The organism is Kitasatospora sp. NPDC056446 (assembly GCF_042796115.1).
Classification (GTDB): domain Bacteria; phylum Actinomycetota; class Actinomycetes; order Streptomycetales; family Streptomycetaceae; genus Kitasatospora.
Genome location: NZ_JBHTRF010000022.1, coordinates 1 through 54,854, shown reverse-complemented (window position 1 = coordinate 54,854; position 54,854 = coordinate 1). Strand labels below are relative to the sequence as shown.

Annotated in this window: 52 protein-coding genes; 17 read left to right on the top strand and 35 right to left on the bottom strand. The window is 73.9% G+C overall.

Annotated features, from left to right (window positions below; translation table 11 throughout):
* Window positions 1-457 precede the first annotated feature (457 nt).
* Window positions 458-1,318, bottom strand: a complete 861-nt coding sequence (locus ACFQ6N_RS16325; RefSeq protein WP_380649649.1) for an EI24 domain-containing protein — start codon at window positions 1,316-1,318, stop codon at window positions 458-460.
* Window positions 1,319-1,504: 186 nt separating this feature from the next.
* Here ACFQ6N_RS16325 and ACFQ6N_RS16320 point away from each other — a divergent pair, with 186 nt between their 5' ends.
* Window positions 1,505-2,293 (top strand): serine protease, encoded by a 789-nt coding sequence (locus ACFQ6N_RS16320; protein ID WP_380649647.1) that lies wholly within the window; start codon window positions 1,505-1,507, stop codon window positions 2,291-2,293.
* Window positions 2,294-2,392: 99 nt separating this feature from the next.
* Here the strand turns inward: ACFQ6N_RS16320 and ACFQ6N_RS16315 are convergent, their stop codons facing one another.
* The 3 genes from ACFQ6N_RS16315 to ACFQ6N_RS16305 all read right to left on the bottom strand — a co-directional run bounded on the left by ACFQ6N_RS16315 (window position 2,393) and on the right by ACFQ6N_RS16305 (window position 5,768).
* Window positions 2,393-3,574 (bottom strand): helix-turn-helix domain-containing protein, encoded by a 1,182-nt coding sequence (locus ACFQ6N_RS16315; protein ID WP_380649646.1) that lies wholly within the window; start codon window positions 3,572-3,574, stop codon window positions 2,393-2,395.
* Window positions 3,575-3,836: 262 nt separating this feature from the next.
* Window positions 3,837-5,273 (bottom strand): amino acid permease, encoded by a 1,437-nt coding sequence (locus tag ACFQ6N_RS16310; RefSeq protein ID WP_380649645.1) that lies wholly within the window; start codon window positions 5,271-5,273, stop codon window positions 3,837-3,839.
* A gap of 258 nt (window positions 5,274-5,531) precedes the next feature.
* Entirely contained in the window at window positions 5,532-5,768 is a 237-nt protein-coding gene (locus ACFQ6N_RS16305; RefSeq protein WP_380649644.1) for a hypothetical protein, read from the bottom strand.
* Window positions 5,769-5,944: 176 nt separating this feature from the next.
* Between ACFQ6N_RS16305 and ACFQ6N_RS16300 the strand changes: the two genes are divergently transcribed.
* Together ACFQ6N_RS16300 and ACFQ6N_RS16295 are read left to right on the top strand one after the other, a co-directional pair.
* Window positions 5,945-6,925, top strand: coding sequence for a Ku protein (locus ACFQ6N_RS16300; RefSeq protein ID WP_380649643.1), 981 nt, complete (start codon window positions 5,945-5,947; stop codon window positions 6,923-6,925).
* Window positions 6,926-6,972: 47 nt separating this feature from the next.
* Entirely contained in the window at window positions 6,973-7,266 is a 294-nt protein-coding gene (locus ACFQ6N_RS16295) for a hypothetical protein (protein WP_380649642.1), read from the top strand.
* 63 nt (window positions 7,267-7,329) lie between these two features.
* Here the strand turns inward: ACFQ6N_RS16295 and ACFQ6N_RS16290 are convergent, their stop codons facing one another.
* Both ACFQ6N_RS16290 and ACFQ6N_RS16285 read right to left on the bottom strand, forming a co-directional pair.
* On the bottom strand, window positions 7,330-8,718 hold the full coding sequence (locus ACFQ6N_RS16290) for an NADP-dependent succinic semialdehyde dehydrogenase (protein WP_380649641.1): 1,389 nt from the start codon (window positions 8,716-8,718) through the stop codon (window positions 7,330-7,332).
* A 220-nt stretch (window positions 8,719-8,938) separates the two neighbouring features.
* Window positions 8,939-9,220, bottom strand: coding sequence for a DUF6158 family protein (locus ACFQ6N_RS16285; protein WP_380649639.1), 282 nt, complete (start codon window positions 9,218-9,220; stop codon window positions 8,939-8,941).
* Between the two features lie 207 nt (window positions 9,221-9,427).
* Between ACFQ6N_RS16285 and ACFQ6N_RS16280 the strand changes: the two genes are divergently transcribed.
* On the top strand, window positions 9,428-10,411 hold the full coding sequence (locus tag ACFQ6N_RS16280) for an adenosine deaminase (protein WP_380649637.1): 984 nt from the start codon (window positions 9,428-9,430) through the stop codon (window positions 10,409-10,411).
* Window positions 10,412-10,460: 49 nt separating this feature from the next.
* Here ACFQ6N_RS16280 and ACFQ6N_RS16275 read toward each other — a convergent pair whose 3' ends face one another.
* The 5 genes from ACFQ6N_RS16275 to ACFQ6N_RS16255 all read right to left on the bottom strand — a co-directional run bounded on the left by ACFQ6N_RS16275 (window position 10,461) and on the right by ACFQ6N_RS16255 (window position 13,888).
* A complete protein-coding gene (locus tag ACFQ6N_RS16275; RefSeq protein WP_380649636.1) occupies window positions 10,461-11,045 on the bottom strand; it encodes a dihydrofolate reductase family protein in 585 nt (194 codons plus the stop codon).
* 69 nt (window positions 11,046-11,114) lie between these two features.
* The gene (locus tag ACFQ6N_RS16270; protein WP_380649635.1) at window positions 11,115-11,753 is read right to left on the bottom strand and encodes a vitamin K epoxide reductase family protein; all 639 of its coding nucleotides are present in this window, start codon (window positions 11,751-11,753) and stop codon (window positions 11,115-11,117) included.
* The gene (locus ACFQ6N_RS16265; RefSeq protein WP_380649634.1) at window positions 11,750-12,544 is read right to left on the bottom strand and encodes a DsbA family protein; all 795 of its coding nucleotides are present in this window, start codon (window positions 12,542-12,544) and stop codon (window positions 11,750-11,752) included. Before ACFQ6N_RS16265 ends, ACFQ6N_RS16270 begins: the two co-directional genes overlap by 4 nt.
* 124 nt (window positions 12,545-12,668) lie before the next feature.
* On the bottom strand, window positions 12,669-13,328 hold the full coding sequence (locus tag ACFQ6N_RS16260) for a hypothetical protein (RefSeq protein ID WP_380649633.1): 660 nt from the start codon (window positions 13,326-13,328) through the stop codon (window positions 12,669-12,671).
* A 98-nt stretch (window positions 13,329-13,426) separates the two neighbouring features.
* Complete coding sequence (locus ACFQ6N_RS16255; protein ID WP_380649632.1) at window positions 13,427-13,888, bottom strand: SRPBCC family protein; 462 nt, start codon at window positions 13,886-13,888, stop codon at window positions 13,427-13,429.
* A 109-nt stretch (window positions 13,889-13,997) separates the two neighbouring features.
* Between ACFQ6N_RS16255 and ACFQ6N_RS16250 the strand changes: the two genes are divergently transcribed.
* Window positions 13,998-14,879 (top strand): Fpg/Nei family DNA glycosylase, encoded by an 882-nt coding sequence (locus ACFQ6N_RS16250; RefSeq protein ID WP_380649630.1) that lies wholly within the window; start codon window positions 13,998-14,000, stop codon window positions 14,877-14,879.
* 82 nt (window positions 14,880-14,961) lie between these two features.
* Here the strand turns inward: ACFQ6N_RS16250 and ACFQ6N_RS16245 are convergent, their stop codons facing one another.
* Both ACFQ6N_RS16245 and ACFQ6N_RS16240 read right to left on the bottom strand, forming a co-directional pair.
* Window positions 14,962-15,822 carry an SAM-dependent methyltransferase gene (locus tag ACFQ6N_RS16245; RefSeq protein ID WP_380649629.1) on the bottom strand — a complete coding sequence of 287 codons (861 nt, stop codon included), beginning with the start codon at window positions 15,820-15,822 and terminating at the stop codon, window positions 14,962-14,964.
* Window positions 15,823-16,144: 322 nt separating this feature from the next.
* A complete protein-coding gene (locus ACFQ6N_RS16240) occupies window positions 16,145-16,450 on the bottom strand; it encodes a hypothetical protein (protein ID WP_380649628.1) in 306 nt (101 codons plus the stop codon).
* On the opposite strand from ACFQ6N_RS16240, the gene ACFQ6N_RS16235 reads away from it, so the two are divergent.
* From ACFQ6N_RS16235 to ACFQ6N_RS16220, 4 genes are all read left to right on the top strand, one after another.
* Complete coding sequence (locus ACFQ6N_RS16235; protein WP_380649627.1) at window positions 16,425-17,051, top strand: polysaccharide deacetylase family protein; 627 nt, start codon at window positions 16,425-16,427, stop codon at window positions 17,049-17,051. The two genes, ACFQ6N_RS16240 and ACFQ6N_RS16235, sit on opposite strands and share 26 nt — an antisense overlap.
* A gap of 171 nt (window positions 17,052-17,222) precedes the next feature.
* The gene (locus ACFQ6N_RS16230) at window positions 17,223-17,555 is read left to right on the top strand and encodes a hypothetical protein (protein WP_380649625.1); all 333 of its coding nucleotides are present in this window, start codon (window positions 17,223-17,225) and stop codon (window positions 17,553-17,555) included.
* A gap of 149 nt (window positions 17,556-17,704) precedes the next feature.
* A complete protein-coding gene (locus tag ACFQ6N_RS16225) occupies window positions 17,705-18,577 on the top strand; it encodes a sulfurtransferase (RefSeq protein WP_380649623.1) in 873 nt (290 codons plus the stop codon).
* 186 nt (window positions 18,578-18,763) lie between these two features.
* Window positions 18,764-20,290, top strand: a complete 1,527-nt coding sequence (locus ACFQ6N_RS16220) for a M1 family metallopeptidase (protein WP_380649622.1) — start codon at window positions 18,764-18,766, stop codon at window positions 20,288-20,290.
* Between the two features lie 163 nt (window positions 20,291-20,453).
* On the opposite strand, the gene ACFQ6N_RS16215 is transcribed toward ACFQ6N_RS16220, so the two are convergent.
* The 3 genes from ACFQ6N_RS16215 to ACFQ6N_RS16205 form a co-directional block, all read right to left on the bottom strand.
* The gene (locus ACFQ6N_RS16215; RefSeq protein WP_380649620.1) at window positions 20,454-21,263 is read right to left on the bottom strand and encodes an aminoglycoside N(3)-acetyltransferase; all 810 of its coding nucleotides are present in this window, start codon (window positions 21,261-21,263) and stop codon (window positions 20,454-20,456) included.
* Between the two features lie 119 nt (window positions 21,264-21,382).
* On the bottom strand, window positions 21,383-22,471 hold the full coding sequence (locus ACFQ6N_RS16210; protein ID WP_380649619.1) for an alkene reductase: 1,089 nt from the start codon (window positions 22,469-22,471) through the stop codon (window positions 21,383-21,385).
* A 109-nt stretch (window positions 22,472-22,580) separates the two neighbouring features.
* Entirely contained in the window at window positions 22,581-23,954 is a 1,374-nt protein-coding gene (locus tag ACFQ6N_RS16205; protein WP_380649618.1) for a condensation domain-containing protein, read from the bottom strand.
* A 225-nt stretch (window positions 23,955-24,179) separates the two neighbouring features.
* On the opposite strand from ACFQ6N_RS16205, the gene ACFQ6N_RS16200 reads away from it, so the two are divergent.
* A complete protein-coding gene (locus tag ACFQ6N_RS16200) occupies window positions 24,180-25,574 on the top strand; it encodes an MFS transporter (RefSeq protein WP_380649617.1) in 1,395 nt (464 codons plus the stop codon).
* 21 nt (window positions 25,575-25,595) lie between these two features.
* Here ACFQ6N_RS16200 and ACFQ6N_RS16195 read toward each other — a convergent pair whose 3' ends face one another.
* Together ACFQ6N_RS16195 and ACFQ6N_RS16190 are read right to left on the bottom strand one after the other, a co-directional pair.
* The gene (locus ACFQ6N_RS16195; protein ID WP_380649616.1) at window positions 25,596-27,725 is read right to left on the bottom strand and encodes a BTAD domain-containing putative transcriptional regulator; all 2,130 of its coding nucleotides are present in this window, start codon (window positions 27,723-27,725) and stop codon (window positions 25,596-25,598) included.
* A gap of 289 nt (window positions 27,726-28,014) precedes the next feature.
* A complete protein-coding gene (locus ACFQ6N_RS16190; protein WP_380649615.1) occupies window positions 28,015-29,220 on the bottom strand; it encodes a hypothetical protein in 1,206 nt (401 codons plus the stop codon).
* Between the two features lie 251 nt (window positions 29,221-29,471).
* Between ACFQ6N_RS16190 and ACFQ6N_RS16185 the strand changes: the two genes are divergently transcribed.
* Entirely contained in the window at window positions 29,472-29,861 is a 390-nt protein-coding gene (locus ACFQ6N_RS16185; protein WP_380649614.1) for a hypothetical protein, read from the top strand.
* A 45-nt stretch (window positions 29,862-29,906) separates the two neighbouring features.
* Here ACFQ6N_RS16185 and ACFQ6N_RS16180 read toward each other — a convergent pair whose 3' ends face one another.
* Window positions 29,907-30,719 carry a class I SAM-dependent methyltransferase gene (locus ACFQ6N_RS16180; RefSeq protein WP_380649613.1) on the bottom strand — a complete coding sequence of 271 codons (813 nt, stop codon included), beginning with the start codon at window positions 30,717-30,719 and terminating at the stop codon, window positions 29,907-29,909.
* Between the two features lie 336 nt (window positions 30,720-31,055).
* On the opposite strand from ACFQ6N_RS16180, the gene ACFQ6N_RS16175 reads away from it, so the two are divergent.
* Window positions 31,056-31,514 (top strand): DinB family protein, encoded by a 459-nt coding sequence (locus ACFQ6N_RS16175; RefSeq protein ID WP_380649717.1) that lies wholly within the window; start codon window positions 31,056-31,058, stop codon window positions 31,512-31,514.
* Between the two features lie 33 nt (window positions 31,515-31,547).
* Here the strand turns inward: ACFQ6N_RS16175 and ACFQ6N_RS16170 are convergent, their stop codons facing one another.
* Window positions 31,548-32,036 (bottom strand): hypothetical protein, encoded by a 489-nt coding sequence (locus ACFQ6N_RS16170; protein WP_380649612.1) that lies wholly within the window; start codon window positions 32,034-32,036, stop codon window positions 31,548-31,550.
* Between the two features lie 244 nt (window positions 32,037-32,280).
* On the bottom strand, window positions 32,281-33,861 hold the full coding sequence (locus ACFQ6N_RS16165) for a CehA/McbA family metallohydrolase (protein WP_380649611.1): 1,581 nt from the start codon (window positions 33,859-33,861) through the stop codon (window positions 32,281-32,283).
* A 238-nt stretch (window positions 33,862-34,099) separates the two neighbouring features.
* Between ACFQ6N_RS16165 and ACFQ6N_RS16160 the strand changes: the two genes are divergently transcribed.
* Window positions 34,100-35,083 carry a polysaccharide deacetylase family protein gene (locus ACFQ6N_RS16160; RefSeq protein ID WP_380649610.1) on the top strand — a complete coding sequence of 328 codons (984 nt, stop codon included), beginning with the start codon at window positions 34,100-34,102 and terminating at the stop codon, window positions 35,081-35,083.
* Window positions 35,084-35,113: 30 nt separating this feature from the next.
* On the opposite strand, the gene ACFQ6N_RS16155 is transcribed toward ACFQ6N_RS16160, so the two are convergent.
* The 10 genes from ACFQ6N_RS16155 to ACFQ6N_RS16110 all read right to left on the bottom strand — a co-directional run bounded on the left by ACFQ6N_RS16155 (window position 35,114) and on the right by ACFQ6N_RS16110 (window position 47,123).
* Window positions 35,114-35,497, bottom strand: coding sequence for a barstar family protein (locus ACFQ6N_RS16155; RefSeq protein ID WP_380649609.1), 384 nt, complete (start codon window positions 35,495-35,497; stop codon window positions 35,114-35,116).
* A gap of 67 nt (window positions 35,498-35,564) precedes the next feature.
* On the bottom strand, window positions 35,565-36,218 hold the full coding sequence (locus ACFQ6N_RS16150; RefSeq protein WP_380649608.1) for a 4'-phosphopantetheinyl transferase: 654 nt from the start codon (window positions 36,216-36,218) through the stop codon (window positions 35,565-35,567).
* A 135-nt stretch (window positions 36,219-36,353) separates the two neighbouring features.
* Window positions 36,354-38,756 (bottom strand): arylsulfatase, encoded by a 2,403-nt coding sequence (locus ACFQ6N_RS16145; RefSeq protein WP_380649607.1) that lies wholly within the window; start codon window positions 38,754-38,756, stop codon window positions 36,354-36,356.
* Entirely contained in the window at window positions 38,753-40,534 is a 1,782-nt protein-coding gene (locus tag ACFQ6N_RS16140; RefSeq protein ID WP_380649606.1) for a dipeptide ABC transporter ATP-binding protein, read from the bottom strand. Before ACFQ6N_RS16140 ends, ACFQ6N_RS16145 begins: the two co-directional genes overlap by 4 nt.
* Complete coding sequence (locus tag ACFQ6N_RS16135) at window positions 40,531-41,379, bottom strand: ABC transporter permease (protein WP_380649605.1); 849 nt, start codon at window positions 41,377-41,379, stop codon at window positions 40,531-40,533. Before ACFQ6N_RS16135 ends, ACFQ6N_RS16140 begins: the two co-directional genes overlap by 4 nt.
* Before the next feature lie 4 nt (window positions 41,380-41,383).
* The gene (locus tag ACFQ6N_RS16130) at window positions 41,384-42,328 is read right to left on the bottom strand and encodes an ABC transporter permease (RefSeq protein WP_380649604.1); all 945 of its coding nucleotides are present in this window, start codon (window positions 42,326-42,328) and stop codon (window positions 41,384-41,386) included.
* Between the two features lie 24 nt (window positions 42,329-42,352).
* Window positions 42,353-43,951: an ABC transporter substrate-binding protein gene (locus ACFQ6N_RS16125; protein WP_380649603.1), complete on the bottom strand. Its 1,599-nt coding sequence runs from the start codon at window positions 43,949-43,951 to the stop codon at window positions 42,353-42,355.
* A 23-nt stretch (window positions 43,952-43,974) separates the two neighbouring features.
* Entirely contained in the window at window positions 43,975-45,264 is a 1,290-nt protein-coding gene (locus tag ACFQ6N_RS16120; RefSeq protein WP_380649602.1) for an ROK family protein, read from the bottom strand.
* Window positions 45,265-45,323: 59 nt separating this feature from the next.
* A complete protein-coding gene (locus ACFQ6N_RS16115; RefSeq protein ID WP_380649601.1) occupies window positions 45,324-46,313 on the bottom strand; it encodes a TauD/TfdA dioxygenase family protein in 990 nt (329 codons plus the stop codon).
* Between the two features lie 615 nt (window positions 46,314-46,928).
* Window positions 46,929-47,123: a hypothetical protein gene (locus tag ACFQ6N_RS16110; protein WP_380649599.1), complete on the bottom strand. Its 195-nt coding sequence runs from the start codon at window positions 47,121-47,123 to the stop codon at window positions 46,929-46,931.
* 278 nt (window positions 47,124-47,401) lie between these two features.
* On the opposite strand from ACFQ6N_RS16110, the gene ACFQ6N_RS16105 reads away from it, so the two are divergent.
* Window positions 47,402-47,887 (top strand): cysteine/serine endopeptidase inhibitor, encoded by a 486-nt coding sequence (locus ACFQ6N_RS16105; RefSeq protein WP_380649598.1) that lies wholly within the window; start codon window positions 47,402-47,404, stop codon window positions 47,885-47,887.
* Window positions 47,888-48,096: 209 nt separating this feature from the next.
* Here the strand turns inward: ACFQ6N_RS16105 and ACFQ6N_RS16100 are convergent, their stop codons facing one another.
* Genes ACFQ6N_RS16100 through ACFQ6N_RS16090 form a run of 3 tightly spaced genes read right to left on the bottom strand, consistent with a single transcriptional unit; the run spans window position 48,097 to window position 50,254 of the window.
* The gene (locus ACFQ6N_RS16100; RefSeq protein ID WP_380649597.1) at window positions 48,097-48,453 is read right to left on the bottom strand and encodes a hypothetical protein; all 357 of its coding nucleotides are present in this window, start codon (window positions 48,451-48,453) and stop codon (window positions 48,097-48,099) included.
* Window positions 48,454-48,476: 23 nt separating this feature from the next.
* Entirely contained in the window at window positions 48,477-48,998 is a 522-nt protein-coding gene (locus ACFQ6N_RS16095) for an NUDIX domain-containing protein (RefSeq protein WP_380649596.1), read from the bottom strand.
* Window positions 48,995-50,254 (bottom strand): helix-turn-helix domain-containing protein, encoded by a 1,260-nt coding sequence (locus tag ACFQ6N_RS16090; protein WP_380649594.1) that lies wholly within the window; start codon window positions 50,252-50,254, stop codon window positions 48,995-48,997. Before ACFQ6N_RS16090 ends, ACFQ6N_RS16095 begins: the two co-directional genes overlap by 4 nt.
* A 463-nt stretch (window positions 50,255-50,717) precedes the next feature.
* On the opposite strand from ACFQ6N_RS16090, the gene ACFQ6N_RS16085 reads away from it, so the two are divergent.
* The 3 genes from ACFQ6N_RS16085 (at window position 50,718) to ACFQ6N_RS16075 (ending at window position 53,845) form a co-directional block, all read left to right on the top strand.
* Window positions 50,718-51,215 (top strand): flavoprotein, encoded by a 498-nt coding sequence (locus ACFQ6N_RS16085; protein WP_380649593.1) that lies wholly within the window; start codon window positions 50,718-50,720, stop codon window positions 51,213-51,215.
* Between the two features lie 138 nt (window positions 51,216-51,353).
* A complete protein-coding gene (locus ACFQ6N_RS16080; protein ID WP_380649592.1) occupies window positions 51,354-52,745 on the top strand; it encodes an NAD(P)/FAD-dependent oxidoreductase in 1,392 nt (463 codons plus the stop codon).
* A gap of 137 nt (window positions 52,746-52,882) precedes the next feature.
* A complete protein-coding gene (locus ACFQ6N_RS16075) occupies window positions 52,883-53,845 on the top strand; it encodes a DUF6528 family protein (RefSeq protein ID WP_380649716.1) in 963 nt (320 codons plus the stop codon).
* A gap of 99 nt (window positions 53,846-53,944) precedes the next feature.
* Here ACFQ6N_RS16075 and ACFQ6N_RS16070 read toward each other — a convergent pair whose 3' ends face one another.
* Complete coding sequence (locus tag ACFQ6N_RS16070) at window positions 53,945-54,682, bottom strand: RICIN domain-containing protein (protein WP_380649591.1); 738 nt, start codon at window positions 54,680-54,682, stop codon at window positions 53,945-53,947.
* Window positions 54,683-54,854 lie beyond the last annotated feature (172 nt).

Genomic DNA, 54,854 nt, shown 5'->3' with positions numbered 1-54,854 from the left:
GGGCCCGCGCGGCCGTCGGGGACGGCCGTGGCGCCCCGGCGCTGACGGCGGGGGCGGCGGGCTGCACGGCGGACCTGGTCGGCCGTGCTGGGCGACGGGCCATTCTTGGCAGGGTGCGCGACGGGTGGCAAAGGCAATCGCTACTACGGTCAGTAGTGGCAACGCGGTGGCCGCGACGGGCCCCGGTCGCGGATTTGACAGGAAGTGTCCGAATTGCACACCCGGGGGCCGTGAGCCGGTGCCGCGGACGGAACGGAAGGGCGACAGGCGTGGTGGCCTGGGTTCTTCAGGCGGGACGTGCGCGCCCGGCGCCCGGACGGCCCACGGTCGCGGCCGCCGGGCGGACACCGTGCGGCGACCGTCCACTAGCGGGGGTCGTAGATGCCGAACGCCCTGTGGGCGGCCTCACACCCGCGTCGGCGCGGGATCGGCGCAGCGTGACCGGGTGGTCACGGATTCAGGGGGCCGGGTGCGGGGCCCCGGGCGCGGGCCGCGCGGTCGCGGCGGCGGACGGCTCCTGGGCGGCGTCCCGCTCGGTGTTCCCCTCGGCACCCCCCTCGGCGCCGTCCTCGTCGTCCGGCCCGGTCGGGACGAGGTCGCGGGCCAGCAGGGTGGCCCCGGCGACGGCCCCCGGCATGGCGGGCACCGTCACCAGTGGCACCAGGAAGGCCAGCACCAGCGGCGTGCCGAAGCCCAGGGCCAGCCCGAGGCGTGCCCGCAGCAGCCGGATCCGCTCGGGCTGCGGCACCCCGCGCCGCTGGAGGGCGACGGCCGTCAGCTCGACGGTCAGGAAGAAGCCGGAGACCAGGAAGCCGAGGGCCGGGACGACCGTCTGCCCGACCACCGGGATGAACCCGCAGACGAACAGGACCGCGCCGAACGCGGCCACCCGCAGCAGTACGGCCGCGCTGTCACGCGCGGCGACCAGCAGTTCGCGCCAGAGCGGGGTGTCCGGCGGGGTGGGCGCGCCGCCCTCGGTCTCGTCGACCTCGGCGCAGAGCGCCTCGTAGAAGGGCTGCCCGACCAGCAGCGTGACGGCGGTGAAGGTGAGCAGGGAGAGCAGGAGGCCGCCGCCGAAGAGGACCGCCGCGAGCGCGTCGCGCAGCAGGGTCCGCCAGGGTGAGGCCCAGTGGTCGGCGAAGGGGGTGGCCCACCCGGCGAGGTCCCCGGAGCGGGCGGCGAGGAAGGCGAGCGCGACGCCGTAGCCGACCAGGGAGACCAGGGCGGGCAGCATTCCGAAACCCCACCAGCGGCCGTGCCGGCCGACCCAGCGCTGGCCGTCGATCAGGTACTTCATCCCCGCCACAAGATCCCGCATGGGCGATCACCCTATAGGGCCCGCCGTGGGTCCCCGTGCGGCGTCCGTACGGCCTCGGCGGGGCCGCCGTACCCGGAACCCGCATTGTCGTGTTCCTGCCAGTACGATCCGGCAAGGCCGGGCCCCTCCTGTCGCGCCGCCCGCCGGGGCACTCTCGGTCTTCCCCCACCTGCAAGGAGGAACCTGATGAAGCGTCAACTCGGCAGGCTCGTCAGCCTACTGGCCGCAGTGGTGCTCGGCGCCGGCGTGCTCGCACTGCCCGCCGCCGCCGGGCCCGCACCCTCGCCGACCGTGGTCGGCGGCACGCGGGCGGCGCAGGGCGAGTTCCCGTTCGTGGTGCGGCTCTCGATGGGCTGCGGCGGCGCGCTCTACACCCCGCAGATCGTGCTCACCGCCGCCCACTGCGTCGACGGCACCGGTGCCGACAGCAGCATCACCGCGACCCTCGGCGCGGCCGACCTGCGCAGCGGCAGCGCGATCAAGGTCGGCTCCTCGTACGTCTACCAGTCGCCCGCCTTCACCGGCGCCGAGAACGGCGACGACTGGGCGCTGATCAAGCTGGCCTCGCCGGTGAACAGCAGCCTGGTCAGCACCCTGCCGATCGCCACCTCCACCGCTTACGACAACGGCACCTTCACCATCATGGGCTGGGGCGCCGCGAGTGAGGGCGGCGCCCAGCAGCGGTACCTGCTCAAGGCCACCGTGCCGTTCGTCGACGACGCCACCTGCGCCGGCGCCTACCCGGGCCTGAACACCGCGGGCTCGCTCTGCGCCGGCTACGTCGACCGGGGCGGCGTCGACACCTGCCAGGGCGACTCCGGCGGGCCGATGGTCCGCCGGGACACGGCCGGCCGCTGGGTCCAGGTCGGCATCGTCAGCTGGGGCAACGGCTGCGCCCGCCCCGGGTACCCGGGCGTCTACACCCAGGTGAGCACCTACGCGGCCGACATCGCGGCGGCGGCGGCCGGGCTCTGATCCGGTCACGAGGGGCCGGCCACCGCACCCCCAGGCGGTGGGCGGCCCCCTCGCCGTGCCCGGACGCTCGGCCGCGCGGCGACTTCCGTGCCCGGAGGCTCAGCCGCGCAGCCACTCGCGGGCGCGGTGCTGCTCCCGGGCGATGCGGCCGGTGGCGCCCGGGGGCAGGCGGGCGAGCAGGGTGGTGGCGGCGTCGCGCCGCCCGGCGCGGGCCTGGGCGCCGGCGAGGCGGGCGGTGACCAGGGCGTGGTCGCGTGGGTGGGCCGCCGGGTCGAGGAGTGCCAGAGCGGCCTCCAGGCGGGCCGCCGCGATGCGGGCGTGGGCGGCGCGGCCGGTGTGGACCGAGAGGTCCCGATGGCAGGTGCCGTGCGCGACGGCCAGGACCAGGTCGGCGCGGGCCGACCAGGGGGTGGGCTCGCCGGAGCGCAGTGCGGCCGTGGTCAGCCGCCGGGCGTCCGCGAGTGCCTGGCGCACCTGCGGTGCCTCGCCGAGGAGCGCGTGGGCGTGCGCCTTGGCGACGGCGGCCCAGGCCCGGGGTTCCGGCAGGGGAGGGGCGGCGGCGCGGGCGGCCTCGGCCAGGGCGAGCGCGTTGGCCGGGTCGCCGCTCCACCAGTGCAGGGTGCTCTGCCGGGCGAGCAGTGTGGCGGTGGTGGCCCGGTCGCCGGTCGCGCGGGCCCATTCCAGGCCGGTGGTGTACCAGTCGAGCGCGCGGGCGCAGCGGTCGCCCTCGAAGTGGGCCCAGCCGGCGAGTTCGGCGTACTGGGCGGCGAGCGAGCGGATGGCGGCCAGGCTCTCGCGGGGGGCGGTGTGCTGCCAGCCGGCCAGGGTGCGGGCGTGGTGTTCCAGGACGGCGGCCAGTTCCTCGCCGCCGATCCGTCCGCCGGCGGTGCGGTAGCCGGCGAGCAGGTGGGCGAGCACCTCGACGGTGACCGGGTCCGGCGGGGCGGTGGCGCCGGTGAGCGGCGGCCGGGCGGTGCCGGCGAGTTCGCCGAGGCGTTCGCGCTCCTGTCGGACGGCCGGCCACAGTCCGGCCAACTCGCCACCGGCGAGCAGGAGTTCATCGGCCCGGACGGGAAGCCCGGGCGGCGGCCAGCGGCGGGCGTTCTCCACCCGGCTGATCAGTGAGTTGTGGTAGCCGAGCAGGCGGCCGAACTCGGTCTGGCTGAGGCCGCGGGCCTCGCGCCAGTGGCGCAGCCGGCGCCCGAACCGCAGGCGCGCGGACTCGGGTTCCGCGCGTGGTCGGGGCGACGGGGGCGACATGGGGGCGGGCAGGGACGGCACGGGGTCTCCCGGGGAGGGTGGGGGGACGCTCGTGGGGGAGCGCCATGCCCAGGTATCCCCCTTGACGTGCCTTGGTCAAACTGTGGTGCGCCGGGGCTGCGCCGATGCCGGCCCGGCGCGGCACCGGACAACGGCCCCGGGAGGCGGCCCCGGCGGTCGACTCGGGGAAGCGGCACCGGTAGTCGACTCCGGGAAACGGCACCGGGCCCGGAGGCCTCCGAAGAGGCTTCCGGGCCCGGCGTTCCCGCGCGGTGCGGACGGGTCAGGACCCCGCCGCCACCGCCGCCCGTCGCCGTCGGCCCACCACGGCCGAGGCCGCCAGCACGATCGCCGCGGCGACCAGCGACAGGTACATCTGCTTGCGCCCGTCGGCGTCGGTGAACATGTAGACCATCACGAACCCGATCATGCCCATCGCGGTCCAGGTCAGGTACGGGTACAGCCACATCCGGACGGTCAGCCGCTCGGGCATCTCCCGCTCGATGATCTTGCGCATCCGCAGCTGGGTGGCACAGATCACCAGCCAGACGAAGAGCGCGACCGCACCGGAGGAGTTGAGGAGGAAGGCGAACACCGTGTCCGGCGAGGTGTAGTTGAAGAAGACGGCGACGAAGCCGAAGACCACCGAGGAGAGGATGGCCACCCGCGGCACGCCGCGCGCGGTCACCTTCGCGAAGGCCTTCGGGGCGTCACCGCGCTGGCCGAGCGAGAAGGCCATCCGGGAGGCCGTGTACATCCCGGAGTTGAGGCAGGAGAGCACTGCCGTCAGCACGATCACGTCCATCACCTGGCCGGCGCCGGGAATGCCGATGTGGTCCAGCACCGCCACGTACGGGCTGGCCTTGACCGCGGCCGAGTCCCAGGGCAGCAGGGTGACCACGAGCAGGATCGAGCCCAGGTAGAAGATCCCGATGCGCCAGATCACGCTGTTGGTGGCCTTGGTCACGGCCTTCTGCGGGTCCTCCGACTCGCCGGCGGCCAGGGTGACGATCTCGCTGCCCATGAAGGCGAAGACCACGGTCAGCATGCCGGTGAACACCGCGCCCACCCCGTGCGGCAGGAAGCCGCCGTGGCCGGTCAGGTTGCCGGCGCCGACCGCGTGGGTGCCGGGCAGCAGGCCGAAGGCGGCGAGGATGCCGATCACCAGGAAGGCGGCGATCGCGACGACCTTGATCCCGGCGAACCAGAACTCGAACTCGCCGTAGGAGGCCACCGAGAACAGGTTGGTGGCGGTCAGCACCGCCATCACGATCAGCGCCCAGCCCCACTGCGGCACGCCGGGCACCCACTGGTTGAGGATCTTCGCGCCGGCCGTCGCCTCGACCGCGAGCACCACGACCCAGAAGAACCAGTACAGCCAGCCGATGGAGAACCCGGCCCAGCGGCCCAGCGCGCGGTCCGCGTACGCCGAGAAGGAGCCGCTCTGCGGGTCGGCCGCGGCCATCTCGCCGAGCATCCGCATCACCAGCACGACCAGCGCGCCGGCCAGGGCGTAGGAGAGCAGGATGCCGGGGCCGGTGGACGCGATGCCCGCGCCGGAGCCGACGAACAGGCCGGCGCCGATCACGCCGCCGATGGCGATCATCGACAGGTGGCGGTTCTTGAGCCCGGCCTTCAGGTGGCCGTCGCCGTGCCCGGGGGGTCCGGCCTGGTGGGGAGCCCGGTCGGCGGTCGTCGGCTCGGTGGTGTTCGCACTCATCTGAGGGTGCCCTGTGCCTTTCCAGCGCGGCGACCCTCGGCTCGTCGCCACAGGGTGGGGGGACAGACCCGCGCATTGCGGTGCAACCTAACTTCTACGCCCGAGTATCGGAACAAGGCTTTGATAACTGTTCGCTTACCGGACATAAAAGACCAGGTCAGCGCGGGTGAACCGGTGTCATGGAAAGCTCAGATCTGACGCATCGTCAGGCTTTGCGAGGCCTGCCCGGGGCCTGTCCGGGGTCGGCCCGGGGCCGGTTCAGGGCCGGACCGCGCGCAGTCGGAGCACCACGATCTCCGGCGGGCGCCCGGGCGGACGGCCCGCGAGCCGGCCGGAGAGGCGGGCGGCCAGGATCCGCGGGATGTCGCTCTCCTGCGAGTACCCGGGCACCACCGTGACCTCGTCCCGGCGCACCTCCCCGAGCGCGGTGTAGGTCACCCGGTACGTCGTGCGGTCCGGTGGCGGAGCGTGCCCGGCCCGGTGCGTCGCGGTCATCCGCATCGACCTCCTCGGCCCATTGTGGGCGCGGTGTGGCCGATCGGAGCAAATCCGGGCAGAGTGGGATTCTCGGGGCATCCCCCGGAAGGCCCTCCCCGGAGCGGTCCTCCCCGGAGCACTCCCCGAGCGTCCTCGGTGCCGGCCGGTTCCCGGCGCCGGTCAGGAGCGACCCCATGCAGACCACCTGGAAGGGGACGATCAGCTTCGGGCTGGTCAGCATCCCCGTCCACCTGTACTCCGCGACCCAGGAGCACGACGTCCCGCTGCACCAGGTGCACGCCAAGGACGGCGGCCGGGTGCGGATGAAGCGGTACTGCGAGCAGGAGGAGAAGGAAGTCCCGTACGCGGAGATCGCCAAGGGCTACGAGTCCCCCGACGGGCGGACCGTCACGCTCAGCGACGAGGACCTCGCGGACCTGCCGCTGCCCAGCAAGAAGATCATCGACGTACTGGCCTTCGTCGACGAGCGCGAGATCGACCCGCTGATGTTCTCCAAGGCCTACTACGTGGGCGTCGCCGACAAGGCCGCCGCCAAGCCGTACGCGCTCCTGCGCGACGCGCTCACCGAGTCCGGGCAGATCGCGGTCACCAAGATCGCGCTGCGCACCCGGGAGTCCCCGGCGGTGCTGCGGGTGCACGACAACACGCTGGTGCTCCAGACCTGCATCTGGCCCGACGAGGTCCGCCCGGCGGCCGGGATCGCACCCGAGGAGGAGGTCACCGTCCGGCCGCAGGAGCTGAAGATGGCGCGGTCGCTGATGGACACCCTCTCCGAGGACTTCGACCTGTCCCAGCTGCACGACGACTACCAGCAGGCCCTCCAGCAGGTGATCACCGCCCGGCTCGAAGGCGTCGAGATCCCGCACGAGGAGGAGTCCGGCGAGGCCCCGGACAACGTGATCGACCTGATGGAGGCGCTGCGCAGCAGCCTCAAGCAGGCCAAGGGCGGGCGGAGGCCGCCCGCCGGGTCCGACCCGGGTACGGAGCCGGAGCCGGCACCGGAGGAGAAGCCCGCCGCGCGCCGACGCGCGCCCGCGAAGAAGAGCACCGGGACCGCCGTGAAGACGTCCGCCGCGAAGACGTCCGCCGTGAAGACGTCTGCGGCGAAGAAGACCACCGGCCGGAAGCCCACGGCCCCGCGCAAGGCCTCCTGACCTCCGGGCCAGGTCGACCCTCCCGTCCAGCATTGGAGGCGGTCCCGATGGACCTGCTGACCTACAAGGAACTCGACGCCGAACTCGACGCCGGGCCCGAAGCGCAGAAGAACCGAGGCTTCGGGCACCGCGCGTGGCACTGGCTGCTCACCCTCAGCCCCACTGTGGTGACGTTCATGATCGCGCTCTCGGTCGGCCTCGGCATGGTCGCCGCCCAGGTGAGCCTGCTGCCGATGCTGGTGCTGATGGCGATCTTCTGGGGCCTGACGGTCATCGCCATGGGCGGTGTGCTCGCCCGCTGGATGACGCCCGGCCGGGGCAGGCACCGGATGGCGGCCTGACCCGACGCGGCCGACCCGGCCGGGCCGATCTGACCCGGCCGCCCCGGCGGGACCCGGGAGCGCTCAGCCGATCCACACCGTGGTGACGTTGCAGAACTCCCGGATCCCGTGCCCGGACAGCTCCCGGCCGAAGCCGGAGCGCTTGACGCCGCCGAACGGCAGCGCCGGGTGGGAGGCGGTCATCCCGTTGAAGAACACCCCGCCGGCCTGGATGTCGCGGACGAAGCGCTGCTGCTCGGCCTCGTCCGTGGTCCAGACGTTGGCGCTCAGGCCGAACGGGGTGTCGTTGGCGACGGCGACCGCCTCGTCCAGGTCGGCCACCCGGTAGACGGTGGCGACCGGGCCGAAGGTCTCCTCCTGGTGGATCCGCATCGCCGGGGTGATGCCGGTCAGCACCGTCGGCTCGTAGAACCAGCCGGTGTCCCAGCCCTCCGGGCGCCCGCCGCCGCACTCCACCCGGGCGCCGTGCGTCCGGGCGTCCTCGACCAGTTCCTCCAGGTCGTCCCGGCCCTGCCGGCTGGCCAGCGGGCCGACGTCGGTGGCCTCGTCCATCGGGTCGCCGACCCGCAGCGCGCGCATCGCCTCGGTGAAGCCGGCGGTGAAGCGCTCGTAGACGTCGGTGTGCACGATGAAGCGCTTGGCGGCGATGCAGGACTGACCGTTGTTCTGCACCCGGGCCCGGACGGCGGTGCCGACCGCGGCGTCCACGTCGGCGCTCGGCAGCACCACGTACGGGTCGCTGCCGCCCAGTTCCAGCACGGCCTTCTTGACCTCGTCGGCCGCGGCGGACGCCACCGCCCGTCCGGCCGGCTCGCTGCCGGTCAGGGTGACGGCGGCGACCCGGGGGTCCCGGACGACGGCCTCGACCGCGCCCGAGCCGATCAGCAGGGTCTGGAAGCAGCCCTCCGGGAACCCGGCCCGCTCGAACAGCCGCTCCAGCGCCACCGCCGTGCGCGGCACGTTGGACGCGTGCTTCAGCAGGCCGACGTTGCCCGCCATCAGGGCCGGCGCCGCGAACCGGATCACCTGCCAGAAGGGGAAGTTCCACGGCATCACCGCCAGCACCGGACCGATCGGGCGGTAGCGGACGTAGGCCCGGGAGGCGCCCGAGTCGGCGACGTCGGCCGGGGCCGGGTGCTCGTCGGCGAGGAGTTCCTCCGCGTGGTCGGCGTACCAGCGCATCGCCTTGGCGCACTTGGCGGCCTCGGCCCGGGCGGCGGCGAGCGGCTTGCCCATCTCCTCGGTCATGGTCCGGGCGACCGTCTCCCGGTCCTGGTCCAGCAGGTCGGCCGCCCGGCGCATCAGCTCGGCGCGGGCCGCGAACGGGCTGGTGCGGTAGCCGTGGAACGCGGCCTCGGCCCGGGCCAGCCGCCGCTCGATGCCGGCCGCGTCGAGCGGTTCGAAGGTCTCCAGGGTCTCGCCGGTCGCGGGGTTGACGCTGGCGATGGGCATGCGGGGCTCCCGAGGGGGTCTGGGTCCGGTGCGTCTGCCCTCACACCCTCCCCGACGGCCCGGCCCCGGGCACGCCACCGCGCGCCCGGCGTGTCCCGCCCGGGCGCTCCCTGGCGCCCGTCCCGTCGGGTACGCCCCCGGGCGCGCCGTCGGGTGCCCCGTCAGGTGTCCGGACGGGGTGCGTGACGGGATGCGCGGCCGGGTGCGCGGCCGGGCCGGGTCACTCCGGCAGCGACTCCACCCGGGCCGCCGCCTCCCGGGCCCGGGCGCCCGCCCTGGTCCGTCCGGCGGTCACCTGCCGGAGCGGGAAGCGGTGCAGGTACTCGGCCTCCAGCTGCCCGGTGCGCAGGGAGTGCCGCTTCAGCGCCTCCTCCGAGCCGTACAGGAAGGTCTCGTGGCGCGTCCGGTGCAGCTGTTCCAGCTCGTGCAGGAGCGTGTCGTTGCCCAGAGCGTGCGGGGAGACGCCCTCGGGCCGGATGTGCGTGGCGTCGGCGTGCCGCATCTCGGTACCTCCTCGGCGGAAGCCCCCTCCTACGGGGTGCCCGGCCCGCCGCGCCCGTACACCCGAGGATCCGGACACCCGTGCGGCACCCCTGCGGGTACCCGGCCCTGCCGTCGGAGCGGCGCGACCCGGCGGTGATCCCCCGGATCGTAGGATGAATCCTTCCGTACCTTCGGGTTCCCCCGCTACCGCTCGGACAGATCGCTGATGCCCCTTCCCAAGGCCGAACTCCACCTGCACATCGAAGGCACCCTGGAGCCCGAACTCGCCTTCGAGCTCGCCGCCCGCAACGGCGTCCGGCTGCCGTACGCCGACACCGGGGAACTGCGCACCGCGTACTCCTTCAGCGACCTCCAGTCCTTCCTGGACCTGTACTACGCGCTGATGGCCGTGCTGCGCACCGAGGACGACTTCGCGGACCTCGCCGACGCCTACCTGGCCCGGGCCGCGGAGCAGGGCGTGCGGCACGCGGAGATCTTCTTCGACCCGCAGGCGCACACCGCGCGCGGGGTGCCGCTGGACGTGGTGGTGGAGGGGCTGACCCGGGCGCTGTCGCGCAGCGAGGAGCGGTACGGCATCAGCACCCGGCTGATCATGTGCTTCCTGCGGGACGAGTCCGCCGAGTCCGCGCTGGAGACCTTCGAGGCCGCCCGCCCGTACTTCGACCGGATCGCGGGCATCGGCCTGGACTCGGCCGAGGTCGGCAACCCGCCGGCGAAGTTCCGCGAGGTGTACCGCCGGGCCGCCGAGGCCGGGCTGCGGCGCGTCGCCCACGCCGGGGAGGAGGGCCCGCCCTCGTACATCACCGAGGCGCTGGACGTCCTCGGCGTCGAGCGGATCGACCACGGGCTGCGCTGCCTGGAGGACGGCGAACTGGTGGCCCGGCTGGTCCGCGAGCAGATCCCGCTGACCCTGTGCCCGCTCTCCAACGTCCGGCTGCGCTGCATCGACACGATCGCCGACCACCCGCTGAGCGAGATGCTGGAGGCCGGTCTGCTGGTCACCGTCAACTCCGACGACCCGGCGTACTTCGGCGGCTACGTCGAGGACAACTTCCGGGCCGTCGGCGAGGCCCTCGGCCTCGACCAGGAGATCCTGCGGCGGCTGGCGGCCAACTCGTTCCGCGCCTCGTTCATCGACGAGCGGCGGCGGGCCGAACTCCTGGCGGAGGTCGAGGCGTTCACCTTCTGAGTGGACCGGACCGCCCGCGCCCGACCGGTACGGCTTCCGTCGCGGCCCGTCACCCGTCCAGGGGTGACGGGCCGTTGCGGGTGTAGTGCAGCAGGGTCACGCCGTTGGTGAAGCGGTGGCTGTCGACCAGGGTGAGCGGGGTGGAGTGCTCGGTGGGGCTGAAGAAGAGCGTGCCGCGGCCGAGGACGACGGGGTGGACGTAGATCCGGAACTCGTCGATCAGGTCCTGGGCGAGGAAGGACTCGGCCAGGTTGGCGCCGCTCAGGCAGAGGTCGCCGCCGGGGCCGGCGGCCAGCGCGGCGATCGACTCGGGGGTGACCTCGCGGACGACCGTGGTGTTCCAGTCGGCGCGGTCGAGCGTCCGGGAGAAGACGACCTTCGGCATCGCGCGCCAGATGCCCGCGAACTCGATCATCGGGCCGTCGGCGTCCGGGTCCTGGTCGGCGGTCGGCCAGACGGAGGCCATCAGCTCGTGCGTCACCCGGCCGGAAAGGAAACCACCCATTCGGGCGAGTTCCCGGTTGAAGTGGGTGTGCACCTCGTCGTCGACCAGGTTCCAGCTGAGGTCGTGGTCCGGGCCCTCGAAGTAGCCGTCGACCGAGACGGACACGGAGAGGATGATCCTGCGTCGCATGGCGCCCCACCAGGAGGGATGGTCCGCCGCCCTGCCCGCGAGGGGTACGGGAGGACGGCGGACGGGGGATCAGAGCAGAGTGCTCCAGTAGTACCAGAACCGGTCGAGGACCAGCAGCGCGATCACCGCGTACCAGAGGGCCGGTACGACCCAGTGGTAGCGGACCGCCTCCCGGACGGCCACCCGGAGCCGCGGGCCCACCGGGATCACGCCCGAGCGCAGGTTGTGCAGCGTGGTGTACCAGAACAGCGGGATCATCGCGGCCCACACCACCATGCAGTACGGGCAGAGCGCGCCGATCCGGTAGAGCGCCTGGTACATCAGCCAGGTCACGAAGCCGACCCCGAAGACCGTCCCGGCCTGGAGGCCGAGCCAGAACCAGCGCCGGTACGCCGCCCCCGCGAGCAGCCCGGCGCCGACCGCGATGACGACCCCGAAGGCCACCAGCCCGATCAGCGAGTTGGGGAAGCCGAAGGCCTCGGCCTGGTCGCTGCGCATGATCGAGCCGCAGCTGATGATCGGATTGATGTTGCAGCTGGGGACGTACGACGGGTCCTTCAGCAGCCGGATCTTGTCCAGCGTGAGGACCGCCGAGGCGAACAGGCCGACCGCGCCGCCGATCAGCAGCAGCCAGGCGAACGGGCGGCTCGCGCCGACGGTCCGCGTGGTGGTGGTGGCGGCGGGGGCCGCGGGGGCGGCGGGGGTCACCCGGTCACCTGCTTGACCATCGCGGTGAACTGCTCGGGGGAGACGGCCTTGCCGTTGGTGAGGACGTCCAGCTTCTTGCCGTCCAGCTTGACGGTCGGGGTGCCGGTGACGTCGCTCTTGTCGAACTCCGCGTTCACCTTGGCCGCCCACGGCGCGTAGGTGCCGTCCTGGACGGCCTTGACGAAGCCGTCGGTCTTCAGCCCGGGCACCTGGCCGGCCAGGTCCAGGACGTGGTTGACGTCGCCGAAGGCGTCGCTGCGCTCGTCCGGCTGGTTGGCGTACAGCACGTCGTGGAACTGCTTGAACTTGTCCACGCCCTCGTTCAGGGCGGCGCCGGCGGCGGCCAGCGCGGTGCGCGAGCCCTTGCCGCCGAGGTTCTTGTCCAGGAACGTCGCCAGGTGGTACTCGACCTTGTACGTCCCGGCGTCGGCGAGCTGCTGGATGGTCTTCCCGGTGGTGGTCTCCAGCTGCTCGCAGAACGGGCAGCGGAAGTCCTCGTAGACCTCCAGGGTGTGCGGGGCGTCCGCCTTGCCGTAGGTGATCACCGTGCCGCCGTCGCCGGTCGCGTTGGCGGGGACGACCAGCGGGCCGTTCGCGGCGGTGTCCGAGCCGGAGCCCGAGGAGCCGCCCACGGCGAAGGCCACGCCCGCCGCGAGGGCGAGCACGGCGGCGGAGGCGGCGCCGACCACCACCCGGCGGCGGATCCGGTCGGAACGCTCGGCCTGGGCCCGGGCGGCGCGCATGCGGTCGGTGGCGGAGGCCCTGTTGTCGGTCTTGCGGGTGTTGCTCATGGGGTGTCGTCCTGTGCTCTCGGGCGTACGGGTACGGGCGCGGCCGGTCGGGCGCGCGGGGGAGAGGCAGCCGGATGGGCGGGGGCGCCGCGGCGGAGCGGGGGCTCGGGCCGGGCGGCCGGGCTCAGACGGCCGGGGCGAACACCGGCGGACCGCGCCGGACGGCCGGACGGACGACGACGTCCTCGGCGGGGACCAGCACGCGGCTGGCCCGGGGGAACGGCACCCGCGCCACCGGGCGGGCCGGGACGGGCGCGGCGCGCAGCAGCAGCCAGCGGGCGGCGGCCGGGAGGTGCCGGTGCAGGAACTCGCCCAGCATCCGGACGGCACCGGCGAGGCCGGCCAGCGCGGCGTCCGCGCGGCGCAGCCAGTACGCGCCCGCCAGGGCGATCACCGTGTGCAGCAGCAGGAGCAGCAGTACGCCGACCTGCTGGGAGACGCCGTGGCCGAGCAGGAAGCCGCCGAGCGAGCCGCCGCCGCACAGCAGCGGCTGGAGGCCGTGCCCGGCGCCGGGCGGAAGCGAGGGGCAACTGGTCTGGGCGAGGTCGAACAGCGCGCTGACGCCCAGCTCCAACGGCAGGAACACCGCGGCGACCGCCGGGAAGCCGCGCTCACGACCGGCCGCGGCGAGGGCCACCGCGAACACGGCGACCGAGGCCAGGACCATCGGGCCGACCGGCAGCGCCCGGCCGGTGACCAGCACCTGGCCGAGCCCGGCGAGCAGCACGACCAGCGCGGCGAAGACCGCCGCGCGGAGCGTCCTGGTGACCGGGCCGATGTCCATGGGGTTCGAGTCTGCCACAGGTTGAAACTGGAACGGTCTGCTCGGCGGCACCCTGTGAAGAGCCTCACCACTCGCGCTGAGCTGGGCTTATGCGCTGCTTACGGGTGCCGCGGCCGGTCGTCGGCGGCGCTCACCCGCGCCTCGACCAGCTCCCGGAAGTGCCGCAGGTCCGCCCGGACCGTGCGCTCGATCGCCCCCGCCTGGGCGAAGCCGCGCGGCCCGCCGAACTCCCGGTGCACCGCGTCCGGGTCGTACTCCACCCGGATCTGCAAACGGGTGTGCCGGGCGTCAAGCGGCAGCAGGGCGACGGCGCCGCGCAGCCGGAGCGAGTCCAGCGTCCGCCAGGCCATCACCCGGCCCCGGCCCCGGTCGGTGATCTCGGTGTCCACCGAGCGCTCGCCGCCGCCGACCGCCACCCCGAGGTGCGCGAGGTTGCGCCCGTGCGGGTGGGCGCTGCGGACGCCGTCGACGAACCGCGGGTACTCGTGCACCCGGTGCAGCTGCTCCCAGGCCGCGAGGACCGGGACGGAGATGTCGATCTGTTCCTCAAGGGTGCTCATGGTGGCGGGGTACCTCCCTCGGTTCCCAGCCTGCGCTCCGTGGTGGGGAACGGCCAAAGGGGGGCCGGTGGAGCGTGCGGGGCCGACGGGACCGGGGGAGACTGGGCGCATGCCGGAGCTGCCCGAGGTCGAGGCGCTGAGCGCCTTCCTGTCCGAGCGGCTGACCGGGCGCGTGATCGCCCGGGTGCAGCCGGTGGCGATCAGTGCGCTGAAGACCTACGACCCGCCGGTGACGGCGCTGGAGGGGCGCACGGTCGGCCCGGTGACCCGGCGCGGCAAGTTCCTGGACATCGAGGCCGGCGGACTGCACCTGGTGGTCCACCTGGCCCGGGCCGGCTGGCTGCGCTGGAAGGACAGCCTGCCCGACGAGCCGCCGCATCCGAGCCCGCGGAACCCGCTGGCGCTGCGGCTGCGCCTGGCCGACGAGTCGGGCGAGCCGGCCGGGGACGGGTTCGACCTCACCGAGGCCGGGACGAAGAAGGGGCTCGCGGCCTACGTGGTCCGGGATCCGGCCGAGGTGCCGGGCGTGGCCAGGCTCGGCCCCGACCCGCTGGACCCGGCCCTCACCCCGGAGGCCTTCGCCGCCCTGCTGCGGGACGACCGGCGCCGGATCAAGGGCGTGCTGCGGGACCAGACGGTGCTGGCCGGCGTGGGCAACGCCTACTCGGACGAGGTGCTGCACGCGGCCCGGATGTCGCCGTACAAGCTCGCCTCGGCGCTGACCGGGGAGGAGACGGCGCGGCTGTACGAGGCGCTCGGCAGCACGCTGCGCGACGCGGTGGAGCGCTCGCGGGGGCTGGCGGCGGGGGAGCTGAAGGCGGAGAAGAAGCTCGGGCTGCGGGTGCACGGCCGGACCGGGCTGCCGTGCCCGGTCTGCGGGGACACCGTGCGGGAGGTGTCCTTCGCGGACTCCTCCCTGCAGTACTGCCCGACCTGCCAGACCGGGGGCAAGCCGCTGGCGGACCGGCGGATGTCGCGACTGCTGAAGTAGCGGACCGCTGGTGGGCCCGCAACAGGCGGTCCTGCGGCCGGGCGGGACGGTACGGGCCCGTCCCGTCCCGCCCGGCGCCGGATCAGCGCTTGACGGCCACGCCGCCCCAGTAGTACGCGGCCTTCGGGTCGGCCGGCGGCTCGCCGTCCGGGCGCCAGGCCAGGACCGGGGCGACGCCCGGCTCGACCAGGTCCCAGCCGTCGAAGAAGCGGACCACGTCGTCGTAGGAGCGCGGCACCAGGGTCATCCCGCCGGCCCGGGCGGCCTCGGCGACCTTGCCGACGGCCTCCGGGTCGAAGTCCGGGGTGGGGGTGGTGAGGGCGATGCAGCTGCCGGCGGGCAGGGCGTCGCGCAGGGCGGCGACCCGGCCCCACGGGTCGTCCTCGTCGGCGATCAGCATCAGCACGGCGATCATCAGCAGGCCGACCGGCTGGGTGAGGTCGAGGGTGGAGGTGAGCGCCGGGTCGGCGAACAGTTCCTCGGGCTTGCGCAGGTCGGCGTGGATGTAGGTGGTGCGGCTGGCCGGGCTGGAGACCATCAGCGCACGGGCGTGGGCGAGCACGATCGGGTCGTTGTCCACGTAGACCACCCGGGTCCCGGGGCTGACGGCCTCGGCGATCTCGTGGGTGTTGGGCGAGGTGGGGATGCCGGTGCCGAGGTCCAGGAACTGGCGGATGCCGTGCTCCCGGGCCAGGTGGCGGACGGCCCGGCCCTGGAAGGCGCGGTTGGCCTTGGCCATCTCCTTGACGCTCGGGACGGCCTGTTCGATGGCCTGCCCCATGGCGCGGTCCGGCGGGAAGTTGGTCTTGCCGCCCAGCCAGTAGTCGTAGACCCGTGCGGAGTGCGGAGTGGTGGTGTCGACGCCGAAACGTTCCCACTGGCTCGGCTCGGAGGTGTCGTCGTCCTGCTGGCCCTGCTGGGGGAAGTCCTGACTTGTCGTCATGGCCACGTCCTCTGATGGCAGATCATCACACTGGGGAAGGCACAGCGTAGCGGTCCGGACGGGGGGCCGAACGGCGGGTCGGCGAAGATCGTCGGAAGAACCCGGGAAGCGGGGGTGGCGCGGGTGGTTCCGGGCCGCCCCGGGGCCGTTTCCGGGCCGCTTCCGGGCCCTCCGGGGCCGCCTGCGGGGCTGTCGCCGGGGCCGCGTCCGGGCCGGCCTCGGGCCGCCCTTGGGCCGTCGGAGTGGTGATCGGGTCCGTAGGGGTCGTCCCCGGGGAGCACCGGTGACGGCCGGGGGAAGCATCCAGCATGCTGTCAGATCGTCAGATTACTTCGCGAAGATTGCTGCTGGTCGCGGCCGGGATGTCCCTGCTGGGGGCGGCCGCCGGTTGCCGGAGTCCCTGGAGCGGCGGGGAGGCGAGCGCCGAGGCGGGGATCGCCGAGAGCGCCCTCCCGGTGGCGCCGGCCGGGGCGGCGGGGGAACCGGGCGCCGCCCCGACCGCGCCTCCGGTGCCGTCGCCGACGGCCCCGTCCGGGCCGCCCTCGCCGGTGCCGCCGACCGGTTCCCCCGCCGCCGCGGCCTCCGGTGCCGTGCCGAGCGCGGTGCCCGTCAACAAGAAGGTGCTCACCGCGGCGGAGAGCAAGCCGGTGTACGAACTGGACGCGGCCCGGCGGGTGGTGGCGCTCACCATCGACGACGGTCCCGACCCCCGGTACACCCCCACCGTGCTGGCGCTGCTCCAGCAGTACGGGATCCGGGCGACCTTCTTCCTGATCGGGGAGAACGCGGTCGAGCACCCGGCGCTGGTGCGGGAGATCGCCGACCGCGGCCACCACATCGCCAACCACACCTGGACCCACCCGGACCTTCGGCACCTGTCCGAGGCCAAGGTCCGGGACGAGCTGGAGCGCACCTCCGACCTGCTGCACAAGACCACCGGCCGGCTGCCCGACTGGTTCCGCGCGCCGGGCGGCGACTGGTCCCCGGTGTCGCTCAAGGTGGCCGCCGACCTCGGGATGCGGAACATGGGCTGGTCGGTGGACCCGAGGGACTGGGCCCGGCCGGGGACCTCGGCGATCACCGAGCGGATCCTCAAGGACGTCCGGCCCGGCTCGATCGTGCTCAACCACGACGGCGGCGGGGACCGCTCGCAGACGGTGGCGGCGCTGAAGGCGTACCTGCCGGTGCTGGTCGACTCCGGGTACTTCTTCTCGGCTCCGCCGAACTGAACGGCTGCGCGGCCGTGCGGATGTGTGAGCGGCGGCGAGGTCATGGCTTTTCGGTCGAAACCACTCGAATGGGTGGATTGGAAGAACCGTTTCTGCGGTTTTTGGGCCTCTAGGGTGATATCGCACCAATGAACCAGGTACCGCCGGGTACCACCTGAAAGGCTCTCACCCATGCGTATCCGCAGCACCGTTGTCGCCATTGCCAGTGCCGTCGCCCTCGTCCTCGCCGTGCCGATGTCGGCCAACGCCGCCGTCGGCGACTTCCTCTACAAGGTCGGCCGTCCTCCCGGGATCCCGGCGGGGATCGCCGACCCGGAGAGCGGGCAGTGCATCAACCTGTTCGGAGCGACCGAGGGCGATCCGGCCTTCGCGCCGGAGAACTTCACCAGGTCGACGGCCACGGTCTTCCTCGACTCCGACTGCGAGGGCGACGTCTTCTACACGATGAACCCCGGCAAGAAGCTCGGCGACCGGCTGAAGCTGCGCTCCGTGGTCTTCTCCTGAGCGGCGCGCCCCGCGGGGTGGCCCGGGCCGGACGGTCGGCGTAGCGTCGAACTGTCCGGCCCGGTCGCCGGTGCCTCGTCGTGCCCCTGTGGTCTGCCTGTGCCCGTGGTCGGGCATCGCGCCCTGGGCAGAGGCAAGGAGGGCCTGGGATGACCGGCAACGGCTACGCGCACCCCGAGGCGTTGGTCCGCACCGAGTGGCTGGCCGGCCACCTGGACGACGGCACGATCCGGGTCGTCGAGGTGGACGAGGACAGCACCGCCTACGACCGGGACCACATCCCCGGCGCGGTGGGCTGGAACTGGACCACCGACCTGCACAGCCGGGTCGGCCGCGACTACGCCGACCGCGACGGCGTCCGGAACCTGCTGCGGGCGGCCGGGGTCGAGGACGACACCACCGTGGTGCTGTACGGCGGCAACAACAACTGGTTCGCCGCCTACGCCTACTGGCTGCTGCGACTGCGCGGCTACGGGCCGGTGCGGCTGCTGGACGGCGGGCGCAAGAAGTGGGAGCTGGAGGGGCGTGAGCTCACCCACGAGGTGATGGACTACCAGCACACCGACTACCGGCTCAGCGGCCCCGAGCGGCCCGAGCTGCGGGCCCTGCGGGACGAGGTGCTGGCCAAGGCCGAGGTGTTCGCCAAGCCCGGCGCGGACGCGGTGCTGGTGGACGTCCGCTCGCCGGCCGAGTTCCGGGGCGAGCTGATCGCGCCGCCGCACCTGCCGCAGGAGCAGGCACAGGTGCCCGGGCACATCCCGGGCGCGGTCAACATCCCCTGGTCCCGGACGGCCAACGACGACGGGTCGTTCCGGTCGGCGGAGGAGCTGCGGGCGCTGTACGCGGGCCGGGGGGTGGAGGCGGAGCGCGAGGTGATCGCCTACTGCCGGATCGGCGAGCGGTCCGCGCACACCTGGTTCGCGCTCACCGAACTGCTCGGGTACCCGCACGTGAAGAACTACGACGGCTCGTGGACGGAGTACGGCTCGCTGGTGCGGGCGCCGGTCGTGCTCGGGGCCTGAGGTGCGTTCGGGGCCCGGGATGCGGGTGTGCCCGGTGGGGTGATGTCACGGCGTCGCGGCCTTGCTGCGACGGAGCCATTTCGGCGCGTTTCTTTTCATGAACATCTCACAATTGGGGAGTGGACCGGGGATCACCGGGACAAGGATCGATCCAACCCATCGTTCCGGTGATCCCTGGAGGACCACGTGCGCAAGAGGCTGATCGTCTCTGCTGCCAGTGCCCTGAGCCTGTTCCTGGCCGTTCCCGCGTCGGCATCCGACTTCCAACCCGGCGCAGCCGGGATCGGCGACTCCTACTACCCGACCTACGGCAACGGCGGATACCGAGTCTCGCACTACGACATCCGGCTGAAGTACCAGCCCGCCACCGACGAGCTGGAGGGCACCACCACCATTCTGGCCACCGCGACCCAGGACCTGTCGCGGTTCAACCTCGACTTCGCGCTGAACGTCTCCGAGGTCCGGGTCAACGGACGGCCGGCGGCCTTCACCACCAGTGGTGAGCAGGAGCTGGAGGTCACCCCGGCCCGGCCGCTCGCCAAGGGCAGCCAGGCCACCGTGGTGGTGCGCTACAAGGGCGTGCCGTCCACCGTGAAGAAGTACGGCTTCACCGCCTGGCTGCGCACACCGGACGGAGCGGTGGCGGCGGGCGAGCCCGAGTCGGCGTGGTGGTGGTTCCCGAGCAACGACCACCCGAGCGACAAGGCCACCTTCGACGTCTCGGTGCTGGTGCCGGACGGCAACCAGGTGATCAGCAACGGCATCCTGGCCGGCACCTCCTCCCAGGCCGGCTGGACCCGCTACAGCTGGCGCGAGACCAAGCCCCAGGCGACGTACCTGGCCACGCTGGCCGTCGGCAAGTTCGACGTCACCACGGACACCACGGCGAGCGGGCTGCCGGTCTACAACGCCTACAGCAAGGACCTCGGCGACAACGCGGACGCGGCCAAGGCGAGCGTGGAGCGCACCGGCGAGCTGGTCGACTGGCTGAGCGGCTACTTCGGCGACTACCCGTTCAGCTCCGTCGGCGGCTACGTCCCCAACGTGCCGACCGGGTTCGCGCTGGAGACCCAGACCCGGGTCTTCTACAGCCCCCGGCAGTTCGCCAAGGGCTCCAACACCTCGGTGGTCGTGCACGAGCTGGCCCACCAGTGGTACGGCGACAGCGTCTCGCTCTCCCGGTGGAGCGACATCTGGCTGAACGAGGGCTTCGCCCGGTACTCGCAGTTCCTCTGGTCCGAGCACGAGAACGAGGGCACCGCGCAGGAACTGGCGGACTACGTCTACGCCTCGCACCCGGCCGACGACGCGTTCTGGAGCGTCAAGCCGGGCGACCCGGGCCCCGACAACCAGTTCTCCAACGCCGTCTACGACCGGGGCGCGGTGGCCATCCAGGCGCTGCGCAACACCGTCGGGGACGATGCGTTCTTCCGGATCCTGAAGGGCTGGCCCACCGAGCGCCGCTACGGCAACGCCACCATCCCGGAGTTCCAGGCGTACGCGGAGAAGGTCTCCGGCAAGAAGCTCGGCGACCTGTTCCAGACCTGGCTCTTCACCGCCGCCAAGCCGGCCGTCGGACCGGTGGTGGCGGGCGCCCCGGCCGTCGCCTCGCTGGCGCCGGGCGCGGGCCAGGCCGACGGGCAGCTGCCGGCCGAGCCCAAGTCCTGGAAGAAGATCCAGGAGACCAACTCGCTGCACGACGCGGAGCACTGACGCCGGTACGTGCCGCCTCGCCGCATGACGTGACATGGCGCGACGTGACATGACGTGCCGTGTGTCGATGCGGTGTGCGGTGGTGTGACACGAGTCGATGTGGCGTGGTGCCACGTGACGGGTGTGGCCCGGTCGGCCGCTCGCGCGGGAGCGCGCGGCCGGGCTACGCCGCTCCGGAGCCGTCCGCCGCCAGCAGCTCGGTGAGCCGGCGGACGGCGAAGGGTATGAGGTCCCGGACCGGGACCAGCCGGCAGTCGGCGGTGCCGACCCGCACCGGGCGGATGCCCGCCTGCTCCTCGAACTCCCGACCCACCACCGGGAAGTGGGTGTCGTTGTCGTTGCCCACGTCCGGTGCCTCGATCCAGACCCGCTCGCCCTGGATCGCCATCGGGAAGCGGCGCAGCTTGAGCCGACGGTTGGGCGCGAAGGTCTCGGCGTAGTGCAGGAAGGTGTTGCGGTTGTGCCCGACGCCGACCAGCAGCACGTACCCGCCGAGGTCGTGCAGCGCGCCGAACGGCGACTCCCGGCCGACGGCGAAGCCGAGCGAACGGCGGGCGGTGACCTCCCGGGCGTGCGCCCCCACGGCGGCGACCGAGGCCTGCGGGTGGCTGCTGCGCAGGCTCTCCGGCAGGCCGCGCAGGGCCTCCGCCACCGCGCCCATCCGGGACGGCAGATCGGACCGGAACAGCGGGACGGCGGAGCGGAGTTCGGCGACCTCGGGGGTGGGCACGCCGGAGTGCCCGGGTGCCGGGTCGCAGACCGTGTCGGTGGTGAAGGCGGGCACCGCGACCGTGCCGGTCGGCCCGACCGCCTCGCGCAGACTGGCCACGACGGCCGCCGCGCCGCCCTCGACCCGGCCGAGGCTGGAGAGCGAGGAGTGCACGATCAGCGCCATGCCCTCGCGGACGCCCGCCCGGTGCCAGCCCTCCACGAGGTCGGCGGTGGTGAGCGGGGTGGTGCCCGGTGCGGTCATGGTGCCCCCTGGTGGTGCGGGTGTCGGCGCGGTGTGGTGGTGCGGTGTGGTGGTGCGGTCGTTCGGGGCCGACCATATCGGGTGCCACTGACAGTCGATCAGGACGGGGGTGGCCTGCGTCAGTCGGAGAGCCTCGGGTAGTCGGTGAGGCCGACCGCCGTCCGGCCGTACAGGTGGGTCGGGTCGACGGGGGCGAGCGGGGCGTCGGCGGCGAACCGCTCCGGCAGGTCCGGATTGGCGATGAAGGCGCGGCCGTAGGAGACCAGGTCGGCCAGCCCGGCGGCCAGCACCGCCTCGCCGCGCCCGCGGTCGGTGGCGGCGCGGTTCTCGCCGACGTTGGCGATCAGCGGGCCGGACCAGCGGGGGCGCAGGTCGGCCAGGGCCGGGTAGTCGTCGTTGTCGGTGAGGTGGAGGTAGGCCAGGCCGGCGCCGTCCAGCTCGGCCAGCAGCGCCCGGTAGACCGGCGCCGGGTCGGCCTCCGCCATGCCGAACTGCGGGTTGCCGGGGGACAGCCGCAGGCCGAGGCGGTCCGGGCCGATGGCGTCGGCGACGGCGGTGACCAGCTCGACCGGGAACCGCAGCCGGCCGGCGAGGGTGCGCGGTCCGTACTCGTCGGTGCGCAGGTTGGTGTTGTCGGCCAGGAACTGGTGGATCAGGTAGGAGTTGGCGCCGTGCAGCTCGACGGCGTCGAACCCGGCCGCGAGCGCGTTGCGGGCGGCCTCGACGTGGTCGGCGACGGCCTGGCGGATCTCGGCGCGGGTCAGCTCGCGCGGGGTGACGGCCTCGGCCTTGCCGCCGTCCCGGACGTGCACCGGGCCCGGCGCGGGGACGGCGGAGGGCCCGGCCGGCACGTCGCCGAGCAGCCGGTTGAGCGGGTGGCCCTGGCGGCCGCCGTGCATCAGCTGGGCGACGATCCGCCCGCCGGCCGCGTGCACGGCCCGGGTGACCGCGCTCCAGCCGGCCACGTGCGCGGGCGTCTCCAGGCCGGGCAGGTGCCAGCCGGACTGGCCCCGGCTGCTGGGCCAGATGCCCTCGGTGACGATCAGGCCGGCGCTCGCGCGCTGGGCGTAGTACTCGGCGACGACGGGCAGCGGCGTACCGTCCTCGGCGGCCCGGTAGCGCGTCATCGGGGCCATCACGACGCGGTTCGGGAGGTCGAGCGAGCCGAGGCGGTACGGGCTGAGCAGCGATTCCGTGGTGGTGGTCATGCCGGTACCGTAGAACCTGACATCAATGTCAGGTTCAAGTTCCGGCGGGCCCCGCCCGAGGCTCCCGCCGGCCCTGTTCCGCGGCGCCGGCAGGCCCGGGCTCCGGGTGTCAGCGGGCTCCGACGGCCTCCGCCTCGGTGCGGATCAACTCTTCCATGCCGTAGAGGAACCGCTCCATCGCGGGGCGCGGGAGTACGGCGGGGTCGGCCGTCATGGCCAGGCTCAGGGCCTCGGGGGACTGGAGGGCGTCCAGGGCGTAGGTCAGGCCGGGGCGCGGCTCGAACTCCACCGGCCAGCTGAGAACGGTCCGGTCGCCGCCGGGGCCGTCGCCGGGGCCGTCGCCGGGGTCGGAGGTGGGGTCGGGGGTGGCGGGCAGCAGGTCGCGGGTGTCGTTGAACACGCAGGACCGGTCGGCCAGTCGGACCCCCTCGGCGGTCAGCTGCTCGACCTCGGCGGCCAGTGCGAGCTTGTCGTAGTAGGCGTGCCGGTAGGTGCCGATCGCGGCGGCGTGGGTGCGGCGCACCACCTCGCCGAACTCGGCGGTGGCGTCCGGCAGGTGGAACAGTCCGTCACCGGCGACCACGCTCACCGCATGGGCCAGCTCGGGCAGGAAGCGGTTGTTCACGATGACGTTCAGGACCGCCTCGCTTCTTCCGGCGAGCCGGGCGGTCATCGCGGCCGCCGCCGCGAGCAGCACGGAGGAGGTGCTCACCCGGTGGGCGGCGGCCACCTCTTCGACCGCCCGGGGCAGGGCCGGGGAGCGGAGCACCGCGTTGGGGAACGGGTCGGTGCCCCCGGCGGCCGGCGGGAACAGCCGGGGCGGGCCCAGCCGCAGCTTGCGGACGAACTGCTTGCGGGCGCCGGAATCCCGTCGGACGCCCCGCTCGGAGGACTGGAACTCGGCTTCCTCCAGTGGCTGTTGAGGCGGTTCGCGGAGCTCGGCCAGTTCCTCGGGGGAGGTGCCGAGGCTGAGCGCGGTCAGGTCCGCGACCAGGCGGCTCATCCCGGAGCCGTCGACCGCCGTGTGGGAGAGCACCAGGCTGATGTGCCGGGCCAGGCCGTCCGCCGCCACCACGCCGACCCGGATCGGCCACTGGGTGGAGGTGTCGAAGGGCTGCGCCGCCAGCTCCTCGTGCAGCCGGGCGCCGGACTCCGCCGGGTCCTCGCCCTCGTCGGCGGACCACAGCTCGACGGCCAACGTGCCGTCCGGGTCGACGACTTGGCGCAGACTGCCGTCCTCCGCCGGGAGCAGCCGGGTGTGCAGCGAGTCGTGCAGGTGCAGCAGCCGCTCCAGCGCGTCGAGCAGGGCGGGCAGTGGGAGCCCCGGGTCCAGTGGTGCCGCGGTGGTGATGTTGTAGCGCGGCGCGTCGGCGGGGGGCAGCCGGCGTACGGCGTCCCAGATGGCCTGTTGGCCCCAGGTGGCCGGTCCGGACCCGGCGCGTCCGGACGAGAGGGCGATCTCCAGCAGTTGACGAGTGCTCACCGTGAGGCTCTCCGTAGTGCGGTGGGGGTGACGTCGTGCCGGTGCGTTGGGAGCGCGGGGTGCTGCTGGGGAGAGTGTGGCGCACCGTCCGCCGCGCGTCGAGAGGGGCCGGGCTCCCGTCGGGGGCGGGTGGAGGGTTCCAAAATTCTCTCGACATGAAGTATCTTGACGTCGAGATTAATGTCGATCACCTGACGGGGGACTGCCATGCGGGGGAACGGACTGATGGCGCAGCTGCGGAAGCCGCCGGGCGGACGGGACGCGCGGATCATGCTGCTCGCGCAGGCCGTCGACCGGACCGGGACCGGGTTGTGGGCGTCGGCCTCGGTCCTGTACTTCACCTACGTGTGCGGGATGGACGCCCGGCAGCTCGGCCTGCTGCTCGGCGTCGGCGCGGTGGCGGGGATCGCCGGCTCCCCGCTGGCCGGGCGGGCGGCCGAGCGGCTGCCGGTGCGGTGGCTGCTGATCGGCTGCCACCTGCTGCGGCTCGGCACGATGGGCCTGCTCCTGGTGGTCGACGACTTCGCCGCGCTGCTCGCCGTGATCGCCCTGACCTGCCTGGCCGAGCGGGCGGCCAAGACGCTGGAGATGCTGTTCGCCACCCGGGTCGCGGGCGAACGGCGCAGCACCTACCAGGCGCTGTTCCGCAGCGTCGCCAACGCCGGGTACGCGGTCGGCGCGGGCGTCGCCGCGATCGGCCTGGCCGTGGGCACCACGAGCGCCTACCGTGCGCTGATCCTGGCCAACGGGCTCTCCTTCGTCCTGGCCGCCGTCCTGGTCTGGCGCACCCGGGAGCCGGCCGGGCGGGGCCTGGTCGCCGCGGCCGCCGGGGCGGAGCCCGCCGCCTCACCGGCCGCCTCATCCGCCGCCTCACCGGCCGCCGTGACTCCGGCGGGTGCCGCGCCGAGTCCCTGGCGCGACCGCGGCTACCTGCTCTTCGTCCTGCTGGACATGCCGCTGAACCTCGACGACTCGATCCTCAACGTCGGCCTGCCGCTCTGGCTCGTCCACCACACCGACGCCCCGCCCGCCGTCGTGCCGGTCTTCCTGGTCCTCAACACGGTGCTCGTGGTGCTGCTCCAACTGCGGGTCTCCGCACGGGCGGAGGGCCCGCGCGGGGCGGCGGCCGCGGTGGGCTGGTACGGCGTGACGCTGTTCGGCAGCTGCCTGCTGATCGTGCTCGCCACCGGCGGCGGGCCCTGGACGGCCGCGCTCGCGCTGCTGGCCGCCGCGATGCTGGTCACCCTGGCCGAGCTGATGCGCTCGGTGAGCTCCTGGGAGCTGGCGGTCGTCCTGGCACCGCCGGGCGCCCAGGCCTCCTACCTGGGGGTGGCCGGGATGTCCCAGTCGGTGCAGAAGGCGGCGGGCCCGCTGCTGCTGACCGGGGTGGTGATGGCGGCCGGCCCGGCGGGGTGGCTGGGCCTCGGCGCGGCCACCGTCGGACTCGGCGCGCTCCAGCGGCGGGCCAGCCTGCGGCGGTTGGCGGCACTGGCCGGTGCGGGTGGTGTGGGCGGTGCGGGCGCGTCGGGCACGTCGGGCACGTCAGGCAGGTCGGGTGGTTCGGCGGTCGCGGAGGCGGACGCGGAGTGGCCGCAGCGGCAGGACGCGGCGGTCCGCTGAGCCGGCGGGCCGGGCCCGTGGTCACCCGCCGTCGCGGACCGCGGGAGCCCCCACCCGGGGCCGGCCCGGCGGAACGACCGACCGCCGTTCGTCCGCCGACTCCCGGGCCAGCGCCCGGACCAGCGGGTGGAACCGGTACCGGTAGCGGGCCGGAGCCTGCTCGACCGCGTCCAGCAGATGGGCGTCGATCAGGTGGTCGAGCACGTCCAGCGCCTCCTCGCCCGAGGTCCCCAGCTGCGTCGCCGCGCGGTCGAGCGAGAAGGGCCCGGGCCCGAGCCGGGCGAGCCGGTGCAGGGCCCGGCGCTCGCCGTCGCCCAGCCGGCTGTGGCTCACGGACAGGCTGCGGCGGACGCCGAGGTCGCCCAGCTCCAGTTCGTCCAGCAGGGCCCCGCTGTCGGCCAGCCGTGCGGCCAGTCGTGCCAGCGGCCAGTGGGGGCGCAGCGCCAGCCGCGCCCCGCTGATCCGTACCGCGAGCGGCAGGTGGCCGCCGAGCGCGACGATCCGCGCCGCGGCCGCCGGCTCGGCGGCCACCCGCTCGGAACCGATGAGACGCGACAGCAGCCGGACGGCCTCCTCCGGGCCGAACGTCCCCAGCCGGACGTGACGGACGCCTTCCAGCGCGGCCAGGCCGCTCCGGCTGGTGACCAGCACGCCCGACTCGGCGGTGGCCGGCAGCAGTGGTCTGACCTGCCGTTCGTCCCTGGCGTCGTCGAGCAGGATCAGCAGCCGGCGCCCGGCCACCCGGCTGCGGTAGACCCGGGTCAGCTCGGACAGGCCCCCACCGGCCACGTCGGCCACGCCCAGGGCCCGCAGCAGTTCCGTGAGCGCGTCGGCCGGGGAGACCGGGCGCGGGCCGCTGCCGCCGAGGTCGAGGTGGATCTGCCCGTCCGGGTACCCGTCGCGGATGCGGTGCGCGACCCGCGCCGCCAGCACGCTCTTCCCGCTCCCCGCCATGCCCACGATCGCGCAGACCGACGGGGCGCCGCGCTGGCCGGACCGCGTCCGCAGCGCCTCGTCGACCTGGCGCGCCTCGCGCTCGCGGCCGGTGAAGTCCATCGGGACCGGGGGGAGTTGCGCGGGCTGCCCGGCCGGTGGCTGAGGCTCGGACGGCGGTGGGAGCAGCCGGAGCAGCGGGCCGGCCGCGCGGCGTGGTCCGGTCGCGCGTCCGGGGTCGTCCACCGGCCCGGGGCCGGACGGCCGCCCGGGGCCGGCCGGCCGCGCGGGCCCGGACGGGGTGCCGGTGGCCGCCCTGAGGATCCGGACGTTGCCGGGTGGGAGCCGCCGGTCGTCCGGGGGCCGGTGGCCCGGGAGCAGCAGGCCGTCCGGGAACCGTCGGCCGTCCGGCAGGAACTGTCCGTCATCCGGGAGGAAGCGCCGGTCGTCCGCCAGGATCGCCTGGTGGACCTCCTGGAGCCGCCGTCCCGGCTCCAGCCCCAAGTCGCTGACCAGCAGCGCCCGGTAGTCGCTGTAGGTCCGCAGGGCCTCCACCTGCCGGCCGCCGTGGTGCAGCGCCAGCATCAACTGGGTGCGGGGGCGCTCCCGGTGCGGGTGGGTGACGACCAGCGCCTGGAGCTCGGGGGTCAGTGCCGCGTGCCGTCCCAGCATCAGCTCCGCCTCGATGCGGTCCTCGACGGCGACCAGCCGGGACTCCTCCAACTGCGGGGCCTGCGCCGCGGCCAGGTGCTCGCTGACCCCGGCGAGCGCGGGCCCGCGCCACAGGGCGAGCCCGCGCCGGAAGCTCTCGACGGCCTCCGCCGGACGCCGCTCGTCCATCAGGAGGCGGCCACGGGCGACGTGCCGCTCGAACGCCGACAGGTCCAGCCCGGCGTCCGGGAACCGTAACCGGTAGCCCGGGCGCTGCCGTTCGATCCCCGGCTCGTCGTCCGGCCCGTCGTCCGTCCCGCTCCCTGTCGAGCCCTTCGCCCCGGGCCCCAGCAGGCCGCGCAGCCGGGACACGTAGATCTGGATCTGCTTCTGCGCGGTCTCCGGCGGCCGCTCGCCCCAGAGCATCTCGCGCAGTGCCGCGTCCGGGACCACCCGGCCGCGCGCCAGCAGGAACAGCGCCAGCACCGAGGTGATCTTCGCTCCGCGCAGCTCCACCCGCCGGTCGTCCCGCCAGACCTCGACCGGACCCATCAGCAGGAACCTCATGGCGTCTCCCCCCGGCGACACTCGGTACGAACGCGCCGCGCCCCCGTGCCACGCGGTGATCGGTTCGCTACGCATTCAAACATGCGACCCGAGGTACCGGCGCCGATTTCCCGGACAGGAAAGCGCGGAGGACGTCGAGGGCGGGGCCCCGGTGGCACCCGGTAACCGTAGCCCCTGGCAGCCCCGGCACACGCCGACCGGGGCGCCACCCGCGCGAGGTGACGCCCCGGTCGGATTCCGGGCGGATTCCCGGGGGAATTCGAGCCGTCCCCCTTTCCGCTCCCTCAGATCACTGCACCGACGAGGGCAGCGCGGCCACGAAGGCGCGGCTGCCGGTCGCGTCGGACCCGTTCCCGGCGACGACGAGCCGCCCGTCGGAGGTGCCGGCCATGCTGATCACGGTCGAGGTCGTCGCCAGCGGGCCGGTGTACGGCGCCCAGCTCTGGCCGTCCCAGCGCACGAGGCCCTCGTTGGTGGTGCCCGACACCGCGACGAACAGCGAAGTGCCGTGGAAGAGGAGCCCGTTGACCTCGCTGTACTGGTAGTCGCCGCCGGTGTTCACCGGGAGGTAGGACTTGTTCCAGCTCTGGCCGTCCCAGCGCATGGCGAAGACGCGGTCCGAGGTGGCGCCGTTGGAGCCGGTCTCCTTGCCCGCGACCCAGACCTCGCCGCCACGGGCGGCGATCTCCGGGAACAGGACGTCCGCCGGGAAGTTCGGCACGGCCACCTGCGACCACGCGGTGCCGTTCCAGTGCACCACATAGGGCTTGCACGGGCCGGTCCCGGTCGACGTTCGGGGGCACTGGTCCCCTGAGGCCCAGATGTCGTTGTCCGAGGCCGCGGACAACGAGTTCAGCGACGTGCGGTTCCCGGCGATCGCCGGCAGCTTGGTGAGGGTCCAGCCGGTGCCGTTCCAGCGGGTGACGGCGGCCACGTCCTGGCCGTAGTCGTAGCCGGTGTTGAAGGCGCCGACGGTCCACACGCTGGTGGAGGACACGGCGGTGGCGTCGGCGAGTTGGAAGCCCTTCAGGTTCAGGCTGCGGTCGGCCCAGTTCTGGCCGTCCCAGTGGTAGGCCGCCCCGGAACCGGAGAGCGCGTCCGCCAGGAACCAGACGTCCCCGGCGCCGGTGCCGGTGGTGCGGATCGGGGCGTTGGCCAGCGCGGCGGGGACCGTCACCTTGCTCCAGGCGCCGTTCACCAGCTGCCACTCCTGGCGGCAGGTCACGGGCCAGGTCGGAAAGCCGCAGTTCCACTGGGTGTACCCGAACACCGCGTCACCGGAGGTGCTGACCTGCCGCACCTTGTCCGTCGACGGAAGCGGAAGCTGCTCCCACGACCCCGTCGTACCGGCCGCGGCCGAGGCCGGGGACACGGCCGGGGAGACGGTCGCGGACGCCGGGGCGGCCGTGGCCGGCACGACACCGAGGGACAGGACGGTACCGAGTGCCGCGGCCATCGTGAGCAGACCGCGTCGAATGCTGCTGCGTCGATTCATGAGGCATCATCACCATGGCCTGTATATAGGAATGCCATATCGAGGTATATCCCTCGCATCCAAAGACCGTTCCGCATGGGGATGATGAGCTTATGAAACATATGTCGGCGAAGCAGCGCGCAGCGGGCGTCCGGATCCTCCTGTCGGCACCCGTGGCCGTTCTGCTCGCCTCGGGGTGCGGGTCCGGGCAGGGGACCGTGGCCGCGGGGCAGGGCGGGGGGCGCGGAGCGGCCACGGCCGGGGCGACGCCCGTGCAGGTGAGGACGGATGTCGAGCCGTTGACCCGCCGCTTCCCGCAGTTGGGCGAGTTGTCCGGGGTGAAGTGGGTCGGCGAGGTGCTGACGCTGAACACCGTGCCGGAGGTGCCCGGGCCGACTGATGTGAGCCTGGACGGGGTGGCGCGGCTGGATCCGGCGACGCTGGCGGCGATCACGGCGAACGGGACCTGGCGGGACGGCGCCATCGGCTGCGGCGTTCCGGAGCAGATCGCCGCCGAGGTGGGGGACACGGCGGCGTGGCTGCACAGCGAGGAGTTCGACGCGTCGGTCACGCGGGCCGAGTACCGGGGGAGCTTCTACTTCGACAGGCAGTCCGGCCGCGTCTACTTCTGCACGGTGAACCCGAAGGTGCGGACCGGCTGACCGGCTGACCGCCTGACCGGCCCGGGGTGGGGGGCGGGTGTGCCGTCAGCCGCGGGTGGCGGTGACGACGTGGTAGTCGAGGAGGCCGTCGCGCCAGGCGGGGAGGAAGTGGCGGGTCCAGTGGGCGGAGGGGACGGTGTCGGTGAGGTAGCGGTCGAGGCCTGGCCAGACGTGGGTGCCGATGGACTCGCTGGTGACGTCGGTGAAGCCGGAGCGGGTGAGGGCGGTGGTGAAGGTGTCCAGGGGGTGGGGGACGTCCAGGCCGTCGGCGAAGCTGGCGAGGAGGATGGCCAGGCGTTCGGCGGCGTCGGGGCCCGGGGCGGTGAAGAAGGTGGTGACGACCAGGCGGCCGCCTGGTCGCAGGACGCGGGCGGACTCGCGGGCGAAGCCGGTGAGTTCACGGAAGTGCTGGGCGGCTTCGACCGAGTAGACGCCGTCCAGGGAGGCGTCGGAGAAGGGGAGTTCGTCGGCGGCGCCGATGGTGTAGGCGAGGCGGTCGGGGTAGGTGGCCAGGGCCTTGGCGTTGACGGCGCGGGCGCGTTCGACCTGGTCGGGGTGGATGTCCACTCCTGTGACCGCGGCGAAGCGGAACTCCCGCAGGGCGAGGGCGGCGCCGAGGCCGCGGCCGGACCCGACCTCGGCGAGGCGCAGCCTGTCGCGGGGCTCGGGGAAGGCGCGCAACACCCGGCGGTAGAGCTGCTCCTGGCTGTGGATCCGGTCCTCGGGGGTCGGGGCGGTGAGGTCGATGCCTTGCCAGTCGCCGAAGTTGATGAATCCGCCGGCGAAGCTGGCCGCTTTGGACAGGTCGCCGGCACCGTAGGTCTGGCGCACTGTCGGGGGGATGCGGTTGTGGTCCATGGGCCGCTGGGTCTCCGTGCTCGGTGGGCGCCCGGCCGTCGGGCGCGCCGAGGTACGTACCCAAACCGGTGGTGGTCCGAACACGGTACGTGATGGGCGGGTGGGTCCGGCGGGAAAGGGGCGCGGCGGTGTCCCGAGGGGGCTCGGGGCTCCGCCGCGCGACCGGGGGCGGCGACCGGGCGCACTCGGCGGGCGCGGGCCGCGCGGGAAAAGCCTTTCCGCGCGGGGCGGCCGGTTCGCTACAGTCCGCGAGGATTCCCGAGGCTTGAGGAGATCGACACCGTGAACGTTCCCGACGAACGCCCCGTGCCGCCGCTGACCGGCGGCGAGCGCGAAATGCTGCGCGCCTTCCTGGACTTCCACCGGGCGACCCTCGCGATGAAGTGCGAGGGCCTGACGGACGAGCAGTTGCGGGAGCGGTCCAGCCCGCCGTCGGAACTGAGCCTGCTCGGGCTGGTCCGGCACATGGCGGAGGTGGAGCGTACCTGGTTCCGCCGGGTGATCGACGGCCAGGACCTCCCGCTGGTCTGGTCCGCGGACGGCGACTACCAGGCCGCGTACGACGCCACCGGCGCCACCCGGGCCGAGGCCTTCGCCGCCTGGCAGGCCGAGGTCGAGCACTCCCGCCGGATCGAGCTCGCGGCCGACACCCTCGACGTCACCGGGTACCAGGCCCGCTGGGACGCCGAGGTGTCGCTGCGGCTGGTGATGCTGCACCTGATCCACGAGTACGCCCGGCACAACGGGCACGCGGACTTCCTGCGCGAGGCCATCGACGGGGTGGTCGGGGCGTAGCGCCAGTAGGACACCCCCCCGGGCCGGGGCCCGCTACCAGCCGAGCAGGTGGGTGCGGGTGGTGAGGGCGGTGAGGACGGACTTGGCGGCCGTCTCGGGGGTGAGGGGGGTGGTGTCGAGCTCGTGCGGGGTGGCGGGGGCCGCGGTGGTGAGGACGACGTAGTGGAGCGCGGCGCCGGTGGTGCGGCTCTCGCGCCGGAAGGCGTCGAGGGTGGCCGGGGCGCCGGGGCACTCGACGATGACCTGGTAGCCGCGGGTGGCGTACGCGAAGGCGGCCTGCGCGGCGGCGGCCAGGGCGGTGGCGTTCTGCCGGCCGGCCTCGGGCAGGTGCGGCGGGACCAGGCCGGTGCGGATGACCCGCAGGAAGTCGTCCGTCCGCAGGTGGACGCTCGGGTTCAGTTCCCGCGCGAGCAGCTCCGCGACCGGGCTGTTCCCGGCCCCGGACGGGTCGACAAGGACGAGGACGCCCCCGGCGCCCCGGCCGCCCCCGAGCTCCGGCCCACCTACGGTCGTACGGTTCACAGCTGCTGATCCCTTCGCGGGCCGGGGACGGTCGGGCAGCCGGGCCGAGGCGGTCGGCGTGCGAAGGGGCCGGTCGGCCCGGATCCGGACAGCCGGTCGCCTCGTTCCTACGACTGATGCGTTTCGGGGATCAACCTAGTCCAAACGGGTGCCCCGAGTCGTCCCCCGTCCGGTGTGGGGGCGGGTCGCCGGGGCCCGCCGGTGACCGTTCGGTGATCGGCCGGTGACCGACAGGTGACCGGTCTCAGTGCTGCTCCTCCACTCGCAGGACGATCGGGTTGGTCAGTGCCGCCATCGGGCCCCAGGGCAGGTCCGGGCCCATCGCGTTGCCCTTGCCCGGTGTGCCGTCCGCCTTCGGGTGGCGCACCTCGGCCCGGACGTACGCGGCGAGCGAGGCGGTGGTGCGCCACACCACGGTGCCGGAGCCGTCGGCGGCCAGCGGCTCCTGGTGCATCTGCCCCTCGTCGGTGATCAGCCGGACCGTCCCGCCGGGCACGCCGGAGACGGTGAGCCGGACGTCCAGCGGCGCGTCGGCCGGTACGGTCAGCTCCTCGCCGATGCCCGCCTGGCGGCCGTGCCCGGTGACGGTGAAGTCCAGCCGGACGGCCCGGGACTCGGCGAGCCAGCTGCGCCCGTCGCGCAGCCCGTCCAGGACCGCGTCCCGGGTGAGGTCCTCGGCGAGCACCACGTTGTGCGGGGTGCCGATCACCTGGGGCTCGCTGTGCGCGTCGCTGTTGCCCATGGCAGGCAGCCAGGAGCGGCCCTCGCGCAGGGCGACGGCGAGCCGGCCGTCCCAGGTGTCCACCGCGGACTCGTCGTCGTACGTCCAGGGGCCGTTCCACACCTCGACGAGGTCGGCCTGCTCGTAGCCGAACTTCCACTGGCAGGCGACGTACGGGCAGTACGGGTGCGCGGGCACCACCAGGCCGCCGCCGCGGTGGACCTGGCGGACGAAGCGCGGGAACTCCTCGTCGCGGGAGCGGTAGCGCCAGTCGACGAACTGCCCGGCTTCCAGGCCGAGGGCCAGCCAGTGGCCGTTGCGGGTGGTGATCTCCTCGCCCGGGACGATCAGCAGGTCGGGGCCGGCCAGCGGGCCCCAGACGGCGTGCGAGGAGCTGGTGTTGTGGTCGGTGGAGACGATGAAGTCCAGGCCGGCCGCGCGGGCCCCGGCCGCGACCTCCTCGGGGAGGCGGCGTCCGTCGGAGTGCACGGTGTGCAGGTGGCAGTCGCCCCGGTACCAGGCGCGGCCGCGGCCGCGGGCCCGCTCGGCGGGGTAGTGCGGGGTGAACAGCGGCCCGGTCGGGCCGAACCGGAGGGTGACCTGGACGCGGTACTCCAGGCCCTGCGGGGCGACCTGGTAGGGGCCCAGGACGACGTGCCAGGTGCCGGGGCCGACCGGGCCCGGGAGGTAGCCGGGGGTCGCGGCGGAGCGGGAGAGGCTGAACTCGGTGCGGAAGCCGCCGGACCAGCCGCGGAAGCCGGGGCCGCCGAGGTCGGTGCCGCGTTCGTCGAAGATGCCGATGTCGCAGGAGTTTCCGGGGGTGCCGGCCGGGACCGGGGGCTTGTCGTAGCTGTAGGAGACGGCGATCTCGCGGACGCCCTCCGGGACTTCGACCGGGAGGTAGACGAAGTCGGCGGTGCCGGTGGGGAGATGGCCGGTCAGGGTGAGGGTGCGGTCGGGGGCGGCGGCGGGGGAGGCCACGGGGGAGGCGCTCGCCTCGCCGGTGGCGGCGGCGAGGCCCAGGGCGGTGGCGGCGCCGGTGGCGAGGCCGGTGCGGAGGAGGTCGCGGCGGGCGGGCTGGGGGGTGCTGGGCTCGGTCGGCATCGAGGTCTCCGGTTCGGGGCGGGCGGGTCGCTCGCGTGCCTACCCGGGTGGGTGAACCCGGGGTGAGTCGGGGCCCACCGGGGCGGGGCGGGTCGGTGAAGAGGTGCCGGGCGGGGTCGGGGGCGAGTTGCGGGGAGTGACGAATGGTCGGTTCATAGTCATGTAAGCGTTTGATATGACAAATGGTGTGACGTGACATCGCATGACGTGACATGACGTGACGGGTCGGGAGGCGGGAATGGCGGTGAGCCGGCGGATGCTGCTGGCGGCGGTGGCCGGGGGCGCGCTGACGGCCTGCGGGGCCAGGACGGCATCGGCCCCGGGCCCGGCGGGGTCCGTCCCGGCGACGGCGGGCGGTATACCTGCCGGGGTCGAAGCCCAGGCCCAGGCCCAGGCCCAGGCCGACGCGGGGCCGGAGCCCACCGGCGCGCCGACCGCCACGCCGTCCACCGCGCCGCCCACCGCCGAGCCGTCCGCCGCTCCCGCCACCCCGGCCCCGGCGGCAGCGGCGGGTGCGACGCCGACCCGGGCGGAGCTGGTGGAGCGCTACGGTGCCCTGGCCCCGACCGACTGGGGGCTGGAGGTCGCCGGCGTGATCACCGAGCTGCCCGACGGCGAGCGCGCGACGGCGCTCACCTTCGACGCCTGCGGCGGCCCCGGCGGCAACGGCTACGACGCCGACCTGATCGACTTCCTGCGCTCGTACGGCGTCCCGGCCACGCTCTTCCTGAACGCCCGCTGGATCGACGCCAACCCGGACGAGTTCGAGCAACTCGCGGGCGACCCGCTGTTCGAGATCGGCAACCACGGCACCGTTCACCGCCCGCTCTCGGTTACCGGCCGCTCCGCCTACGGCATCGCCGGCACCGGCGGCGTCGGCGAGGTGTACGACGAGGTGGCGGGCAACGCCCGGAAGCTCACCGGGCTGCTCGGCCACCCGCCCCGCTTCTTCCGCTCCGGCACCGCGCACTACGACGACGTGGCCACCCGGGTGGTCGCCGACCTGGGCGAACGCGTGGCCGGCTTCACAGTGAACGGGGACGGCGGCGCCACCCTGCCCGCCTCCGAGGTGCGGCAGGAGGTCGCGTCGGCCCCGCCGGGCGCGATCGTGATCGGCCATCTGAATCACCCGGGCGGCGGGACCGCCCGAGGCGTGGCGGCGGCGGTCCCGGGGATGCTGGCGGCCGGGCGGCGGTTCGTCCGGCTCTCGGACGTGATGTAGGCCGGGCCCGGGAACCGCACCGGCGGGCGGCTACCGCAGGCGCAGACCGCCCGGGTGCTCCTCCTCGATGATCCGCACCAGCCAGTCGAAGACCGTCGGCCCCTTGCCCGCCCGGGCGGCGGCCAGCTCGGCGGCGACCTGCGCGCGGTTGGTGGGGTGGCAGCGGCCCAGCCGCACCTGGAGCTGGCGGACGGTCTCCGGGTAGCCGAGGCCGCGCCGGGAGGCCTCGTGGTCGCGCCACTCGATGACCCAGTCGCCGTCGTCGGGCGTGCCGTAGCCGCCGCGGAGGCAGTCGGCGAAGGCGTCGAGGTTGCGTCCGAAGTAGCCGTCGGTGCCGATCTCCTGTCCGACGACGTCCCAGAAGTCCTCCAGAGTGCCGATCCTGCTGCCGTCGATCACGTAAGTCACCGTCACGGGGTCGAGGATATGCCCGGCCGGTGAACGGACCGCCGGTGAATCGGCAGGCGGTGGCCGGGCGGGCTCAGGGCCGTACGGCGATGGCCGTGGCGATCAGCCCGTCCCGGACGGCCCAGCGGCCGTCGAAGCCCTCCACCCGGCGTCCGCCGACCAGCGGGCCGGGGACCAGCAGGCGGGCGGTGAAGGTGCCGTCGGGGGCGAGCTCCAGCTCGGCCTCGGAGAAGTCCAGGAACACCCGGGTCAGCGGGAACCACGCCTTGTACACGGACTCCTTGGCGCTGAACAGGACGCGGTCCCACGGCGTGTCCGGGTGCGCGTCGGCCAGCTCGGCGAGCAGCTTCTGCTCGACGGGCAGCGCGACCACGTTCAGGACGCCCTCGGGCAGCGGCAGCGCGGGTTCGGCGTCGATGCCGACGGAGGCGAGCGCGTCGGCCGGGGCGACGGCCGCGGCGCGGAAGCCGTCGCAGTGGGTGAGGCTGCCGACCACGCCGTCCGGCCAGCTCGGCGCGCCGCGCAGGCCGGGGACGAGCGGACGGTAGGGCACGCCGAGCCGGGCGAGGGCGCCCCGGGCGCAGTGGCGGACGGTGGTGAACTCGCGGCGCCGCTTGTCGACGGCCCGGGTGATGACCGCCTCCTCCTCCGGCTCCAGCCTGGCGTGCGGCGGGTCGTCGTACGCCACCTCGGTCGCCACCACGTCCGGCAGCAGGTCCCCGATCACCCGTTCCCCCCTCGGTCGGCCGCGCGGGGCCGTCGCCGCGCGGGACGAGGGTAACCCGGGTGGACGGATCTTCGGGGGCGGAACGGGGACTACTGCCGGAGGCCTGCCGCCGGGTGGCCGGAACCGGTGCGGCCGCTACTCGAAAGCGGCGGCGGCCTCGCGCAGCGCCCGGACGACCGTCTCCGGGTCGTACGGCGCCGGGTCGCCGGGCAGATAGGTGACGGAGCGCAGCGCGCCGGTGTAGCGGAAGGAGCGGTGGCGCTCGTGCACCGGCCAGGAGACCGGGGACTTGCGGTCGAGGCCGACGCTGATGCCCTGGAAGGGCGCCATGCCGATGAGCTGGTGGACCGGGCCGAGCCGGCCGCCCTCGGCGCCGTCGACGAGCAGCCGGAACTCCCACCTGAGGTCGGCGACCGCGGTGGCCGCCAGGGTGACCAGGCGGGCGCCGGGCGGCAGCGGGCCGCCGTCGGCCTCCAGCAGTTCGCCGTACTGGTTGTAGGCGAGGCGCAGCCGGCCGTCCTCGACGTAGAGGCTGTAGCCGCCGCCCTGGTCGCCGTGCGAGACCAGGACGCCCTCGTCGCCCTCGCGGTAGCCGTCGAGCGCGACCTCGACCGTGAAGGAGCGGAAGGAGATCAGCCGGGAGGAGCGGTAGCGTTCCAGTTCGGGGGTGCCGGGCAGCAGGGTGACCGGGCGGCGCAGCCGGTCGGCCTCGGGGCCGCGCAGCGCGAGGGCGCCGCTGCCGTCGGCGAGCGGGAAGACGCCGTCGCGCCAGGCGGCCGCCTCCCAGGCCGCGGACAACTCCTTGACCAGACCGGGGTGTTCGGCGGCGAGGTCGTGGATCTCGGTCGGATCGGTGTGCAGGTCGTACAGCGCCCACTCGCCGTCGTCGTAGGGGGTGCCGGGGCGGTGCAGGGTGACCAGCTTCCAGCCGTCGCGGTAGTAGCTGCGGTTGCCGGTCATCTCGCAGTACTGCTCGTGGTGGGTGCTGGGCGCCGCCTGGTCGCGCAGTACGGAGCCGAAGGCGATGCCGTCGAGGTCCTGGACGGCGCTGCCCCGGCGGTCCGACGGCCGTTCCACGCCCGCGAGTTCGAGCAGGGTGGGGAGGATGTCGGTGACGTACTGGTACTGGGAGCGGACGCCGTCGTCGCCCTCGGCGCGCGGCAGGCCGGCCGGCCAGGAGAGCACGAACGGCACCCGGACGCCGCCGGCGTAGGTCTGGCCCTTGTACAGCCGGAAGGGCGTGTTGGAGGCCATGCCCCAGCCGCGCGGGTAGTGGACCAGGCTCTGCGGGCCGCCGATCAGCTCGATCTCGCGCCGGACGTCGGGGTTCCAGTCGTCCGGAAGGTTCGGGTGGTGGACGAAGCGGCTGAAGTAGCTGCGGGTGCCCTCGGCGCCGCCCTCGCCGGTGCCGCCGTTGTCGCTGGTGAACACGATGATGGTGTTGTCGAGTTCGCCGAGGGCGGCCAGGGTGTCGGTGAGTCGGCCGAGGTTCCGGTCGACGTTGTCGACCATCGCCGCGTACACCTCCATGTAGCGGGCGTACAACTTCTTCTGCACATCGGTGAGTTCGTCCCAGGGGCCGACCTCGTACCCGGCCTCGGAGTTGCGCTCGGGCAGTTCGGTGCCGGGCGGGAAGTGGCCGGCGGCGAGCTGGCGGGCGAAGCGGGTGCGGCGCAGCTCGTCCCAGCCGTCGTCGTAGCGGCCCCGGTGGCGGGCGAGGTCCTCGGGCTTGGCCTGGAGCGGGCCGTGCACGGCGTTGTGGGCGAGGTAGAGGAAGAAGGGCTTGTCGGCGTCGTGGGCGCGCAGCGACTTGACCATCTTGACGGCCTGGTCGGTGATGTCGTCGGTGTAGTAGTAGCCCTCGGGGAACTCGTCGATGTCCAGGGGGCTGTTGTCGCGCACGAGTTGGTGCGGGTGGAAGAGGCTGGTCAGGCCCTCCAGGACGCCGTAGTACTGGTCGAAGCCCTTCTGCAGCGGCCAGTTGGCGCGGTCGTCGGCGGCGTTGGAGGCGGAGTCGCGGGTGAGGTGCCACTTGCCGACGGCGTAGGTGGCGTACCCGGCGTCGTGCAGCAGCTCGGCGAGGGTGGGGATGTCCCCGGAGACCTCCATGCCGTAGCCGGGGAAGCCCGGGTCGGCGTTGGCGACGAAGGAGTAGCCGACCCGGTGCGGGTTGAGGCCGGTGAGCAGGGCGGCCCGGGCGGGGGAGCAGAGCGGCATGGTGTGGTAGTTGGCGAGTCGGACGCCGGTCGCGGCGAGCCGGTCCAGGGTCGGGGTGGGGATCTCGGCGCCGAACGGGCCGATGTCGCTGTAGCCCATGTCGTCGACCAGCACGACGACGATGTTGGGCGCGCCCTCGCGCGGGCGGACGCGCCGCGGCCAGGCGGGGGTGGACTCGGCGAAGGTGCGGCCGACCGTGCCGGGGAAGCCGGCGTAGGGGTCGCGGCGGTGTGGGTCGGCCGGGCCGGCGGCGGCGCCGGTCACTGCTGCCGGGCGGGCGGTCGCTGCGGGTTCGGTGGTCGCTGCGGGTTCGGTGGTCATGCGGTGCTCCGGGTGGTGGCTCGGTGGACGGCTCGGGTGGTGGCCGGTGCGGGCTCCAGGCGCGGTACGGCGGCCAGGAGTTCGGCGGTGTAGGGGTGCTCGGGGGCGGTGACGACGCGGTCGGCCGGTCCGGTCTCGACGATCCGGCCGCGGTGCATCACCGCGATCCGGTGGCTGACCCGGCGGACGACGGCCAGGTCGTGGGCGATGAACAGGATGGCCAGGCCGAGTTCGCGCTGCAGTCCGGCGAGCAGGTCGATGACCTGGGCCTGCACCGAGACGTCGAGGGCGGACACCGGCTCGTCGCAGATCAGCACACTCGGCTCCGGTGCCAACGCCCGTGCGATGCCGATGCGTTGGCGCTGGCCGCCGGAGAAGGCGCGCGGGTGCCGGTCGGCGGTGGCCGGGTCCAGGCCGACCTGTTCCATCAGTTCCGCCACCCGGGCGGCGCGCCGGGCGCGGTCGCCGAGGCGGTGGGCGATCAGCGGTTCGGCGATGATCTGCCCGGCGGTCATCCTGGGGTTGAGCGAGGAGTACGGGTCCTGGAAGACGAGTTGGATCTCGCGGCTCGGCGCGCCGCGGTGCGGCCGGCGGCCGAGTTCCTCGCCTCGGAAGCGGATGCTGCCCGACGAGGGCGCGTGTGCCCGGACCAGTGCCCGGGCGAGGGTGGACTTGCCGGAGCCGGACTCGCCGACCAGACCGAGCGTCTCGCCGGGGTGCAGGTCGAGGTCGACGCCGTGCAGGGCGGTGACGGCGCGCCGCCGGGAGCCGTAGGTCTTGCCCAAGTCACGGACCGTGATCAGGGGTTGGTCTCCGGGTGTGCTGTTGGCGGCGGCCCGGGAGGGTTCCTCCAGCCGGGGGACGGCGGCCAGCAGTTCGCGGGTGTAGGGGTGCCGCGGAGCGGAGAGGACGTCTGCGGTGTCGCCCCGCTCGACCACCCGGCCGTGCCGCATGACCAGCAGGCGGCGGCAGGTCTGGGCGATCACCCCGAGGTCGTGGCTGATCACCACCAGCGCGGTGCCGGTCTCCCGGTTGATCCGGGTGAGCAGGCGCAGGATCTGCTGCTGGACGGTCGGGTCGAGGGCGGTGGTCGGCTCGTCGGCGACCAGCACCTCGGCGTCGTGGGCCAGGGCGAGGGCGATCATGATGCGCTGGCGCTGGCCGCCGGAGAACTGGTGCGGGTGGTCGCGCAGCCGCCCGGCGGCGTCCGGGATGCCGACCAGGTCGAGCAACTCGGCGGCACGGGCCTGACGTTCGGCCTTGCGGAGCGTTCGGCCGGGGGCGTGAGCGGGGGTGTCGGCGGAGGTGCCGGCGGGGGTGCCACCAGGGGAACCGCCGGGGGTGCCGTCTGGCGTGCCGCGACGGGTGCCGCCGTGGGCGCGCAGCGCCTCGTCCAGCTGCCGTCCGATGGTGAGGACCGGGTTGAGCGAGGACATCGGGTCCTGGAAGACCATGGCGATCCGCCGGCCACGCAGGGGCCGCAGCGCGTCCTCGGGGAGGGTGGCGAGGTCCTGGCCGGCGAGTGCGACCGAGCCGGCGGTGATCCGGCCGCCTGGCGGCAGCATCCGCAGCAGGGCGAGCGCGGTGGTGGACTTGCCGGAGCCGGACTCGCCGACGATGCCGAGGGTGTCGCCGGCGTCGAGGTCGAAGCCGACTCCGTCGACGGCGGCGGCGCCGAGGGCGGATCCGTCGGTGGGGCCGGGGTCGGTGCCGTCGGTGGGGCCGGGGTCGGTGCCGAAGCGGACGGTGAGGTCGGTGACGCGGAGCACGGCGGTCATCGGCGGATCCCCCGGTTCAGTGCCTCGGCGATCAGCGTGAAGCCGAGCACCAGTGCGGTGGTGGCGGCCAGCGGGGCGGCCGCGAAGGCGGGGTCGGTGGTGAGGTAGGCCACGGACTGGCTGAGGATGCTGCCCAGGGTGGGCTCCGGCGGGCGGACCCCGAGGCCGAGGAAGCTGAGCGCGCCCTCGATGAACACGCCCAGCGAGAGGGCGACGGCGGTCTGCACGATCAGCGGGTCGACGGCGTTGGGCACGATGTGCCGCAGCAGCACCCGGGCCCGGGAGGCGCCGCCGAGGCGGGCCGCCAGGGCGTACTCGCGCTCCCGCTGGACCAGGATCCCGGCCCGCAACTGCCGTCCGAAGCCCGGGATCTCGGCGAGGGCGATGACGATCACCACCGGCCAGCGGCCCGGGCCGAGGACGGCCGTCACGGCGAGGCCGAGGATCAGCCCGGGGAAGGCGAGCAGCAGGTCGAAGGCGCGTTGGACGGCGAGGTCGGCCCAGCGGGAGGTGGCCGCGAGCAGGGCGGCCGCGCAGCCGAGCAGGGCGCCGATCGGGACGGCGGTGACGATCAGCGCGAGGTCGGTGCCGATGCCGTGCAGCACCCGGCTGAACAGGTCCCGGCCGAGGTCGTCGGTGCCGAAGGGGTGTGCGGAGCTCGGCCCGGCCAGGGCGAGCGCGCTCTGGGCGTTCGGGTCGGTGTCGGTGAGCAGTGGCGCGAGCAGCCCGGCGAGGGCGACCACGCCGACCAGGGCGAGGCCGGCCAGGCCGCGCCAGGTGCGCAGGGCGGACAGGTAACGGCGCTGCCGGGCACGGGTCTTGAGGGGAAGGGTGGCGGTGGTCATCGGGTCACTCCCAGCGGATCCGGGGGTCGAGCCAGGCGTACGCGAGGTCGGTGAGCAGCTGGACGGCGACGTAGACCGCCACCACCAGGAGCAGGAGGTCCTGCACCACCGGGTAGTCGCGGCGTGCGACGCCCTGCTCGATCAGCCGGCCGAGGCCCGGCCAGGCGAAGATCCGCTCGACCAGGACGGCCCCGGCGATGAGGTGGCCGACCTGGAGGCCGAGGACGGTGACGGCGGAGGGCAGTGCGTTGGGCAGGGCGTGCCGCCAGACGATCCGCCGCCGGGAGACGCCGAGCGCGGTCGCGGTGCGGACGTAGTCCTCGGCGAGGGCGCGCTCGATGCCGTCCTTGAGGTAGCGGGCCAGGACGGCGGCGCTCGGCAGGGCCAGGCAGAGCGCGGGCATCGCCAGGTACTGGACGGCCAGGTCCGGTGCGTCCAGCAGGGATTCCCGGCCGCCGGCCGGCAGCAGTTCGAGCGAGACGGCGAAGACCAGGACCAGGACGACGCCGGTGACGAACGGCGGGATGGCGAGCACGGCGGTGGTGACGGCCTGGAGGGCGGCGGCGACCGGTCGGCGCCGGGCGGTCGCGCCGGCCACCGCCAGTGGCAGGGCGATCAGCACCACCAGGACCAGTGCGCCGAGGGCGAGTTGGGCGGTGGCGCCGAGCCCGTTGCCGATCAGGTCGGTGACCTGGCCGCCGATCGCGTAGCTCGGGCCGAGGTCGCCGCTCAGCAGGTCGCCGAGCCAGCCGAGGTACTGGCCGAACAGCGGCTGGTCGAGGCCGAGCCGGGTGCGGATGGCCTCGACGGTGGCGGTGGAGGCGTCCGGTCCGGCGAGGGAGGCGGCCGGGTCGCCGGGGATGAGGCGGAGGATGAGGAAGACCGCGAAGGAGGCGAGGACCAGGACCAGCAGGCCGCTGGGGAGGCGTTTGAGGAGGAAGGTGCGCATGGGTCGGGTACCGGGCCGTCCTGCTCAGGCCGTCAGATGGGCGTCGTCGAGGTTGAGGTAGCCGAACTTGTTGAGCGTGGCGCCCTGGGCCCTGCGGCCCGCGACCTCGACCAGTCCGGCGATGGCGAGGTCGATCACGAACTCCTCGTCCAGCAGGACGTCGGTGATCTGCCGGTAGAGGGCCTTGGCGTCGGGGCTGTCGCTGTCGCTGCGGTTCCAGGCCTTCTGCACCACGTCGGTGTAGGCGGGGGAGGTGAAGCGCGAGCTGTTCCTGGCCTCGTTGAACGGGTACGCGCTGACCGCGAGGGTGGCCGGGTGGAGCTGGGCGAAGCCGTGGCTGAGCGTCCACAGGGCGGGCATGGACTGGGAGATGAGCTGCTTCTGCATGGTCGGCGAGTCGGTGGGCTGGAGCACCGTGTCGATGCCGACCTGCTGGAGGTCGTACTGCAGGATCTGGGCGGTCGCGGTCGGGCCCGGCTCGCTGGAGTGGGCGAAGGGCAGGGTGATCCGCTCCAGGCCGGCCTCCTTGAGCAGGGCGCGGGCGCGGTCCGGGTCGTGGCGGTAGTGGGCCGCGTCGGCCTCGGTGTAGGCGGGGGAGGACTTGGGCCAGGGCACCGAGGAGACGCTGCCGTAGCCGCCGAGGGCCTGCTGGACGAAGCGCTCGCGGTCGATCGCCCAGGCGATGGCCTGGCGTACGCGCTTGTCGCCGACGTGCTCGGCGGTGACGTTGACGCCGATGTAGTAGGCGCCGGAGCCGGTGTCGTACTGCTTGATCCGGAACTGGGGGTCGCCGCGCAGGCCGGCGACGTCCTTGCCGCGGACGTTGTAGGACAGGTGGGTCTGGCCGGTTTTCAGCGAGGACAGCAGGGACTCGGCCTGCGGGACGACCCTGATCTCCACGCCGTCGAGGTACGGGCGGCCGGGGTTCCAGTAGCGGTCGTTGCGGGCGAAGGTGAGCGAGGAGCCGGGCTTGCGGTCGGTGAGGGTGAACGGGCCGGTGCCGATCAGCCGGGTGCCCGCCACGGCGTCCTCGACGGTGCCGGAATCCGGGATGATCATGAACTCGAAGAGGTCGAAGAGGTTGCTCACCGGATGGGCGAGCACCAGGGTCAGCTCGAAGTCGCCGTTCTTGCGGAAGTCGGTGACGGTGGCGGCGGTCGAGCGCAACTGGGCGGAGCGGGCCGGGTTCTGGAGGTTCCGGACGGCGAAGACCACGTCGTCGGCGGTGAACCGGCGGCCGCTGTGGAAGAGCACGTCCTCACGGAGCCTGAGGGTGACGCTCAGGCCGTCCGGGGCGACCTCCCAGGCGGTGGCGAGTTCGGGCTGCGGCCGGAGCTGGTCGTCGTACCTGGTCAGGGTGTTGAAGACCAGGCGCTGGACGAGCGTGTTGGCGCTCTGGGCGAACAGCAGGCTCGGGGTGAAGTCGATGCCGGTGGCGACGGAGAGCACGCCGCCGCGTCGCGGGGCGTCCGGACTCCCGGCGGTGCCCGGGGCGTCGGCGGCGTGCGCGGCCTCGTCGACGGCGGACCGGCAGGCCGCGAGCGTCAGCAGGCCGGCACCGGCGAGGCCCGCGCGCAGCAGGGCGCGGCGGCTCGGGGCGGAGGGACGGGTGAGCGCGGTCATGGCGGTCCTTCGGGGCTGCGGGGTCACGGGCGGAGGGCGAGGACGGGAGCGGCGCTGGCGGTGGGCGTGCGGGCGTCTGTGCGGGCCGGGCCACGGGCCGGTGCCGTCGGGAGCGCGCGGACCGGCCGGGCGTACAGCTCGCCCAGCACCGGGGCGCCGGCGGCCACCGCGAGGACATCGGCGCCGCGCTGCTGGGCGATCAGCAGGTCGGCGTCCCGGCGCAGGTGCGAACGGAGGGCGAACTCGGCGCGGACGACGTCGAGGTAGCCGGGGTCGAGCAGGGCGAAGGTCTCGGTGAGGACCAGCAGGTCCGGATTGACCACGTCGGCCAGCAGCGCCAGGGCGCGGCCGATGATCCGGGCCCGGTTGCGGACCAGCCGGTCCGCCCTCGGGTCGCCGCGCCGGACGGCGGCGACCAGGCCGGCCCGGTCCGGGCCGTCGGTGACCCCCTCGGCGGTGGCCGCCTCGAACAGCGTGGTGTCGGAGGCGGCCACCGAGAGGCAGCCGAGCCGGCCGCAGTGACAGCGGGCGTCGCTCCGCGCGTCCGGATCGGTCACGGTGCCGGTCACCGGGAGGTGGCCGAGGTCGCCGGTGGCCGCGGGCGGGCCCAGGTGGACCGTGCCCGCGACCGCCAGCGCCGCGTCCACCACATGGCCGACGAACAGCTGGACCATGCTGCGGCGCGCGGCCGGATGGCCGAAGAGGATCTCCGCCTGGGTGAGCGCCCGGGCGTGGTTGTCCACCTGGACCGGCAGCCCGGTGGCGTCCTCCAGCAGGGCGCGCAGCGGCAGGTCCCGCCAGTCCAGCGGCCCGTGGCGCAGCATCAGCCCGCGCTCCGGATCGACCGAGCCGCCGCTGACGGCGCCCAGCCCGACCACCGTACGGTCGCCGCGCAGGGCGTCGACCAGCCGGGGCAGCCGGGCCAGCAGCGGCTTCAGCACGGCGGGCCCGGTCCGGCCGCGGTTGGAGAGCTCCTTGCGCCGCAGCACCCGGCCGCGCAGGTCGAGCAGCGCCACGGTGGTGTACGGCACGCCGATGTGCAGCCCGGCGACGGCGAGCCGGTCGGTGTCCACCGTGAGCGGGAGCTGCGGGCGGCCGACCGTACCGGCCCCGCCGCCCGCCAACTCCGGCCGCTCGCGCAGGAGTCCGAGCCGGACCAGGTCCACGGTCTGGCGGGACACCGCCGAGGCGCTGAGCCCGGTGAACTCGGCGATCCGGCTGCGGGCGACCGGCCCGTGGTCGAGCACGGTGCGCAGGACGGCTGCGGCGTTGGCGTCCCGGCGGTCGTCGCCGGCGCGGAGGGGAGTCGACATGGCCTCGTTCGTCTCGTTCGTCGCGTTCCGTGGTGCGGGCGTGCGGTCTCCGGGGCCCGTCAGTTCGCCGCTTCGAGCTCCGCGGCGGGCACCAGGCCGGGCACCCGTGGCGGGTCGGCCGGCTCCAGCAGACGGCTGGGGGTGCCGTCCACGCCGACCGGCAGGTCGCCGTCCAGGGTGATCCGGCGCACCAGGCGCGGCTCGTCGCCGTAGTCCGCGACCGCGTAGTGCTGGGTGGCGCGGTTGTCCCAGATCGCCACGTCGCCGACCTGCCAGTCCCAGCGGACGGTGTTCTCCAGCCGCTCGACGTAGCGCTGGAACAGGTCGATCAGGGCCTTGCTGTCGTCGCCCGACAGGAGCTGAATGCGCTGCGCGAACGCGCCCAGCAGGAGGGTCTTCTCGCCGGTCACCGGGTGGACCCGGACCACCGGGTGCTCGGTCTTGAAGGCGGTGGAGACGAAGACCTCCCGGAACAGCTTGGCGACCTCGGCGTTGTTCGCCAGCTCCGGGCGCAGGGCGAGCCGGGCGGCGTAGTCGTAGTCGTTGGTGTGGACGGCGCGCAGGCTCTCGGCGAGGGTCTTCAGCGGCGCGGGCAGGTCGCGGTAGGCGGCGGCCGTGTTGGCCCAGACGGTGCTGCCCCCGGCCGGCGGGACCTCCAGGGCGCGCAGGATCGACGCCTTCGGGTAGGACGGGACGAAGGTGACGTCGGTGTGCCAGTTGTTGGCGCGCACCCCCTTGGTGGCGTCCAGCTCGAAGATGTAACGGCCGTCCGCGCTGGGCACGGTGGGGTGGCCGACCGGGTCGCCGAGCAGCCGGGCGAAGGCCTCCTGCGCGGCGTCGTCCAGGTGCTGCTGGCCGCGGAAGAAGAGCACCTTGTGCTCGTACAGGGCGGCTTCGAGGGCGGCGACGGTCTCGGCGGGCAGGTCGCCGCCGAGGCGTATGTCGTGCACGATCGCGCCGATCCGGCCGGCGGCGGGGGTGAGGCGCAGGGCGGTGGCGGGCGCGGTCGGGGTGCTGGGGGCGGTGGGGGCGGTCGGGGCGGTGGTCATGGCGGTGCCCTTTCAAGGGGGGATGCGGTGACGGTGAGTGATGGCAGGCGGGCGCGACGGAGGGCGTCCGGGCAGGGGTGGGCGTACGGCCCCGGCGTGCGGCGGGGTACGACGGTGGGTGCGCGGGAGGACGGTCCGGTCCGGCGAACGGTCAGGCGGACGGTCAGGACGCGAGCGCGCCGCGACAACAGCGGCGCGGGCAACGGCGGGGAACGGGGCGGACAGCGGTGTGCATCGGCCCTCCTTCCGGCTCGTCGCGACTGGGCTCGGGTCTCATCGTGCTGAAGGGCGCAGGCCGCTGTCAATCGTCATCTTGCCTGGTGGGAAAGGGTGTTGCCGATTCGTTTCGGCTGCTTGCGGCTTCTTGCGGCCCGTTGCCGCCGATGACGGGAGGATGGCGGGCGCGCTACGGCCGCGCGTTCGGCCTTGTCGTGCGGGTGTGGGGGTTACTAACTTGCGGAGCGGAAGAAATCCGGGCCGGCGCGGGCGGTTCCCGCGCCGGGGCCGACGCCTGCCCTGAGGGCGGCGTGCTCGCCGCGCTCGACGTGTTCGCGGTGCTCGGCACGCTCGCCGCGGTCGGCGTGCTCGCTACGTTCGGTGACGGGGCGTCGGGGGCTACTGCCCGAGCAGCCGGGCGAAGTCCAGCCCGAGGCCGCCGAGGACGGGCAGGGCGCCGAGATCGGTGACGGCACCGACCGGAATGCTGTAGCCCTGGTTGACCTCGCGGAGCGGGGAGTCCGCGGCCGCGGGTGCGGCGGTGGCCGGGAGCAGGGCGGCGCCGAGGAGCAGGGCGGCGAGAGCGGTGCGCATGGGGCGGGTCCTCCGGGACAGGCGTACGGGTGACGGCCTGTCAACACCCTCCGTGGTAGCGCGGTCACGCATCTTCGCCCCTTCGGCCGCATTCGTAAAGATCCTTGACTTGTGGTGATGCCAACATCGTGGAGGTCTGGACCATGCCGAGGACGAGCGCATACGTTCCCTTCACAAGGGTGGGCATCGGGTCGCCGAACTGCCGTGAGGCTTCGGTGGTTTCCTGCTGTCATGCCCATGACCAGCACGTTCGCCAGCACAACCGGAGGGACCGAACCATGCGCGCCATCGGCAAGAACCTCAGGATCCTCGCGGGCGCCCCGCTCGCCGCAGCCGCCCTGATCGCCCTGACCGCCGGCACCGCCAGTGCCGCGATACCGATCAACAAGCCCATGACCGGCAAGGCCACCTACTACACCGATGGCGGCACCGGCGCCTGCGGCACCCCGATCAACGCCTCCTCGCAGATGCTGGTCGCCGTGTCGCACACCTGGTGGACCACCGCCAACCCGAACAACGACCCGGTCTGCAAGGGCATTTCGGTCAAGGTGACGTACCAGGGCAAGACCATCACCGTCCCGGTGAAGGACCAGTGTCCCTCCTGCGACTCCACCCACATCGACCTCAGCCAGCCGGCCTTCGCCAAGCTGGCCCCGCTCGACAAGGGCGTCATCAGCGGCCTCACCTGGCAGTTCGTCAAGGCGGGCCTCAAGGGCGAGACCGTCGAGCTGTCCGCCCCGATCACCGGCTCCACCATCGGCTGAGACCGGCGGGTCTGACACGACCGGTGCCCGCCCCCGCAGCCGAGCGGGAGCGGGCACCGGCCCGTGCGGTCTCAGTGGTGGAGCCGGGCGCACGCGGCGTCCGCAGCGTCCGCGACCTCAGCGGCAGAGCGCGGTGTCCACCTGACGGCGTACCACCGGCCCTGAGGAGCCCCTGAGAGAGCCTGAGAGGGCGCGACGGGGAGCGGGGCTCAGAGCTGCTGTTCGATGGCCTCGAAGATGTCGGCGTCGGTTTCCTGCTGCCACTTGGGCAGATCGTCCCAGTCAGCGACGTAGCCGGGCTTGGGGTCCTCGATGTGCTTGTGGATCTGGGCGATCCAGCAGGTCGCGACGAACCGGCCCTTCTGCTCGCGGGTGAGCCTGGCGGTCGCCCCGGACGAGACGGCGACGAAGTCGCGGACCTGCCCGTACACAGCGGCGGCGGACGCCCGCTCCCAGTCGGGCGTCTCCTCCCAGGGGGTGACATACCCGGGCTTCGGCTCGCCCGGGAAGTGCCTGCGCACCCCGGCGATCCACGCCTCACGGAAGATCCGCCCGTTCTCGGTCATCTCATCATCCTTTGATCAGTCAGTTACTCGAAGCGCCCTGGTTCCGTGCCGTCCCGCAGATAGCGAACGCGCCCGTCGCCGAGTGCGCGCAGGGCGGCCCGGAGGCGGTTGCGCTGGCGGGGGAGGAGGCGTGCGGCGGCTTCGGGGGCGGGGAGGAAGAGGGCTTCGGAGAGTTCGTCGTCGTGCGGGCGGAGGGTGGCCGCGAGGGCCGGGGAGAGGGTGCCCGCGTCGAAGAGGAAGGCGAGCTGGTCGTCCCAGGGCCCGTGCGGGGAGACCCAGTCCACGACGAGCAGGCCGTGGATGGTGACGGTGAGGCCCAGCTCCTCGCGCAGCTCGCGGACGGCGGCCTGGTCGGGCGGTTCGTTGGCCTCGGCCATGCCGCCGGGCAGGTCCCAGCCGTCCTTGTAGGTCGGGTTGACGGTGAGGACGCGGCCGGCTTCGTCGCGCAGGACGACGTCGGCCGAGACGCGTTTGCGGGCCTGTTTCGCGTTGCCTTCGGCGAGGTAGGCGTTCCAGGCGTCGGTGTCGGTGGGTGCCGGTCTCACGATGAACCTCCCCGAGGCTCCGGGATGATGTCGGCGAGCAGAAGGAGTCTTGCTCTGTTCGCTTCGTCGAATCGTGCCAGGTATTCCCGGACGGGGCGGTAGTCGCGGTGCCTGCCGAGGAGTTCGGCCAGATCGTCGAGTTGGGTGACGACCCGTACGGATCCGAGGGTGGGGCTGGTGGCGAGGAGGTCGGTGCCGACCGACACCGCGGCATCGAGGTCGCCGCATCGGACGTGGCTGCGGGCGAGGGTGATCCGGCTGAACGCCAGCGAACGTGTGCGGCCGTCCTCGCGGAGGGCGACAGCCTGCTCGGCGCACCGGAGGGCGTCGCCGGATCGGTCGAGGTCGGCGAAGACGAGAGCGGACTCACTGGCGAGCGTGGCGTGGTCGAACGGGCTCAACCACGGGTGGGAGTCGTCCGCACGGGTGGCGAGGGCCGCGTGGGCGAGGTCGAGTGCGCGGATGGCGGGTCCGAACTGGTCGGAGGCGGCGAGGGCGCGGGCGAGCATGGTGTTCAGCCGGGCCGCCAGGCTCGGCGGGTGGGGACCTCGGCGCGCCAGGTCGATGCCGACCGTGGCCCAGTGCGAGGCGTGGGAGGAATCTCCGCTGTGCAGGGTCAAGTGGCTGGTGCTGGCGGCGATGTGGGCGGCGAGCGAGGTGTCGCCTGCCGCCTGGGCGAGTGTGAAGGCACGGGAGAAGTGGTGTGCGGCGGTCTTGTCGCGGCCCGAGTCGTGTGCCATCCACCCGGCCATTTCGGTGAGCGCCGAGGCGGTGGCGAATACCTGCGGGCTGCTGCCGATGTCGACCAGTCTGGGAGCCACGTTGACGGACAGGTGGCGGACCACCGCGGAGTAGAGCCGACCGCCACCGGTCTGTCGGTCGGCCGAGCGGAAGGCCTCCACGGCCGCGAGGTCGTCCGCTGCCGCGCCCGGGGAGGCGGGGGCCGGCGGCTTGGCGGTGGTGGCCAGTGGTTCCCACGGGCGTCGGGCGAGACCCAGCAGATGGCCGGGGATGTGGAGCGCGTCGGAGATCTGCTCGAACAGTGCGAGCTTCTCCACCCGGGTCTTGCCGTTCATGTAGTCGTACAGCCGGCCTTGGGTGATGTCGGCAGCGGCGGCCAGCCGACGGGTGCTGAGGCCACGGGAGTTCAGGAGTCGGAAGACGGTTCCCATGTCGCGTGCCGCGCACGCCGCCAGGAAGCGGGGGTTGTCGAGGAGCCCCGCGACGGTCTGGTGCGGGTCCGACTGACGGTCCACTGCTCGCTCCCTTGAACGCGTGATCCCGATCCTATGGCCACGGAGAGTGCGGTGACCTCGACTTGGAGTCACTGGATCGGAGTCCTTGGAGCGGCTCTGGAAGGGCTTGGGTGATGTGCGGGCCGCCCGGCCCCTGGCCCGACTGAGGAGTGGTGCGATGAGCCGGCCCGGCAAGGCGGATCGTGAGGCGGCCGTCCACGGTCCGCAGGTGTCACCGGTCGACCGGCCCGGACGGGTCGCGGGCGATGCCGGCGTTGATGGTGGCGGGGAGGGACCAGGAGGGGCACCGGGGGTTGGCCCTGGTCCACGACCTCACCAAGGGGCGTTGGGGTGCGGCGGTGGAGTCCCTCGGGAAGGTCGTGCACGCGGACCTGGCGGTCAGGTCCTGATGAGATCTGAGACCTGAGGTGCGGGCGGCTTACTGTTCTGGGGTCCGCAAGGGTTCGAGAGTGGGGATTTCGGGGTGTCCGAGGCGAAGCAGCGGGTGCTGTACGTCGTGGTGTGTGCGGCCGGAGTGGCGGGCGGGGTGGGGGAGTTGGTCTCCGCCGCGCAGGCCCGTGGGTGGGTCGTCGGGGTGGTTGCGACGCCGAACGCCATGGGGTTCCTGGACGCTGAAGCGATCGTCGCGCAGACCGGGTACCCGATCCGCTCCGCCTGGCGGAAGCCCGGGGACCCCCGGCCGCTGCCGGATCCGGACGCCCTGGTGGTCTCCCCGGCGACCTTCAACACGATCAACAAGTGGGCCCTCGGCATCTCGGACACGCTCGCGCTGGGGATCCTCTGCGAGTCGTACGGGTGGGGGATCCCGGTGGCCGTCCAGCCGTGTCTGAGTGCCGCGCAGGCGGCCCATCCGGCGTACGGGGAGAGCCTCGACAAGCTCCGGCGGATGGGGGTGCGGGTCGCGGAGGCCACGCCCGGTGCGTACAGCTGGACCCGGGCCCTGGACCTGCTCGGGGAGTGACGGCGGCCGACCGGGGGCCGTCGGGCGGCTGACAGGGTGGCTGGTCGCGGCCGGCGATCCTGGCACTGTGACGGGTGGTCCGACCCGCCGGCCCGGGGTAGCGTCCGGGCAGGTCAGCGAGGGTGTGGGAGGTTTCCGGTGGCGGCGGTCAACGGCGAGGTGTCGTTCTGGTACGCGGCGGACGGTGTGCCCGAGGCGGGCCCCCGGCTGCCGGGGGAGCGGGACGCCGACGTGTGCGTGGTCGGCGGCGGGTACACCGGCCTCTGGACGGCCTACTACCTGAAGAAGGCCGACCCCTCGCTGCGGATCGTCCTCCTCGAACAGCGCTTCTGCGGCTACGGCGCCTCCGGCCGCAACGGCGGCTGGCTGTACAACGGCTTCGCGGGGCGGGGCGCGTTCGCGAAGCGGTACGGGCAGCGGCGCGCGGCGGCCATGCAGCGGATGATGGACGAGGCCGTCGGAGAGGTCGTGGACGTCGCCGCCGCCGAGCGCATCGAGGCGGACATCGTCCGCGGTGGCGTGCTCGAAGTCGCCCGCAGCAAGCCCCAGTTGGAGCGCCTGCGGGCCTTCGTCGAGGGTGAGCGGGCCTACGGCGAGGGCCGGGTCGAGCTGTTGGGGGCGAAGGAGGCGGCCGACCGGGTCGGCGTCGCCGGGACCCTCGGCGGCTCCTGGTCGCGCTACGGCGCGCGGATCCAGCCGGCGAAGCTGGTGCGCGGGCTGGCCCGGGTGGTGCGGGGGCTCGGCGTGGAGGTGTACGAGGGCACCGCGGTGACCGCGATCCTGCCCGGCAGCGCCTACCGCAAGCCGCGCGCCGTCACCCCGTACGGCACCGTCACGGCCGACCACGTGCTGCGCGCCACCGAGGGGTTCACCGCCGGGCTGCGCGGCGAGCGGCGGACCTGGCTGCCGATGAACTCCGCGATGGTCGCCACCGAGCCGCTGCCCGCCGCGTTCTGGGCGGAGGCGGGCTGGCAGGGCCGCGAGGTGCTGGGCGACTTCGCGCACGCCTACATGTACGCGCAGCGCACCGCGGACGACCGGATCGCGCTGGGCGGGCGCGGCGTGCCGTACCGGTTCGGTTCGCGGACGGACTCGGACGGCGGCACCCAGGTGGAGACGGTCCGCCAGCTCCGCGCGATCCTGAACCGCTTCTTCCCCGCCGCGGCCGGTGCCCGGATCGACCACGCCTGGGCGGGCGTCCTCGGCGTCCCCCGGGACTGGTGCGCCACCGTCGAGCTGGACCGGGTGAGCGGGCTCGGCTGGGCGGGCGGGTACGTCGGCAGCGGGGTGACCACGACCAACCTGGCCGGGCGCACCCTGTGCGACCTGGTGCTGCGGCGCGACACCGAGCTGACCGGGCTGCCGTGGGTCGGCCACTCGGTGCGGCGCTGGGAGCCGGAGCCGCTGCGCTGGCTCGGGGTGCACGCGATGTACGCCGCCTACCATGCCGCCGACCGGCAGGAGTCGGCCGGACGGGCCACCACCTCGCCGATCGCCCGGGTCGCCGACCTGGTCTCCGGCCGGGGCTGAGGCCCGCGACCGACGGCCGGGCCCGCCACCGACGCGGCCCGGCCACCCGGCCGCCCCGGCGGCCGCCCGGGCGGTGGGCCGCCGTTCGGGCGCGCCGCCGTGCGCGGCCCCCCGGTGGCGGCGACCGTGGGTGCGTGATGCGGAGAACCCTGCCGGCCCTGTGCCTCGCCCTGCTGCTCTGTGTGCCCGCCGCCCGTGCGTACGGACGGTCCCCCGGTTGGCAGGTCGCGGTGGTGGACCAGGCATCCCGGCGGGTGCTGGTCCTGCAGAGCGCCGAGGAGCTGATGGCCTACCGGGGGCCGGACCGGCTGCCGGTGGTGTGGGGCTGGAGCGCCGACCGGGCACCGGAGTTGGCGGACCTCGCGCCGGCCCGCAGCTGGACGAACCCGGACGAGGCGAAGAGCCGGGTCCGGCAGGGTCGCCGCTACCTGCTGACCACCGCCTCCGGCGGGCTCGCCGCGGTCGTCGAGGTCGCCACCGGCCGGACCCGTTGGGCAGCGGACCTGGGGCGGTCCGTCAACCCGCACAGCATCGAGCTGCTGCCGGACGGCAATGTCGCCGTCGCGGCGAGCGCCGGGGGCTGGGTCAGGCTGTACGCGGCCTCGCAGGGCCCGCGCGCGACGGCCTTCGTGGAGGTCCCGCTCGCCGACGCGCACGGGGTGCACTGGGACGCGCGGACCGGCCTGCTCTGGGCACTTGGCGGCTCCGCGCTGTACGCGCTGCGGGTCGGCGGCAGCCCGGCCGCGCCCGCCCTCACCGTCGTCCGGAGCGTCCCGCTGCCCGGCCCCGGCGGCCACGACCTGGCGCCCGTGCTGGCCGCCCCCGGGCTGTTCTGGGTGAGCACGCTGACCGGCCTCTGGACCTACGACCCCGCCGCCGGCCGCTTCACCCCCGTCCACCTGACCGAACCGGCCGCCGAGCGGGACGTCAAGAGCATCGGCGACGAACCCGGCCGCACCGGCCGGCTGCTCACGGTGACCCCGGAGCACACCGGCCCGTGCGACTGGTGCACCACGGTGATCACCCTGCACCGGCCCGAGGGGACGCGGGCGCTGCGCGGCACGCACCTCTACAAGGCGAGGTGGTGGGGCGGCTGGTGACCGCTCGTGCCCCCGCACCCGGTGTCGCTGTTCGCGGGCCCGTGGTCCCCTGCTCCACGGGCCCGCGAGCGGCCGCCGACGCGGCGACGGCCCCGAGGTTCAGCGGCGGGCCCGCAGGCCGGGGCCGGTGGAGCCGGTCCACCACTCGAACCAGACCTGCGTGGAGGCGTTCGGGTCGCTGTCCCACTGTTGGGCGTGGACCCCGTTCGCGCGACGGCCGTCCGGGATCTCCAGCACCTTCCAGCTGTTGTTGTTGACCAGCCCGACCCCGGTGTAGGGACCGGTCCACGAGCCGTAGAGCACCCACTGCTGGGTCGGGATGCCCGTCGCGCCGACGCAGTCCCACTGCTGGACGGGCGCGCCGTTGTCACGCCGGGAATCGGCGACCTCCAGGCACTTGCCACTGTTGGCGTTGACCAGCAGGACGGTCGGCCGCTCGCCGCTCGCGACGGTGACGTAGCGCCAGCGCTGGGTGGCGGCGCCGACGCAGTCCCACTGCTGGACGGGCGCGCCGTTGTCGCGCCGGGAATCGGCGACCTCCAGGCACTTGCCGCTGTTGAAGTTGCGCAGCTCCAGCGTGCCGTCCCCGCCTGCGACGGCCTGGAGACCGGCCAGTGCCGCGCCGGGCGTGCCGGGGGCGCCGGCCGCGCCGGGGGCGGTGGCGAGGGCGGAACCGGCGGTCAGCGGCCGGGCCGGGGCCGGGTCGGCCGCCGTGGCGGCGGTCGCCGCCGGTGCCGACAGCACCGCCACGGCGGCGGCCGCGAGTGCCGCACCCCGGAGTCGGCCGCTGCCGCCGCTACCGCCGTTGCCGCCGTTGCCGTTCGTACGTGAGGACACGGATTCACCTCGGTCGTTGTCGGGCCCGACCCGGGCCGGATCGGATGAGCCCGATCCTTCGGCAGGCCGCTTTCTCCCGGCTGTCGGGGGGCGGGCGGGGCGCCGCCCCCCCCCCCCCACCCGGGCGGCGGCCCCCCCAGGGGATGATAAACAACAGAACCCGCCGCCGAAA

Excerpts from the sequence above, each read along its gene's own strand:
- ACFQ6N_RS16325 (WP_380649649.1), bottom strand. The coding sequence starts at position 1,318 with ATGCGGGATCTTGTGGCGGGGATGAAGTACCTGATCGACGGCCAGCGC.
- ACFQ6N_RS16320 (WP_380649647.1), top strand. The coding sequence starts at position 1,505 with ATGAAGCGTCAACTCGGCAGGCTCGTCAGCCTACTGGCCGCAGTGGTG.
- ACFQ6N_RS16310 (WP_380649645.1), bottom strand. The coding sequence starts at position 5,273 with ATGAGTGCGAACACCACCGAGCCGACGACCGCCGACCGGGCTCCCCAC.
- ACFQ6N_RS16305 (WP_380649644.1), bottom strand. The coding sequence starts at position 5,768 with ATGACCGCGACGCACCGGGCCGGGCACGCTCCGCCACCGGACCGCACG.
- ACFQ6N_RS16300 (WP_380649643.1), top strand. The coding sequence starts at position 5,945 with ATGCAGACCACCTGGAAGGGGACGATCAGCTTCGGGCTGGTCAGCATC.
- ACFQ6N_RS16295 (WP_380649642.1), top strand. The coding sequence starts at position 6,973 with ATGGACCTGCTGACCTACAAGGAACTCGACGCCGAACTCGACGCCGGG.
- ACFQ6N_RS16290 (WP_380649641.1), bottom strand. The coding sequence starts at position 8,718 with ATGCCCATCGCCAGCGTCAACCCCGCGACCGGCGAGACCCTGGAGACC.
- ACFQ6N_RS16285 (WP_380649639.1), bottom strand. The coding sequence starts at position 9,220 with ATGCGGCACGCCGACGCCACGCACATCCGGCCCGAGGGCGTCTCCCCG.
- ACFQ6N_RS16280 (WP_380649637.1), top strand. The coding sequence starts at position 9,428 with ATGCCCCTTCCCAAGGCCGAACTCCACCTGCACATCGAAGGCACCCTG.
- ACFQ6N_RS16275 (WP_380649636.1), bottom strand. The coding sequence starts at position 11,045 with ATGCGACGCAGGATCATCCTCTCCGTGTCCGTCTCGGTCGACGGCTAC.
- ACFQ6N_RS16265 (WP_380649634.1), bottom strand. The coding sequence starts at position 12,544 with ATGAGCAACACCCGCAAGACCGACAACAGGGCCTCCGCCACCGACCGC.
- ACFQ6N_RS16260 (WP_380649633.1), bottom strand. The coding sequence starts at position 13,328 with ATGGACATCGGCCCGGTCACCAGGACGCTCCGCGCGGCGGTCTTCGCC.
- ACFQ6N_RS16255 (WP_380649632.1), bottom strand. The coding sequence starts at position 13,888 with ATGAGCACCCTTGAGGAACAGATCGACATCTCCGTCCCGGTCCTCGCG.
- ACFQ6N_RS16250 (WP_380649630.1), top strand. The coding sequence starts at position 13,998 with ATGCCGGAGCTGCCCGAGGTCGAGGCGCTGAGCGCCTTCCTGTCCGAG.
- ACFQ6N_RS16245 (WP_380649629.1), bottom strand. The coding sequence starts at position 15,822 with ATGACGACAAGTCAGGACTTCCCCCAGCAGGGCCAGCAGGACGACGAC.
- ACFQ6N_RS16230 (WP_380649625.1), top strand. The coding sequence starts at position 17,223 with ATGCGTATCCGCAGCACCGTTGTCGCCATTGCCAGTGCCGTCGCCCTC.
- ACFQ6N_RS16225 (WP_380649623.1), top strand. The coding sequence starts at position 17,705 with ATGACCGGCAACGGCTACGCGCACCCCGAGGCGTTGGTCCGCACCGAG.
- ACFQ6N_RS16215 (WP_380649620.1), bottom strand. The coding sequence starts at position 21,263 with ATGACCGCACCGGGCACCACCCCGCTCACCACCGCCGACCTCGTGGAG.
- ACFQ6N_RS16210 (WP_380649619.1), bottom strand. The coding sequence starts at position 22,471 with ATGACCACCACCACGGAATCGCTGCTCAGCCCGTACCGCCTCGGCTCG.
- ACFQ6N_RS16200 (WP_380649617.1), top strand. The coding sequence starts at position 24,180 with ATGGCGCAGCTGCGGAAGCCGCCGGGCGGACGGGACGCGCGGATCATG.
- ACFQ6N_RS16195 (WP_380649616.1), bottom strand. The coding sequence starts at position 27,725 with ATGAGGTTCCTGCTGATGGGTCCGGTCGAGGTCTGGCGGGACGACCGG.
- ACFQ6N_RS16190 (WP_380649615.1), bottom strand. The coding sequence starts at position 29,220 with ATGAATCGACGCAGCAGCATTCGACGCGGTCTGCTCACGATGGCCGCG.
- ACFQ6N_RS16180 (WP_380649613.1), bottom strand. The coding sequence starts at position 30,719 with ATGGACCACAACCGCATCCCCCCGACAGTGCGCCAGACCTACGGTGCC.
- ACFQ6N_RS16175 (WP_380649717.1), top strand. The coding sequence starts at position 31,056 with ATGCTGCGCGCCTTCCTGGACTTCCACCGGGCGACCCTCGCGATGAAG.
- ACFQ6N_RS16165 (WP_380649611.1), bottom strand. The coding sequence starts at position 33,861 with ATGCCGACCGAGCCCAGCACCCCCCAGCCCGCCCGCCGCGACCTCCTC.
- ACFQ6N_RS16160 (WP_380649610.1), top strand. The coding sequence starts at position 34,100 with ATGGCGGTGAGCCGGCGGATGCTGCTGGCGGCGGTGGCCGGGGGCGCG.
- ACFQ6N_RS16145 (WP_380649607.1), bottom strand. The coding sequence starts at position 38,756 with ATGACCACCGAACCCGCAGCGACCACCGAACCCGCAGCGACCGCCCGC.
- ACFQ6N_RS16140 (WP_380649606.1), bottom strand. The coding sequence starts at position 40,534 with ATGACCGCCGTGCTCCGCGTCACCGACCTCACCGTCCGCTTCGGCACC.
- ACFQ6N_RS16135 (WP_380649605.1), bottom strand. The coding sequence starts at position 41,379 with ATGACCACCGCCACCCTTCCCCTCAAGACCCGTGCCCGGCAGCGCCGT.
- ACFQ6N_RS16130 (WP_380649604.1), bottom strand. The coding sequence starts at position 42,328 with ATGCGCACCTTCCTCCTCAAACGCCTCCCCAGCGGCCTGCTGGTCCTG.
- ACFQ6N_RS16125 (WP_380649603.1), bottom strand. The coding sequence starts at position 43,951 with ATGACCGCGCTCACCCGTCCCTCCGCCCCGAGCCGCCGCGCCCTGCTG.
- ACFQ6N_RS16120 (WP_380649602.1), bottom strand. The coding sequence starts at position 45,264 with ATGTCGACTCCCCTCCGCGCCGGCGACGACCGCCGGGACGCCAACGCC.
- ACFQ6N_RS16115 (WP_380649601.1), bottom strand. The coding sequence starts at position 46,313 with ATGACCACCGCCCCGACCGCCCCCACCGCCCCCAGCACCCCGACCGCG.
- ACFQ6N_RS16110 (WP_380649599.1), bottom strand. The coding sequence starts at position 47,123 with ATGCGCACCGCTCTCGCCGCCCTGCTCCTCGGCGCCGCCCTGCTCCCG.
- ACFQ6N_RS16105 (WP_380649598.1), top strand. The coding sequence starts at position 47,402 with ATGCGCGCCATCGGCAAGAACCTCAGGATCCTCGCGGGCGCCCCGCTC.
- ACFQ6N_RS16100 (WP_380649597.1), bottom strand. The coding sequence starts at position 48,453 with ATGACCGAGAACGGGCGGATCTTCCGTGAGGCGTGGATCGCCGGGGTG.
- ACFQ6N_RS16075 (WP_380649716.1), top strand. The coding sequence starts at position 52,883 with ATGCGGAGAACCCTGCCGGCCCTGTGCCTCGCCCTGCTGCTCTGTGTG.